A 57,671-nucleotide genomic window follows, 5' to 3' on the forward strand; every position below is an offset into this window, starting at 1 on the left:
TCCCCATACTTTTTCATAGATCTGATCTTTTGAGAGCACCACATCAGGGTGTTCACAGAAATATTGAAGCAATTGCAGAAGCTGTGCGGAGCAGCTGACGGGCTCGCCCCCGACGATCAGCTCGGCGTTTTGCGGCGAATAGGAAAAATGGCTGTATGAATACGTCTTTAACGCCGTTTTCTCTTCGCGCTTATAGGTTCTCTTTAACGTCGCCCTGATCCGCGCCGCCAATTCGAGCGGATTAAACGGCTTTGTTATATAATCGTCAGCTCCCAATGCAAATCCTGACAGCTTATCCGCATCAGAAGAACGGGCAGTCAGAAAAAAGATCGGAGCGTCGGTATAGTTCCGGATTTCGGTGCATGCTTCAAAACCGGACATGCCTTCCATCATCACATCCAGCACGAGCAGATCCGCGGTTTCATGTTTAACAAACTCGATCGCTTCCTCAGCGCTTCCGGCTGTCTTAATGTTGTGATAGCCTTCTTTGACGAGAACGCGTTTGACCATATCAACGATCGCCTTCTCATCGTCTACAATTAAAATTGACGCATTTTCCACCTTGGACGTTCCTTTCTCTTTGTTTTTTTCATCATATCATTATATGGATAAGATTTGGTACCTTTTTAGTGCGGAGGTCTTGCGGGGAAACAGAAAAGAAAAACGAGACGTACATCTCTTCTCGTTTTTCTCACGTTGTCAGAGCGGAATATCAATCATCCCGCCGCTTTTGTCAGGAGCTTTCATTTATAAGATGAAGAATAAATTCCCAAAAACCCGGTACTTCCTGGCATAACAGCATGTCCGCTTTTTCAACTATTTTAATCTTCAATTCTTGTTCAAGATCTTCTCTTTCCTGGTATGATGTATTGCTCAGTTTTTTTTTTATCATTGGCGAAAAACGCGAAATCAAAAGTTCCATTTCGTCGGTATCTGTGTTCTCTTTGTTGAAGTCAAATGGCCCGTTCACTGCTTATTTTCCCCCTTTTTTTGCTTGTCCAGCTGCTTTCTGAGATTATCGAGCCCTTTTTTATGAATATTAGAAATGTTCTGCCGTGATTCACCCAGCGACTCGGCAATTTCCTTCATCGTCGCTCCGTGAAGATAAATATTCGTCAGCACGCTTTTTTGTTTATCGGTTAACGTCTGAAGCGCTTCGTATAAATCACGGTTTTGGACATGCTGGCTCAAATCCCCCTGCTTCCGCAGAAACTCTTCATACGCGTCTTTTCCCATTTCATAGGGAAGCGCTTCACCTCCCTCCGGCTGATCCACCGTCAGCGGATAGCGCTTCTGATTTTTACGGATGCGTTTGTCAAAATCGATGGAGAAAATCCGGATCATAGAGTTCATATATTTGATGATCCGGATTTCCTTATAAAACTGCTTAAAATGGTCGTCCAATGATTTTGCATCCTTCTCGTCTGAATGTTCCAGCACATTTTTAAATTTCTCGTAATGCTTTGGGTCACTTAAAAAATGTTTAACGATCGGATGTTTCATAATTTCCTTGCATTTTGACCGTAAAAGAACTTGATAGTCCATAAAACCGCCCCCTATTTAAATTAAATGAAAGAAAGCAAAAAAAAGTAAACTACTCCTTTCCGACTAAGATTCCGCACTCCTTATGTCCCGGATTTGCCGGAACAAAAAAAAAGACCCTCAACCGGGATATCAGGTTTACAGGAGCCGCTCTTTCTTTCACTTATATACATGACTGCAGGTCAAGTCAGGAGGTGGCTGATAATGGATCAGGTTTTTATAGAAGAAACGGTCAGACAGATCGGCAATCTCGGCTTTCCGGCTCTGATTGCCATGTATCTTCTCACACGGTTTGAGAAGAAGTTTGACGCCCTGATCGAACTGATGACGGAACTGAAAGATCAGAAAATGAAAAATTAATTTTCACAGCAAGTTGACTTTTCATCGGAACGCATCACTTAACAAAGCAGAAGGGAAAACGAAAGGCCTTTCACATTCTCTTTCTGAAAAAACAAAGCTTGAGAGGAGACGATTTACATGTCAAAAGAAAACAACTGCAATATCCCGCAGCCGATCAGAGGAGACAAAGGGGCGACCGTCACGATTCCGCGCAACCTTGAAAGAGACCGCCAAAATCCGGATATGCTGACGCCGCCGGAAACGGATCACGGCACAGTGGATAATATGAAATTCTCTTTCTCAGATGTGCACAACCGGCTGGAAAAGGGCGGATACGCGCGTGAGGTGACCGTTCGCGAGCTGCCGATTTCTGAAAATCTGGCATCTGTCAACATGCGTTTAAAACCGGGCGCCATCCGTGAGCTGCACTGGCATAAAGAAGCGGAATGGGCATATATGCTGACGGGCAAAGCGCGGGTCACGATTGTTGATGAACAGGGACGCAGTTTTATCGATGACGTGAAGGAAGGAGATCTGTGGTACTTCCCGTCAGGCCTGCCGCACTCCATTCAGGCGCTGAAAGAAGGCTGTGAATTCCTCCTGGTTTTTGATGACGGTTCCTTCTCAGAAAACAGCACATTCCAATTAACTGACTGGCTTGCCCACACGCCGCTTGATGTCATCGCCAACAATTTCGGTGTTTCAGAAAAAGACCTCGCCGGCCTGCCCGGGAAAGAAAAATACATCTTTGAAGAGCCTGTTCCCGGCAAGCTGAAAGATGACATTGTGGAAGGACCGAACGGCGAAGTGCCTTACCCGTTCACATACCGCCTGCTGGATGAAGGCCCGACCGCTGAGACGGACGGCGGCAAAGTATATATCGCGGATTCCACAAACTTTAAAGTGTCCAAAACGATCGCTTCAGCGCTTGTCGTGGTCGAACCGGGCGCAATGAGAGAGCTTCACTGGCATCCGAACACGCATGAATGGCAGTATTATATTTCCGGTAAAGGACGGATGACGGTTTTTGCATCGGACGGCCATGCGAGAACATTTAACTATCAGGCCGGGGATGTCGGTTACGTTCCGTTCGCAATGGGCCACTATGTGGAGAATTTGGGAGATGAGCCGCTCGTCTTCCTGGAAATCTTCAAGGATGACCACTATGCCGATGTGTCCCTGAACCAATGGCTTGCCATGCTTCCTGAGAAATTCGTCCAGCAGCATCTGGATCTGGGCAAAGACTTTACGGATATTCTTTCGAAAGAGAAACACCCTGTCGTCAAAAAGAAATGCTGAAGATACATCGACTTGCAGAGTTCCGTCTCTGCAAGTCTCCTCTGTGTGAAAAGGAGCTGAACAGATGATCAATCAAAACGGGACGAAAATGTTTTTTCTTCAGGTGCTCCGGTATGCCCTGGCAGCCGCTGCCGTATTATTCGGGTATTTTATCGTGATGATGGCTGTATTTTCATTAGCCGGGACGAGCTACGGATCGATGGCGTACGTCCTGCTTTTTTCCGTGCTTTTTATTTTTCTCGGTTTATGTTTTGAACCGCTTGAGCGGCTGATGATACATAGCTTTACCTTTTTTGGGACGGGCAGGCTGCCTTTTCTCCTTTTAGCCAGCACCGTTCAGCTGCTGTTCCTCTGGATGACCGCGTATACGACGGATAAACTGATTGAAAAGATTTGGCTGTCAACGACGGAGGAGCTGATTGTGGCGGGGGTTTTTTTCGTTTTGGATAAATGCGTCTCCGGACAAAAGCAGCCCCGGGCGCAATAAAAAAACGCAGGCCGGAATGGCTCTGCGTTTTTTTTCATCATACCGTTGCGTTTTCATGCCGGATTAAATCGTAGGTTAAGCAGACCGGTTTGTTCGTGCGCGGATCTTTTACAATCTGTGCGTCAATCTGAAACACGTCTTCCAATATACCGGGAGTCATGACTTCCTCCGCCGTTCCTTCCTTGATGACGCGCCCTTTTTTCAGGGCGACCATGTAATGGGAAAAACGGGCGGCATGGTTCAGATCATGAATGACCATTAAGATGGTGCGGCCCTGCTCCTTGTTTAATTTGTCCAGCAGCTGCAAAATTTCAAGCTGATGGGCGAGATCTAAATAAGTGGTCGGTTCATCAAGAAGCAGCAGCTCCGTTTCTTGAGCGAGCGCCATGGCGATCCACACACGCTGCCGCTGCCCCCCGGAAAGCGCTTCGATCGGCCGGTCGTAAAATTCGGCCATCCCCGTCTCTTCAAGCGCCCATTTGATCATGTCACGGTCTTTATCACTCAAACGGCCCATTCCGGACTGATGCGGAAACCTGCCGTAAGAAACAAGTTCGTACACCGTCAGCCCGCTCGGCGCTTCAGGCGTCTGCGGAAGAATTGCCATTTCCTTGGCGATGTCTTTCGTGGATTTTTGCATGATCGCCTGTCCGTTTAAATAGACGGCGCCGGATTTCGGTTTCATGATTCTTGACATCGTTTTAAGAACCGTCGATTTTCCGCAGCCGTTCGGACCGATCAGCGTTGTAATTTTTCCTTTCGGTATGGCGATATCCAATTCTTTCGCTATCAAACGGTCGCCATAACCGACAGTAAGCTGTTCCGCCGATAATGAGTTCATCGCGGCAGTCTCCTTCCTCTATTTCGTTTTCATCAGCAAATATACAAAATACGGCGCTCCGAGCACGGAAATCACCAGGCCGACGGGAACTTCGGACGGTGCAAGCACATTTCTCGCCAGCGTATCGGCAAGCAGAAATAAAAATGCTCCGATTAAAGCCGAAACCGGGATAAGCGTCTGGTGGCGCGGGCCGGTAAGCCTTCTGGCCAAATGCGGCGCAATGAGTCCGAGAAAAGCGATTCCGCCGGCTGCCGCAACACATGACGCGGTCAGGGCAACGGCGCACATCAGCAGAACGCGCCGCTCCTTTTCAACCCGGGTGCCAAGCCCCGCCGCCAGCTGATCACCGAGCTGGAGCACATTTAAATACCTGGCTTTATAGAGGCTGAACGGTAAAAGAACCAGCAGCCACGGCAAAATGGACAGCACCATTTTCCAATTGGCGTTCCAAATCGAACCGGAAATCCATACAAGCGCCTGCATGAAATCCCGCGGGTCCATTTTCAGCTGAAAAATCAAGAGAAGCGCATTAAACCCCGCATTGACGCCGATCCCGACCAAAACGAGCCGGACAGGTGAAACGCCTTTTTTCCAAGCCAGCACATAGATGAGCAGCGCAGCCAGAAAAGCCCCCGCCAAAGCGCTCACCGGAAGCAGCCATGTACTGGCCATGCTTAAATCAACAGCTGATCCTTGGAAAAAGAAGATAAACAAAACGACCGCCAAAGACGCCCCGGCGTTAATACCGAGAATGCCCGGCTCCGCCAAGTCATTTTGAGACACGCTTTGAAAAATCGCGCCTGAAACCGCGATTCCGGCGCCGACCAGCAATGACAGCACCATGCGAGGCAGTCTGAATTCAAATAAAACGAGCTGATCCCGGGCATCCCCCTGTCCGAAAAAGACACGTAGCGTATCAAGAGGCGCAATCCGGATCACACCCATGTTTAAACTGATAAAAAAGACGATGCATATGAGCAAAAACGTAACGGCCATGACCGCCAGCGGTTTTTTCGATTTTACATTCATTACAGCCCTCTCCTTTCCCTGCGCGCCAAATAAAAGAAAAAGGGAACGCCGATAAGGGCGGTTAAAGCGCCGACCGGTGTTTCAAACGGCGCATTGACGAGTCTTGCGGCAATATCACTGAAGACTAACAGAACGGCGCCGAATACCGCCGAACAGGGAATGATCCACCTGTAATCTACCCCGACTAAAAATCGGGTGATATGCGGAATCACCAAGCCGATAAAAGAAATGGCTCCGGCGACTGAGACTGAAGCCCCCGTCAAGAGGACAACGACAAACATTCCGATTACTTTCACAAGCGATGTGTACTGCCCGAGCCCTTTGGCCAGCTCCTCACCCAAGCTCAGCACCGTTACTGAGCGCGCAATCAGAAATGCCAGCAAAAGTCCGATAACCCCGACCGCCAACAGCAGCTGCACGCCTTCCCATTTCACGGAAGCGACTCCTCCGGCGTACCAGAACTTCACATCCTGGGCGACATCAAAACGGATCGCAATCGCGCTTGAAAGCCCCGTTAAGAAATAGCCGACTGCCGTACCGGCCAGCGCGAGCTTCACCGGTGTCAGCCCGCCTTTTGAAAACAGGCCGATGCCAAACACAATAAGCGCTCCGATTCCCGCTCCCGCAAAGGACCACAAAACAAGTCCCGCCGCAGACAGTCCCGGAAAAAAAGCAAATGCCAATGCGATCGCAAATCCTGACCCCGACGTCACGCCCATAATGGAAGGCTCAGCAAGCGGGTTCCGCGTCAGCCCCTGCATAATCGCCCCGGACACAGCTAAAAAAGCCCCGACGAGCGCGGCGGCGGCGGTTCTCGGCAGCCTCAGATCGCGTATGATTTGATGAGATGTATTTTGCGGCTGAAAGTGAAAGAGAGCATCCCACACCGTCCGCAGATGAATATCGGCAGCTCCGATGGAAACAGACAGAGCCGCGCCGATCAATAAAACCGCAATACCGGCACACAGCAGCACAGCCGCCCGGAATGAACGCGCCGTCCACTGGATTTCACTCCCTGATGCCCCTTGAGCCGTCATTGTCTGTTTCTTTTTCAATAGACCCAACACTCGTTCTTCCTTTCTCAAAACAAGAATGGTAATGATAATGATTATCAATGACTTGTTTCAGTATAGCACTTTTATCTTCTCTTTTAATAGACCTAATTTCATATAAAAAAAGAAAGTTTTTCTTAAAAAAGAGCGTGCTTCTCTATGAAAGCAGTGATATAATCACACTGATAATGATTCTCTTTATCACTAATTTTTATGAAAGAAGGAATGTCAGATGTTCCATACATACAAGAAAATCGGCGCAGCGCTGATTACCATGCTGCTCATCGCCGCTTTGGCCGCATGCGGCAATTCTTCAGACACGAAAGGTTCTTCTGAAAAAGAAGAAACCATCACGTATAAAGCCGAAAACGGCAATATTAAAATTCCGAAGCACCCGAAACGGGTCGTCGTCATGGCTGACGGCTACTACGGCGACTTCAAACAGCTCGGCATCAATGTTGTCGGCGCGCCGCAAAACGTATTTAAAAACCCTTATTACAAAGGGAAAACAAAAGGTGTGACAAACATCGGCGACGGCACGTCCGTTGAAAAAATCATTGACTTAAAGCCGGATTTAATCGTTGTCTGGACGACACAAGGCGCCGATATTGAAAAACTGGAAAAAATCGCGCCGACAATCGCCATTAAATATGACAAGCTCAGCAACATTGATCAATTCAAAGAGTTTGCGAAAATGACAGGCACTGAAGATAAAGCAGACAAATGGCTGGCTGAATGGGATAAGAAAACCGCTGCCGCTAAAACAAAGGTTCAAAAAGCGGTCGGCTCAAAAACCATCTCCATCATGCAGACAAACGGAAAAGACATCTATGTATTCGGTAAAGACTTCGGCCGCGGCGGAAGCATCATTTATGACAAACTCGGGCTGAAGGCCACAAAACTGACGCAGGAAAAAGCCATTAATCAAGGGCCGGGCTACGCCAGCATTTCACTCGAGAAACTGCCTGACTTCGCGGGAGACTACATCTTTATGGGGCCATGGCAGGCCGGCGGTGACGACAAAGGCGTGCTTGACAGCTCAATCTGGAAGAACCTCGATGCCGTCAAACAAAACCATGTCTATCACATTGATCCGATCGGCTTCTATTTCTCAGACCCGATCTCACTTGAAGGCCAGCTCGACTACATCACAAAAAGCTTAACGAAGTAACCCCGAAGCCGCTGTCACAGCGGCTTTTTATTACGCTTTACACTTGACCGTTTTTTCAGCGGACGCACTGACCATTTAACCGCATTCGAGACCATTCATTATATACACGCCGTCAAAACGTAACCCGCCGCCGCAAACAAAAAAGACATCTCACAGACGTGAGATGTCTTTTTGTCATACCGATTGTCTGTTGTTTGCAAATTTCTTTGAGACGAAAGGATATAACAGCAAACCGACGAAGAACAGCCCGATACCGAGAATAAAGGTCGTTAAATCGGCCGTTCCGGTAATAATGACGTAAAAAGAATAAATGCAGGCAAGGATGGCGATGATACCGTCTCTTACTCTTGAACCCTTTATCTCGTCATACGTTTCACCCGTAAAAATGAGCTTCAGGCTGTAAAACGCTGATACGAGATACGGAATCAGATAAGCGAGCGTCGCCGCCGTCGTTAAAAACGTAAATGCGTCACTGATCGTCCGGGAAATAACTGAAAAGATAAAGATCTGTGACATCACGTTCGTTACGATTAACGACACAACCGGGCTTCCCTGTTTATTCGTTTTTGCAAAAGCAGCCGGAAAGTCTCCTGATTTCGCCGCTTGATACGGAACTTCAGAGCCGAGAAGAATCCAGCCGAGCATCGTTCCGAACAGACACAAAATCGCCAGAATCGCCATGATGACGCTTCCCGCATTGCCGACGATCGCGTACAATACGTCAACAAACGGTTTTTCCGAGCCGACAAGCTTACCATGCGGAAGCACGCCCATCGTAATCAATGTTACGATGATATAGATGCCAAGCGCGATCAATAATCCGGTAATAGTGGCGCGTTTCACATCGCGCTGCGAACGGGCGCGCCCGGATAAGATGACTGCCGATTCAATTCCGACGAACGCCCATAATGTTGAAATCGCCGCATTGTGGATCTGCCCGCCGATTCCCTCAACTGTGTGAGGACCTGTTTGAACCGGAAAATAAAAATGATCGAAAAACGACGTTTGAAACACAAATAAACCTGCAATGATAAAGAAAATAAATCCTAATACTTTTGAAAACGTCGTGACGAAATTTAATTTACTCGCACCGTTAATGCTGGTGACGAGAATCGTGTGAGTGCCCCATAATAAAACCGTACATACGGCAAACGTCAGCAGCTGGCCGAGCGTAACCGCCTGACCGCCGATCGAAAACATTTCACGCTTATCCGTTAAAATCGGGAAAAATGATGTTAAATATCCGGCAAGGCTCGTGATGATCGCCACGTTGCTGATCCAGCTCGCCACCCAGTAGCCCCACACCATCGTGAAGCCCGCTGCATTCCCTTTTTTCCGATCGCTGAACAGCGCACGCGCATAGCTTTGCGGCCCCGCCGTCAGCTCAGGCTTGCGGATGGATAAGTGGCCGAAGACCAGCGCGATCATTAACACACCGGCTCCCGTTAAAAGCCATGCCGATGTGGCGCCGAACGGGCTCGCGATTTTTGCGAGCGAACTCGGAAGCGAAAAGATGCCCGAGCCTACCATATTTCCTACGACAAACGCCGTTAATAACCAAAAACCCCATTTTTTCGTCTGTTCCATTCCTGTACCTCCTGGTTGTTCATTCGTACGGACCAGACCCCGAGATCATATTTACACGCAAAAAAAGCCTGAACAAAAGTCCATGCTTAAAGAAACACACACACCCTTGATCTCCGGATAGCCCTCCGCGAAAAAGCACGCGGCAGTCCTGCACTTATTCAGATACAGTCCCAGCATAAAGAAGGATCGGCTTTCTTTACACTTCGGCGCTGATGCCTTTAACACATGTTTTGCGGCCCCTATCAGCCTGGCATGTGCGACTCATCATCAAGCGCAACCTCTACCTCACCGAGAAAGAGTGAGGATTTTTATCATTCAATTCTACTCAGAGGTTATCAGAGATAAAAAGATCTGTCAAAGGGAAAAATTAGATGGAAAACGGATAGAGCGTTCGCCCTACCCGTCTTATATGGTCAGCGGTTGTTTTTTTTCTTTTGAACAGCTTCTTGAAGCGGATCGTCTTTCAGAGCTGCACCGGCGTCTTCAAGCGCGCCTTGAATGACATTTTTGTTTTTATCGCTGTTTTTTCCTTTTTCTTTGTTAAAGAAAGCCATCTGTATCACCTCTTTATCAAATATAGGTACACCTATAATGTGTCTTTTTCCGCGGCAGAATATGCGGAATCCGCGTCTCCTTCCTTTTGGCGGAACAGGTAAAGTTTGTTGATCAAACATGCATTCTCTTGATATATTTGTAATTCAGGGGATTTTGGCAAAAATAAAAAGGAGAAGCGAAAAATGACAGGAAAAACACACATCATGGGAGGCATCGCTTCTTGTTCCGCAATTGCGTATTATTACGGGTATGATCCGGTCCTTATGACCTCAGCGGGTGCCCTCGGGGCGCTGATTCCCGACATATGCCATACGAAAAGCAAAATCGGCAGAACGCTGCCCGTTCTGTCCAAAATCGTAAGCACGGTGTTCGGCCACAGAACGTTTACACACAGCCTGCTGTTTATGCTTATTATGTTTTTCATTACGGCATCCTATATTCCGAATCCGAGCATTTCCGCCGGACTGATGATCGGAATGGCGAGCCATCTTGTGCTTGACGCATGGACCGTCAACGGCATTAAACTGCTGTTTCCGTCCGCCATCCGCTTCCGTCTTCCCCTTTATATGAGAACGGGGAGCTTTTCGGAGCAGCTTGTGCTGGCCGGCTTAACGATTGTATCCTGCTATTATTTATACGAACTGGTTCACGGCCGCATCTCTTAAACAAAAAGCGTCTTTTCGCTTTTAGGGTGAGGAGTCATACATATGAAGAAAACCTTTTTCAGCAATCATCGGTTTTTATGCCTGTCCATCCTGTTCATGTGGATGAAAACCTATGCCGTTTATAAGCTCGGTTTTGATCTGCAGAACAATTCGGTTCTTGAGGAATGTCTGCTTCTCATTAATCCGCTGAGCTTCATTGTGCCGCTGTTCGGCATCGCCCTGCTGCTGACAGAAAAAAAACAGCGGATCTTTCTGCTTGCGGCGAATGTGGTGCTGACGGGAATTTTAATCGCGAATACGGTGTTTTACGGGTTTTATATCGATTTTATCACCATACCGGTTTTGTTTCAGGCGAGCAATATGGGTGATATGGGAAGCAGCGTCCAAGAGCTGTTTCACCCGCTTTACATCGCTTTATTTTTGGATATTGCGGTTTTGTTTTATCTTGGTAAAAGGCATAAAGCTGGTAAAGGAAAAGCGGGCGCCCGTACCGTTAAAGCGTATGCGTGGGCATCAGCCGGCCTCATGCTGTGCAACCTTGCACTGTCTGAGGCCGAGCAGCCGAAGCTGTTCAAGCACCCTTTTGATCGTGAAGCGCTCGTAAAAGGAATCGGCCTGTTCCACTTTCATTTGTATGACACCATTTCGCAGACGCTGAATGCAGGGGCTAAAGCGTTTGCCGATGAAGACAGCCTTGCGGCGGTCGCAAATTACACTCAAGCCGACTACAGCAGGCCGTCCGATTCAAAATTCGGGCTCGCCAAGGGACGCAATGTGATTTTTGTTACACTCGAATCAACACAGCGTTTTGTAATGGATGAGCGGGTCAACGGACGGGAGATTACCCCGTTTTTAAATAAACTGCGGGAAAAAAGTTATGACTTCACTCATTTTTATCAGCAGACTGAACAGGGAAAAACCTCAGATTCAGAATTCATTACTGCGAATTCGCTGTATCCGTCTTCAAGCGGCGCCGTTTTTTTTACAAAAAGCGGCCACCGGTTCAATACGATGTACCATATGTTAAAAGACCGTCAATACTATTCAGCCGTTCTGCATGCCAATCATAAGGCCTTTTGGAACCGGGATGAGATGTACGGGGCATTCGGAATTGACCGTTTTTTCGACGCGGATGAATTTAAGGTGACGCAGGAAAATTCAACAGGCTGGGGCCTGAAGGATAAGGAATTTCTCGAACAGTCAGCGGAAAAATTAAAGAAGCTTCCGCAGCCGTTTTACGCGAGCCTGCTGACTTTGACCAACCATTTTCCTTTTGAAATTGAAAAACAGGATCAGCTCATTGAAGAACCGGACACAAGCAGCGAGTTATTAAACCGCTATGTGACGACGGTCCGCTATGAAGATGAGGCCCTGAAACACTTTTTCAAGAAGCTGAAAAAAGAAGGACTGTATGACAACGCGATGATCGTCCTGATGGGAGATCATTACGGTATATCCGAAGCCCATAATCAAGGACTTGCCGAATTCTTAGGGAAAGAGGAAATCACTCCGTTTGATACGGTTCAGCTTCAGCGCGTGCCGTTTATCATTCATATTCCCGGGGTGACCGACCGTGAGCCGGAAACGATTGCTTCCGCCGCGGGACAGGTTGATGTAAGGCCGACGCTGCTTCACCTGCTCGGCATTGAAACGAAAGGCAGCATTCAGTTCGGCAATGATCTGTTTTCCGGAGAGCGGACCCCGTTTGCGGTGCTGAGAAACGGCAGCTTTATCACGGATGATCATATTTATACGAAAAATACGTGTTACAGCCGTAAAACGGGCGAACCGCTTTCTGACATGAGCGCGTGCAGCGATGAGAAAGAAAAAGCTGAACAAGAGCTGATGCTTTCCGATAAAATATTAAACGGCGACCTGCTGCGGTTTTATAAGCAAAAAAAAAATCCCTCCATATAGGAGGGATTTTTCATGTTTCATATATGAGCCGTCCGGTCATTTTCGTATCATATCCGGATAATTGAGAAAGCTGAGACTTGAATTCCTCAGAATTGAGGATGTCCTGCACGCTTTGAACAAGCTCCCGGTTTTGTTTTAACACAACCACATCGTACTGTTCACTGATCACCGGGATAAAGTCCGTGCCTGCCATATGCGCCGCATGCTGCGACCCGACTCCGATATCCGCCTTTCCGCTTGATACTTGTGAAGCCGCTGACAGATGATCCATGACAATGTCATGATATCCGGCGACATCATTCGGCGTAATGCTGAATGATCTGAGCTGTTCATCCAGCAGGACCCTCGCGCCTGATCCTTTTTCGCGATTGACGATACGGACATCCTTTCGGCTCAAATCCTGAAAGCCCTGAATGTTCAGCGGATTGCCCTTTTTCACATATAATCCGGCCTGACGAAGTACGACATGAAAAAGCGCAAACGGCTCCCCTGAAAGAATGCGCTTCACATACGGGATGTTATACTGCCCCGTCTCCCCATCGTACAAATGCAGACTGACGATGTCACAAGCCCCGCGGTACATCTCGATCAGGCTGTTCAAACTGCCGCTGTACTTGCGGAGCGGAGCCGCCTGTATTGTTTGTTCCAGCTGTTTGCTGAGGAGGTCCATCGACACATCCTGCCCGCTGATGATAACGGACTGCCTTTTTTCCGGCTCCCGCCCGCGGGACGGGTCAGGCCCTTCTGCTGCGGATGGCTTTTTTGACATTCTCATGTTTGCTTTATATTGTTTTAAGTCCTCTTCATCGACCCTCATCTGTCTTCCGACCCTGTACGCCGGAATGAGTCCTTTTTTTATCAAATCATATACTGTCAGTTTGGAGACCTTCAAAAGGCCCGCAACTTCTTCTATTGTATAGGAAGTGGCTTCTGTCATATTATCACGCTCCGTTTTTATTATAACTGTTCAGATATTGAAAAAAAACCGCACCATCACGTACAATTGCGTTATAATTAGTTTGATCTAATGATATTTAGCTATAAGGGGTGCACAATGTTGAAAAAGAAAGCGACACTACTCACAACTGCGGCTATGGCCGTTTTCCTCGCAACTGCGGGCTGCTCTTCCGGACAATCGTCCAAAGGCGGACAAAACGAAAAAGTCACGCTCACCGTTTCTGCGGCAGCCAGCGCTCAGGATGCACTTGAAGAAATCCAGACCAACTACGAAAAATCACATTCAAACGTAACCATTCAAGACAACTTCGGATCATCAGGCACATTGCAAAAACAAATTTCACAAGGCGCGGGAGCTGATTTATTCTTCTCGGCAGCCGAAGATAAATTCGAAAAGCTCGTTCATGACGGAGATATCGATAAAAAGGACAGCACGGATCTTTTGAAAAATGATCTCGTCATGATCGTGCCTGAGAAAAACAGCGCACACCTGACACACCTGAATGACCTGAAAAAAGACAGCACGGAAAAAATCGCGCTCGGCACACCTGAATCCGTTCCGGCCGGACAATACGCCAAACAATCATTGACGGCATTATCCCTGTGGGACAAGGTAAAAGATAAAGTCGTCTATGCAAAAGACGTGCGCCAGGTGCTGTCTTATGTTGAAACCGGAAATGTCGATGCAGGGCTTGTCTATAAAACAGACGCGCTGATTTCGAAAAAGGTGAAAATCACCGATGAAGCGCCGGCGAAAACGCACGATCCGATCGTATATCCGCTCGGCATTGTCAAGGATACAAAGCACCGTAAAGAAGCAGAAGCGTTTTATCAGTATCTGCAGTCGGATGAAGCGATGAAAGTGTTTAAGAAATATGGATTTACTGCCAAGTAACATTACGGCTTCGGAGTTTTTCACCCCAGTCGTACTGTCGTTTCAGGTGGCTTTGGCGTCGGGCTTCGCCGTCATCATTCTCGGAACGCTTGCCGGCGCCTGGATGGCGAAAGCGCGATTTCCCGGAAAAACGGCTGTGGAGACGCTGTTTATGCTCCCGCTCGTTCTTCCGCCTACCGTTGTCGGGTTCATTCTCATTATCATTTTCGGAAAACACAGCTTTTTCGGCCGGGCGATTGAGCGGATTTTTCACCAGCCCGTCATTTTCACGTGGTCGGCCGCGGTGATCGCTTCGGCCATTGTCGCCTTCCCGCTTATGTATCAGTCCGCTAAAACGGGCTTCGCCGCGGTTGATGCCGACATCGAGGGAGCGGCGAAAGTAGACGGAGCCGGCAGGTGGCAGGTGTTCACCCGTATTTCCGTCCCGCTTGCCTTTCCCTCCCTCTTGACCGGAAGCATTCTCAGTATTGCAAGGGCGCTAGGTGAATTCGGGGCGACTTTAATGTTTGCGGGAAATATTCCCGGCGTCACCCAAACGCTGCCGACAGCGATTTACGTCGCGATGGACTCCGGCAATGAAACACTCGCCTGGGTGTGGGTGATCTGTATTGTGATCATTTCTTTTCTGATGCTGTTTTTCATCCAATTGAAAAAACCCGCTTGACCGCTCCGCCTTCCGCGCACCTTTCGCCGGGAGGCTTTTTGATTTAAATTCGGATGGTATATAATGAAACAAAAAACACACAAAGGGTGCGGCCATGAAGATTAATGTCATTATCGCGGATGATAATTCTTTCATCAGAGAAGGAATGAAAATCATTTTGCATACATATGAGGAATTTACTGTATCGGCAACGTTGGAAAACGGACTCGAGGCGGCAGAGTATTGTAAACACAATCCCGTCGATATCGCCTTGTTGGACGTCCGCATGCCGGTGATGAACGGTGTCGAAGCCGCAAAACGGATCGCGGAGGAAACGGATACGAAGCCGATGATCCTGACGACATTTGACGACGATGAGTATATTTTAGAAGCGATTAAAAACGGCGCGAAAGGATATTTATTAAAAAATACCGAACCGGAACGGATCCGCGATGCGATCAAAAGCGTCTTCAACGGGCACAGCATTCTTCAGGACACCGTACTGGATAAAATAAAAGACAGCCTTTCCCGGCCGGCGGAAGCCGCGCATCAGATTGATGAAAGCCAGTTTACTGAAAGAGAGCTCAGCATCATGTCGCTTATTGCGAAAGGATTCTCGAACAGGGAAATTTCAAAACAGCTTTTCATTTCTGAAGGGACGACGGCCAATTATATTTCCTCTATTTTAGGGAAAACGGGGCTTGAGCACAGAACGCAGATCGCGATTTATTATATCACCGGGAAGGTGGATAACGGGCGTTGAACGGTATGGATTTTTGGATGCTGATGAGCAGACTGATCGCCATTTTTTATACGGCTTTTTTGTTCGTATCGGCAGACCGCCTTTACACACCGTACGCCGTCTTGTTTCTGCTGCTTTATCTGTCTTTGGGCATTGGGGTCTGCATGATCAGGCCGCCCGCTTGGAGGCGCGGGATCACCCTGCTGGCGCTGGCATTGACCGCCTGGCTTTCCGCCTTAGGCCATCCGGCGTTTCTATTTCTTTTACCGCCCGCCATTTTTGCCGTTCTTGCCGAATATCCGGTTCACCGCTATGTGTTCTGCCTGCTCGTGTTTTTGCCGTTTTTATTTATCCCGTACGGCGACCTTCCGACTTATATCATCATGACCTTGTTCTGCTTGGCGATATTCGTTTTGGCCGCCCGGTCCAGCAATCGGCTGAAAAAATATGAAGAGCAGTCAGACAGCATGCGCTCAAGCATTGAAAAACTGACGAAACAGCTGCACAGCAGCACAGAATATATCAAACAATCGGAGTATACCGGCAAACTCGAAGAAAGAAACAGATTGTCCCAAGCCATCCATGACAAAATCGGCCATTCCATGACAGGCGCGCTCATTCAGATGGAAGCGGCGAAACGGATGCTCGGCTCCCATCCGGACAAAGCGGCTGAACTGCTCCAAAACGCCATTACCATTTCCAAAGAGGGCATAGAGGATATCCGCATTACGCTGAAAAATATGAAACCGCCCGCTGAACAAATGGGCATTCACAGATTAAGAACGTTTATTGATGAATTTTCGGCCAAAAACGGGATGCCGGTTCCGTTTACGCATCAAGGCGATTTGGACAGGCTGACGCAAATGCATTGGAGAGTCATTCAGGAAAACGTAACCGAAGCCTTGACCAATGCAATGAAATACGCCGATGCCACGCAGATTTTCATTGATATCCATGTGCTGAATAAAGCCGTGAAAGCGGAAGTGAAAGATAACGGAAACGGCGCCGTCCGCTTTAAAAAAGGCCTCGGCATGCTCGGTATGGAAGAACGGTCGGCCGTCCTGCGCGGAACCGTTATTTTTGACGGCACGGCCGGTTTTTCCGTCACGACATTGCTTCCGGTTGAATAAGTGAATGTTTTCATGTGAAAAATATGAAGATTCTCATGTCAAAGGAATGAACAGCTGCACTAACGGCCGTTCATTCTTTTTTTTATAATAAGAACATCACAAGACATAGAGGTGGAAACATGAACATTTTGGAGCTCAAACAGCTGAGTAAGAAATTCGGTGATTATACCGCCGTTGACCAAATGTCGCTTGCCGTAAAAGAAGGTGAGATTTTCGGGTTTCTCGGCGCAAACGGAGCCGGAAAAAGCACGACGATCAATATGATCTCAGGTCTTTTAAAACCTTCAGGCGGAGACATTCTGTTTCTCGGAAAAGATATTTTCAAATATAGCAAAGCAACGAAAATGAATATCGGCATCGTCCCTCAAGACCTCGCGATTTACGAAGAATTAAACGCCTATGAAAATGTGAAGTTCTTCGCCGGGCTGTACGGCCTGAGAGGGGCGGCTCTGAAAGAACGGGTCGAGGAAGCCCTGACATTCGTCGGCTTGAGCGATAAACACAAATATTTGCCGAAGCATTTCTCCGGCGGAATGAAACGCCGGCTCAATATCGCCTGCGCCCTTGCCCACCGGCCGAAACTGATCATCATGGATGAACCGACGGTCGGTATTGACCCGCAATCAAGAAATTATATTCTGCAGTCAGTGAAAAAGCTGAATGAAATGGGCTGCACGATCATCTACACGAGCCACTACATGGAGGAAGTGGAAGAAATATGCACGCGCATCGCCATCATCGACCACGGAAAAGTCATCGCAGAAGGCACAAAAGAACAGCTGACCTCCATCATTACCGACACGAAGGACGTCGTGATTGAGCTGTCATCCGGAAACGGCATCAGCCTCGGCGATATTCAGGAGCTGCCCGGCGTCAGAGCCGCCGCACTGGAAGAAAACAGCGTGAAAATCAGCTCTGACACAGGGGTCAACAATTTAAACCGCCTGATCCGGTACTTCATGGACAAAGGAATTGAAATCCGCTCCTTGCAGGAACAGGCCCCTGACTTAGAAACGGTATTTCTCACGCTGACAGGCAGAAGCCTGCGCGACTGACCTCACTGAAAGGAGGATTGCAAATGAATATTCTGCACATCGCCGGGAAAGAAATCAAAATCAGCTCCCGCGACAGACGGACTTTTATTTTCATGCTTGCTTTTCCGATCGTCTTCATGCTGATTTTTACTGCGGCATTATCAAACGCCTTTGATTCAGAGGTGACGGTCGGGAACATCAAGGTCGTATATACGGACCAGTCAAACGGCCCTCTTTCTCATGATTTTACTGAGTTTATGAAAGCCGCCAAAAAAGAGCATGTCTATTTTCAAAAAGCGGACACGGAGGCAAAAGGCAAAAACGAGGTTCGAGAAAATCAGGCGGATGCTTTCGTCACTGTAAAAAACACTGGTTTTCAAGTCTATACAAATGACCGGAGCGGTATAAACGGCACGATCGTCCAAGGCATGCTGACCGCTTTTACCAATCAGTACAAAGCAGGCGCCGCCGTTTACAAGGCGCATAAGGCGCCTTCCGCCGGACAAATCAAAAGCGATTATATGAAGCAGACGTCTTTACACAAAGCGAAAGAGCCGAAAGCGAAAGATTTTTATGCGATATCCATGACGACGATGATCGGGCTGTACGCCTCGATTTTTGCAAGCAGCTTATTCCGCGGGGAAAGAATACGGCACACCGCAGATCGCCTGATCGCCGCCCCGCTCCGGAAAAGCGATATCTTTCTCGGAAAGATGCTCGGCATTTTGGCTGTGAATGTTCTGACGATTCTTGCCGTTGTCGCCTTCAGCAAATTTATCTTAAAAGCGAATTGGGGCAGCCACATGGGCCTTGTGCTTTTGATTCTCGTTTCTGAAATTCTTTTGGCCGTCAGCTTCGGGCTCAGCCTGAGCTATTTGACCAGAAAACCCGAAAGCGCCAGATTAATCACCGTCATCATCGTTCAGGTGATGTCCATTATCGGCGGCGCCTATTACAAATATGAAGGCGGAGGAATTTCCGCCCTGTCGCCCTTATCCTGGATCAATAAGGCGATTAACAACATCATTTACGCAAATGATGTATCAGCGGCATGGCCTGCACTCGGTTTAAATACAGCATTGGCGGCACTCTTTTTGCTGATCGCCGCATTTACGTTTCAAAGACGGGAGGGACTGTAATATGAAAAACTTCTGGTGGCTGTTTGCACACACTCTCAAAGGGATTACAAAAAGCAAAAAACAGCTCATTCTTTATATCGGGGCTCCGCTGATCGGCGTCTTCCTCTCCTTCATGACCAATGCCAACGGCGGAGCCGAAACGCTCAATATCGGCATTCTCAATCAGGACGGCGGAGAAGTGGCACAGGATACGGTCACGTTTTTAAAAGGACTGGATCATGTGAAGATTTCGGAGGAAACGGCTGCGTCCGCCTCATCAAAGATCGCTTCAGGAAAAATGGAGGCGCTCATTACGTTTGAAAAAGGCTTCTCCCAAAGCGTAAAAGACGGGAAACCGGCTCACATCGGCATGACCTCGCTGAAAGGCGCCCAGGTCACCGGATATGTCAGCTCTTATTTGTACAATTATATGAACAGCGCCGCCTCAATCGGCAAATCTTCCGGCGGAGACGCAAAAGCCTTTCAGGCGATGTACGCCGATTTCAAGCATTCTCCGATTCAAACGGAGTCTGCTGTTTTACAAGATACATCGAATCATAAAGAAATGACTTACTCAGTCATCGGGTATCTCATTATCATTATGCTCTATTCCGCCGGCAACCTGACGGAACTGATGATTAAAGAGCGGGAAAACAGAACGTACTACAGACTTCTGTCAACGCCGATCACATCAAAGCAGTATGTACTGGCAAACGCGGCGGTGAATATCATTATCATGGCCGTCCAAATTCTATTCGCCGTTCTCTTTATGGGCGCCGCTTTTCATATTCATCCGTCATTCCCGCTGTGGCAGCTGTTCATCCTGATGATGCTGTTTGCATTAAGCGCGATCGGAATCGCCTTTATTGCCGTCGGTTTTTCCAACAGCAGCGCTTCAACATCGGCGCTTTTGAATTTGATCGTCGTGCCGACATGCTTGCTCGCCGGCTGCTTCTTTCCGAGCAATATTATGCCGAAAACGGTGCAGACAATCGCCGAATTTCTGCCTCAGCGCTGGGTGCTCGATACGGTCGATCAATTGCAGCACGGCCGCACGCTCCAAAGCCTGGTGCTGAACATCATCATTTTGGGAGCCTTCGCCGCCGCCCTGTTATTAATAGCCGCATACAGGTTCAGCGTAAAACGTCAGACACAGACATTCATGTAAAGAAAAACAGCCCCGTAAAGGGCTGTTTTTTCTTAGAACAGAAGCTCGTCCGGATTCGGGCCGACACGCTCGTCTTTGTTCAATGCGCTGATCTTTTCCATTTCTTCCTGTGACAGTTCGAAATCAAAAATATCGGCATTTTCTATAATGCGGTGCTCTTTAATGGATTTCGGAATGGTAACGACTTCGTTTTGAAGATCCCAGCGCAAAATCACTTGAGCAACTGATTTGTTATGTTTTTCCGCAATTTGTGACAGCACTTCGTTATCGAGGAGCTGTCCCTGCATCAATGGAGACCAAGCTTCCACTTGAATGCCCTGCGCTTTGCAGAAATCTCTTACTTCTTTTTGAGTCAGACGCGGGTGGAATTCAATCTGGTTGACCATCGGCTTGATTTCAGCATCTTTCAGCAGCTCTTCTAAATGATGCACTTGGAAGTTGCTGACGCCGATGGCGCGGATTTTGCCGTCTTTGTACAGCTTTTCAAGAGCGCGCCATGTGTCTTTATATTTATCCTTGCCCGGCCAGTGAATCAGGTACAGATCGAGGTAATCGAGGCCGAGGCGCTCAAGGCTTTTCTCAAACGCGTCAAGTGTCGACTCGTATCCTTGATCTTCATTCCACACTTTTGACGTGATGAACAGCTCTTCTCTGGCAACGCCCGCAGCTCTGATGCCTTCGCCGACACCCTCTTCATTTTTATAAATAGCCGCCGTATCAATGCTGCGGTAGCCGTTTCTGATTGCCGCTTCGACGGAGTCCGCCGCTACGCTTCCGTTTTCCACCTTGAAGACGCCAAGGCCGAACCACGGCATTTCAACGCCATTATGAAGCTTTACAGTATCTTTTAAGCTTTTTGCCACGTTGAACCATCCTTTCTAGTCATTATGTAAACGGTTATTATTATCTCACATTTCCGCCGTAAGAAACCAATTATACGCTCATCGTTATCACAAAAACCATCTTTAGTGCCCAAGCACCACTGACGTTATTATTTTCCTATTTTTCAAAAATTACGGTTAGTTGGGTAACTGTCCGGGTAAATCGCTACTGTAGCCACCACACAATTGAAGGAGGAAATCATATGAAACGTATGCGTATCCCAATGTCCGTTGCCCTTGGCGCCGCTTTGTCTCTGACTCCTCTGTCCTTTGTATCCGCAAAAGAAAACCCGGCCCCTCAAAACATGGCGCAGCAAACATCAGATGTCTCAGCAAAAGATGTCGGATTAAACATTGACGTTGACCTGCTCGGCATCGGCAATTCGATTGCTGACGCGATTAAGTCGGCGCAAAACCGTGACGGCTTCGTCAAAAACTTAATGGAATCTTCATTCTACGCTTCCGGACAAAAATATAACGTCATGGTGTTTAATTTAAGCCAGGAATATGAAGATCATTTTAACGGCGTTCAGTTTTACGGTTCCGCCGTTTATGACGGCATCACGTACGGCATTTGGGTGTTTGAAGACGGAAGCTTCACCAACAAAGGTGATGGCGGCTGGATCAACTGGGCCTTCAGAGGCTGGTTTGACCGCGACGGCGATCACGTCGAATTCCATCGTCCGTAATCAAAAAAAGTCCGGCGAACAGATGCCGGACTTTTTTTATTCACCTCCGTCAAGCATGGCCGCTTCCACATCATTGATGTATTGGCGAAGCTCATGTGACATATCGCGGGAAATTTCCCGCTCTTCGAATAATGTTTGGATTTCGTTGCGGATGGCCTGCACGGCCCGCAGTTTGATTTCGAGTTTTTGATTTTCAAAACGGCGGCTCGGACTCTGTTCGTGATACGAGTGCCCCAGCCTGAAAATCAAGTGATTGTAAAAGGAAATGACGGCAAGCGTCACATCTTTATTTTCTTCAGTCATGTGTTTTTTCAGGCTTTCAATGGCCGCTTTTGCCGTTTTAACCCTTGTGGTGCGGATGAGGCCTTCTTCATTTAAAATCGACATTTCCGGCTTTTTTTGTTCACCGAAAAAGATCCAGTACATCAGGCGTTTCAGCTTTTTCTTAGATAAGCCGACTTTAAACGGATTCGTATACAGCACTTCCAGTTCATCAAACCGTTCCTGAAGGCTGTCTGCCGTTTCTTCCGGTATTTCGCCCCGCTCAATCAGCCGCAGCAGTTCTTCCTGTTCAGCCTGTATCCCTTGGGCGCGGACTTTCCGCTCATCTTTTTTCGTGCGGTTTTTGACGGTGGACTGCTGAAATCTGAGATTTTTCATTTTCTCATTGTATTCGGCAATAACCGCAAAAGAAGCCGTTTTGTTTGTCTCATTCATATTTTCTTTAATGGCCGTTAAGGCAGCCTTTATCAGCTTCCGTCTCGCTGTCAGCAATTTGACTTTCTTCTCTTTCACATTGTCTTCCGGCTTATCTGTCAAAATCGGCAGTACGATTGTCGCCAGTACCAATGTGCACATAATAACACCCGCGGCTAAAAAGAGAATCAAATTCCGTTCAGGAAACGGTGAGCCGTCAGAGAGCACGTAAGGAATGGAAAAGGAACCCGCAAGCGTGACCGCTCCCCTGACGCCTGAAACCGAAATCAGCAGAGTCGAGCGCAGGCCGGGTTTATAAATGCTCTGATCCTTGTTAAAAAACCACTTGCCGTTCCAAAAAAACAGCACCCACAAAAACCTGAGAATCATTAACGTCAGCGTAATGACGATAATGTACCCGATGACCATCATATTGTTAAACGCGGTATCATTAAAGATGACGGAAACCACATCCGGTATTTGCGCACCTAAAATAACGAAAACAAGACCGTTCAGAATGAACAAAATAATATTCCACGTACTTGAAGAGACGATTTGCAATTTGACCATCGTTGATTCAAGACGGTCCTGCTCCACCGCATGCGTGATGCCGCCGGCCACAACGGCTAAAATGCCGGAAACGCCGATTTCTTCAGCCGCGAGATAGATGACAAACGGCGTCAGAATTTGAATCAGCATATGCATCGTGACATCCTGCATGCCGAGGCGGCGCAAAAACAGCCGGAAACGGATAATCAAAAAAGAAATGACGACACCGCTGAGTAAACCGCCGGCTGAAATCAGAACGAAACTGAAGGCGGCCTGCGCCAGCGAAAATGCGCCCGTCACGGCAGCCGCAATCGCAAATTTAAAAGCGACCAGGCCGGATGCGTCATTCATCAGTCCTTCTCCTTCAAGGAGACGCAGAATGCCTTTTGGCATCTTCACTCGCCCTGACAGCGCGCTGACTGCGACAACGTCAGTCGGTGACAGTATCGCCGCCAGCCCGAATGCAGCAGCCAGCGGAATGCTCGGAATCATCCAATGAATCGTGTAACCGCCGACAATCACCGTGGCAAACACGAGCCCGAGCGCAAGCAGCAAAATCGGCGCTCTTAAATTCCAAAGTTCCGCACGCGGCGTCCGTTTTCCATCGTTAAAAAGCAGCGGAGCGATAAACAAAACAAAAAATAATTCGGTATTCAGTTCAAAATGAAGCCCCTGCGGAAATGACGCCGCAATGATACCGAGCGCCACCTGAATCAGAGGCACCGGGATAAAGGGGACAAACCGATTTACGATATTTGAGATCGCGATGATGGTTAAAAGTACGAGTACGACTAAAAATATGTCCAAAGCATGACCTCCTTCATCTGCTGCATCATATCATTATTGCCTGTTCTCTGCCTTTGCCAAAGGCCGGAGCCGATGATCGGGCAGATTCAATATATTTTCCGCACGCAACCATTCTTCTTTTATTTTACCCGTTTTTATTTAAAATTTCTCATAACGTGCTCACGGCGAACTTTTTTTCCTTCAGCTACATTTTTTCCGGAAAAAGAAAAAGCCTGTTTTCTCTGAAAACAGGCTTTTTCGCAAGCTGCGTCATCTGTTTCATGACGCGGTGCAGCGTTTATGCTGCTTAGTAAAGGATAGAGAACGCACCGTCAGTGTGTCTCTATCCTTGGTTTTAAGTGCTCATCTTATTCGTGAAAATTCGTGCCGTCTGTCGTCGCTTTAATGATGCCCGCGCGGATGACGAAATCGCCGAAGTGTTCGCCTTCCTCACGCTCTTTCGCGTAGCGCGGGAGAATGGTGCGAAGCTCACTCAGAATTTCCTCTTCACCGATATTTTCCCGGTACATTTTGCTCAAACGGCTGCCGTCAAACGCCGCTCCTAAATACATATTATATTTTCCGGGCGCCTTTCCGATAAATCCGATTTCGCCAAGCGCATGGCGGGCACAGCCATTCGGGCACCCGGTCATACGGATGGTGATTTCTTCATCCCGCAGCCCGTTTTCGTCAACAATGGCTTCAATCTTATCAATCAATTTCGGCAGATACCGCTCGGCTTCGGCCATGGCGAGCCCGCATGTCGGAAGCGCGACGCAAGCCATTGAACTGCGGCGGAGGGCGGAATGCTGCCGGCCGTCTGTCAGACCGTATTGTTCGATTAATGCGCTGATTTGTTTCTTTTTCTGGCTCGAGACATTGCCGATAATCAGGTTTTGATTAGAGGTGAGACGGAAATCTCCGGTATGGACTTTGGCGATTTCACGCAATCCCGTCATCAGCTTATAATTCTCATAGTCCGTAACACGGCCGCCTTCGATGAACATCGTAAAATGCCATTTTCCTTTTACGCCTTTCACCCATCCGTAACGGTCGCCGTTATGGTCAAAATGATAAGGTTTCGCCTCATCCAGCTGCCAGCCGAGGCGGTTCTCCAGCTCGGCTTTTACATTTTCCAGACCGAGACGGTCAACAGTGTACTTGAATCTGGCATTCTTTCTGACGGAACGATTTCCGTAATCACGCTGAATCGTAATGGTTTTTTCCGCTACATCATACAGCTGCTCCGGTTTGCAGAAGCCGATGACTTTTGAAAGCTGCGGATAAGTGGCCGTATCACCGTGCGTCATTCCCATACCGCCGCCGATTGCCACGTTGAATCCGATAAGTCTGCCTTCTTCTACAATCGCAATGAAGCCGAGATCTTGAGAAAAGACATCAATATCATTGGACGGAGGCACGGCGATTCCGATTTTAAATTTCCGCGGCAAATACAGCGGCCCGTACATCGGTTCCGTTTCCGTATCAGGAGTGCCCGCCACCCGTTCCTCATCAAGCCAGATTTCATGATAGGCTCTCGTGCGCGGAAGAAGGTCGTCACTCAGTTTTTTCGACCATTCGTACACTTCCGCATGGATTTCAGACTGATACGGATTTGAAGCGCACATGACGTTTCGGTTGACATCTCCGCAGGCCGCAATGGTATCAAGCAGCGCCGCATTGATTTTCTGAATCGTTTTTTTCATGTTCCATTTTAAAATTCCGTGCATTTGAAACGTTTCACGCGTTGTCAGCTTCAATGTATTGTTTCCGTATTTTTGCGCCAGTTCATCCATGACAAGCCATTGTTCCGGAGTTGACACGCCGCCTGGCATCCGAACGCGCAGCATGAACTGATAAGCCGGTTCAAGCTTTTGTTTTTGACGTTCATTACGGAGATCGCGGTCATCCTGCAAGTAGCTTCCGTGATGCTTCATCAGCCGGTTGTCATCGTCCGGGATGCCGGCTGAAATCCGGTCAAGCATGACTTCTTTCAATGTGCCGCGCAAATAATCGCTTTTTTCTTTAATTTCCTCAACATCACTTGGAGGGCCTTCCGGCGCTTTTAAAATGTTGTTCACCATGCTGAATAAGCTCCTTTCAAACCAAAATCAATATACGTCACGCTGATAGCGTTTTTTCTGTTGCATGTCTGCCAGGAAGCTTTCCGCTTTTTCACGGCTCATGCCGCCTTCTTCCTGAATGATATCGAGAAGCGCCTGGTGCACGTCATGCGCCATATGCTGTTCATCACCGCAGATGTATACGGCGGCTCCCTGCTGCAGCCATTCATACAGCTCTTTGCTTTGTTCTTTCATGCGGTGCTGCACATATACCTTTTCCTCCGAATCCCGGGAAAAAGCGACGTCCATTTTTGTGAGAACACCGTTTTGCAGCCATTTTTGCCATTCCGTCTGGTACAGAAAATCAGTGACAAAGTGCTGATCCCCGAAAAACAGCCATGTTTTCCCTTCAGCTCCGGTTTCTTCACGCTCCTGCATAAAGGAACGGAACGGCGCGATGCCTGTCCCCGGCCCGACCATAATGACCGGTGTATCCGGATTATCCGGCAGCTTGAAGTTTTGGTTGTGCTGAATGTAAATCGGAAGCGTATCTCCCGGCTGGAGTCTTTCCGCACACAGAATGCTGCAGACGCCTTTTCGTTCTCTGCCGTGCGCGTCATATCTGACCGCTCCGATTGTCAGATGCACCTCTTCCGGATTCGCTTCTAAACTGCTTGCGATCGAATAGAGCCGAGCCGGCATTTTACGCAGGATGGAAAGAAAGTCTTCGGCGGAAGCTTCCCACGGCCCGAAATCCCGGACGAGATCAAGCAGATCACGGCCGTTGATGTACGCTTTCAGCTGCTCTTCGTTTCCTTCGTCCAGAAGTTCACTCAGCTTTTGGTCAGCCGTAAACTGTGCGGCCTTTTGCAGGAACGGTTTTGTTAAGACGGTTATTTCAAAATGAGAAGTAAGCGCATCTTTCAAAGGGAGGCGCTCTCCTTGTTTATTCACCGCCACTTCCTGTTTTGGGTCCCATTTCAGCTCATTGATCAGCTCATCAACGAGCGCCGGATCATTTTCCGGATAGATGCCGAGGCTGTCTCCGGGCTGATACGCGAGGCCCGACCCTTCAAGCGAAAGCTCGAGATGGCGTGTTTCTTTATTCGAACCGCGTCCGTTCAGATTGATGTTCTCAAGAACCTCCGCCCGAAACGGGTTCGTTCTGGAATAAACGGATTCACCGAGAGCGGGCGTCTCGGCAGGCGCTTCGGCTGTTTGATTTCCCGCTCCTTCGTTCAAACCGCCGATGACCGCGTCAAGCCATTCCGAAAACGGCTCATCATAATCAAGATCGCAATCAACCCGCGGCGCAAGCTGGGTGCCGCCGAGCTCTTGAAGACGCTCGTCAAACTCTTTGCCGGTCTGGCAGAAAAATTCATACGAGCTGTCCCCGAGCGCCAAAACGGAGTAACGGAGTGCTTCAAGCTTCGGCGCGCGTCTGCCGTGAAGAAATTCATGAAAGGCCAGCGCGTTATCCGGCGGATCGCCTTCTCCGTGCGTGCTCACCACGATCAGTAAATTGTTTACTTTTTTCAGATTATTCGGCTTAAAATCGTTCATCGACGCGACGGTGACCTGGAATCCCCGTTCCTCAAGCGTCTTTACCGTCTGTTTCGCAAGACCTTCCGCATTTCCCGTTTGCGATCCGTATAATACGGTGACTTCTCTTGAGACTGCCGGGCTTTCTGCTGGAGTCGGAGCAGCGGGTGCGGCTGTTTCACCGGATTCGGACCGGGCCGCAGCCAAATAACCGCTCAGCCAGATTTTCTGTGATTCTGTCAAGGTCGGCAGAAGGCGGTTAAGGAGCTCTGCCTGCTCCTGATTAAACGGACTGTTCATGACCTGAAGTTGCAACGATATCCACCTCACAAGGAATTAAACGTAACGTACGTTATTTCTATAGGAATTGTCAAAATAATATTCTAATTGAAACTTTACCGAAAGTTTGTATGTAAGTAAAATATATAATCATGATGACAATGATTAAGATTACTAATGATAAAAAGCCCTTTGCACTTGGCAAAGGGCTTACACGAATAAGCCGGCGGGCACTTCTTTTATAAAAGGAGAGGGTTCTCCCGGAGACAATACGGTCAGATGATGCATCGCCCGCGTACAGGCCGTATATAACAGCTTACGGTCATGTTCGCTTTTGTACTGGGCAGCAGAGGCGTCAGCGGCAATGACGGCGTCAAACTCAATGCCTTTTGCCAAATAAACGGGAATGACGCATACCCCTTTTTGAAAAGGCTGGTTTTCTTTATTGATCAAACGCACACCGCTCCCGGCGCTGACTGCCTGAAACACTTTTTTGGCTTCCTCGGCCGTTTTGCAGATGACGGCGACCGTCTCCCAGCCTTTTTGTCTGAGCTCCCGGATTGTATCCGCCAATTGTTCCTGCCGCGCTTTTTCTGTATCCGTCCGCAAAACACGCGGTTTTTCCCCGTTCCGGTTAAAAGGCTCAATGTCATCGCCGTCAGCCAGCAGCGCTTTCGTAAATTCAACAATCTGCCGCGTCGATCTGTAAGTCCGTTTCAGGCTGACATACTTTTCTGCACCATTGCGAAAGCAGCCGGCGAGGGAAGAAGGGCCCGTAATGGTGTGGGCATAAATCGACTGGCTGACATCACCGAGCACCGTCATCTTTGCCGCTGGGAAGATGCTTTGAATATACGTGAGCTGAAATGGGGAATAATCCTGCGCTTCATCAATGAAGACGTGCTTCATTTGTGTGTTTTTTCTTTTTCCTTCTAACAGATCCTGCAAATACAGATACGGAGCGGCATCTTCATACGGAAGTGACCGTTCTGCAAATGCGTTTCTGGTCAAAGCGCCGATGCCCTCCCAATGATCGGGCTTTTCAGCAGCTCCCCAGTCTGAAAACAGCCGGAGATACATCCGTTTTATATCGAGAAAGCCGAGCCGTCTGACGGCCTGCTTAATCGGTTTAAAGGCTTTGCCGACAATAATGGCGCCAAGCAGGCGCTGTTCGCGCAGGTGGTCGTCAAATGCAGGTTCGTCATCCGCCGCTTGCTTCTTAAGTTTTTGATAAACCTCAGCATAATCTTCCTTATCAAGCAGCTCACTCTCCTGCAGCACCCATTCCTTCTTACGCTCCTTTTTTTCGAGTGCGCTGATTTCCGCGAGAAGCCATTCCGCCGTCAGCTCCGCTCTGTTCGGAATCGGCAGCTGCTGATCAAGCGAATAAAAATAGGCTTCAATCCGCTCATTTGAAATCAGGATGTCTCCCCGGAAACTGATCTGTTTACATATCAGACCGGAGACTGAAAGCGACCCGGCATAACAATCAATCATGGCCTGAAAAGCTGATGACGCTTTGTAAGCAATGGCTGCGAGCCTTACGGAAAGTGCGTTCTGATTTTGTTCAGTCAGGCAATATTCAAGCTGCTCGTACGGGCTTTCACAATCAAACTTTCGTCCGAGACGGCGGATGATATATTCCTGAAAGGTGGCCTGCTCCATATTCTCTTCTCCCAATTCCGGCAATACGGCGGACACATAACTGTTGAACAAAATGTTCGGAGAAAACAATACAATCTGACGGGCATCAAGCACCCCGCGCCCGCGGTACAGCAAGTAAGCGGCCCGCTGAAGCGCCGCGGATGTTTTCCCGCTTCCGGCGGCTCCCTGAACAATGAGATATTTGCTTTTTTCATCCCGGATGATTTCGTTCTGTTCTTTTTGGATGGTTGACACGATGTTTTTCATATGCTGTCCGGAATGGCCGCTCAGCACCTCTTGCAGCATTTCGTCACCAATCGTCATATCCGTGTTAAACATCGCTTTAAGCGTCCCGTTTTTAATGATAAACTGCCGCTTCAGTGTGATGTCTCCTTCTATCGTTTCTTCGGGAACTTCATAGCGGGCTTTTCCCGGGGAATATTGATAGTAAAGAGACGAGATGGGCGCGCGCCAATCATAAATGAGAAAATGCTCATTGTTTTCATCCATTAAAGAAGTCAGCCCGATATAAATCCGCTCGCCAGAGGACTCCCCTTTTTCTTTAAAATCGACACGGCCGAAGTAAGGAGAGGTTTTCAGCTTTTGGATTTTTTGAAGCTGCCGGTATTGAAGCCGATGCGTCCGTTCACGTTCTGAAAGCATTTCCGCCTGCTGTTTAATGCTTGAAAATGTCTCAGCCGCTTCGTGGGCATCATCCATATTCACGGTGACATCATCCCAAAACGTTTTTCTCAAGCCCACAATATCCTGCTTTAATCCGCCCGATGATGTTTCCAGAGACCGCTCTTTTTTGCGGAGCTCCTTCAGCACTTCATCTATTCTTGACTGCTCTTCCTTCCATTCCTTATCCTGCTGATTCATGAACGGCACCTCCAGAAAATAGTTGACAAACACATACGAAATACTGTAAAATATAATTGGATACATATATTTAATATATAATAAAATAGGCAAATACAATTCATCTTAGCACATTCACCCAATATCAATCAAGATATGGGTTATTTATATGCAAAAAAACCGATTTCGCTTTGAAATCGGTTTTTTTGATGTTAGTTATCTAAACGAAAAGAACGGTTTGGCAGCTGCCACTTAAACATATAGGAACAAACGCGGCAAACAACAAGCACGAAAAACAGAACGTACAAGCCAAACGAATTTCCCAACCAGCCCAAGCCCACGATTAACCCTCCGAGCGCGGCCCAGACCGCGTAAATTTCCGCTTTCAGCACAAGCGGCTTTCGTCCGGCAAGAAGATCCCGTATGATGCCGCCCCCGCTGCCGGTCAGGACCGCTGCCGCAATCACCGCACTGAGCGGATGGCCCATTTTCACGGCATATAAAGCGCCTTGGATAGCAAACGCCGAAAGCCCGATGGCATCGGATAGGTTGCCCCATTTACTCCAATGCCTTAACAGCAGCTTCGGAAACAAAAAGACAATCGTAACTGATGCGAGAGCGATTTGAAAAAACGCGCCTTGCTCCCACAAGGCGGAGACCGGAACACCGATCAGCAGGTTTCGGATGGCTCCGCCGCCGAACGCCGTTACAATCCCCAAAATATACACGCCTAAAATATCATACTCCTCTTCCATCGCAACAATCGCTCCGCTGACCGCAAACGCAATGATGCCGATTACACTAAGCAGCTCCCAGGCCATTCCATATGCTCCTTTTTATTTGTTAAATTTTCTGACGACCATTAGATTTTATAATCGCTTTCTCTTAAAATCAACCTTATTTTTGAAAGATTCTGATTCCTAACCCGGGACAACCCCACCCGCAACGGCTGGGAGCAAGAACATTTACCTATTTTATACTATTTCGGGAGGTTTATTGGAAGTTTCATTGAATACTTTCTCTAACAAAAAGGGGGTTATGAGATGAAAATCAGTTCACTTGTTTTTCCTGTTTTATTGGCCGCCGGATTAATTCCCGGCCTGCCGTCAGCCGAAAGCCATACGCATTCGCACACTCATGCGGAGCCGGCGAAAACGGTGTATACGGACCCGCTTCCGAAAGCCGATCATTTTAAAGATTTGAAGGGCCCGGTCCAAGTTGAACAGACGGTTGACACAAAAAATCTGGATGAAAACGGCAAGCAGGTCGGCACGAAACGATTCAATGCCAATGTCAGTCAGGATAAAGCCTCAACTAAAGCCGGCACGGGCTCTCAGAAGGTCAGAGTTTTGGCGGTGGCGGACGCTGAATACCGCGCCAAATACAGCGACTGGCAAACGCGAATCGTCCAGATCGTGGAGCAGGCGGATGTCGCTTTTAACCGTGATCACAACATTGATTTCGTCGTACAGGCCGTGCAGGCTTGGAATTCTTCCGGCTCAAACAGTTCTCAGATTTTATCGAATCTCCAAGGCAGCTTCAGAAATCAAAATTATCATTTTGTCGTCGGTTTTACCGCAAAATCAAGTTTTGACGCCGGCGGTATCGCGTATGTATATAACGGCAAACCGAGCGGCCCGGCTTTCAGCGTGAACCTTGATCAAGGAACGGCCAACACGGCGAAAGCGGCACAGCACGAGTTTTCCCATAACTTCGGGCTTCAGCATGACGCCCAAGGCAGCGGTATCCGCTGCGTCATGAATTATGATTATGCCTATTCCGTGGATATTTGGGACAGCTCCCATAACAGACAGATTGCGACAAACAAAGCTTGGTACAAATAATAGAAAAAGAGCCGCTCCCATGGAGCAGGCTCTTTATTTTGCCGTGCGTTCCGTTTTGACAAAACACATGCAGATCATAATGAGAATAAATGCCGTCAATGCCAAGAAAGGAATGGTAATGAAACCGAACCAGTTAATATATTCAGATGAGCAAGGCACGCCGTAGACACACGGCTTGATGCCGCTGAAACCGGGCACCTTCTGCTCAAGGTAATGCATGATCGATATAAACGCGCCGATGACGGCCATCGGCAGCACATATTTTTTCACGCGCGTGTCACCCTGAAAGGTGGCGATTCCTAAAATCAGGACAAGCGGGTACATGAGAATTCTTTGATACCAGCACAGCTCGCACGGTATGAATTTTCTGATCTCGCTGAAATATAGGCTGCCGAGCATGGCAGCAAGAGCTATCACCCAAGAAGCATATAAAAATACGATTCTATTTTTCATTTTTCAGCTCTTTCTTAATCGTTTTTGAAATCTCATCATAGTTAGAGAATTCTTTAATCACTTTGTTATTTACGTAAATCGTCGGTGTCGCCGTAATGTTTAATTTATCATTCAGGTCAGTGTCAGCTTTCAGCTCTTTTGCAAATGTCTCTTTATCAAGGTTTTCCTTCAGCTTGTCAGGATCAACCTTTTTCGCGGTGCTTTTGACCGTTTTTTCAAGCAATGCAGGCGTGACCCATTCCTGTTCGCTTGACGGCTGCTGTTCAAACAGCTTTTCATGGAATGCCCAGAATGATGCCGGGTCTTCTTTCCACACTTCTTCTGAAGCAAGAGCCGCCAGACGCGAGCCGCTTCCGTGGTACATGACGTTCACAAATGAAAATTTCACGTCGCCTTTATCAATAAAATCTTTTTTGATTTTCGGAAAGATATCGCTGTTAAATACTTTGCATGACGGACATTTGTAATCTCCGAATTCAACTACCGTAACAGGCGCGCTGTCTTTGCCGAGCACGGGCTGTCCTTTAATGGAAGGCTGTTCGGCGACTGTTTCGCCCGCTTTTTCCGTTTGGTTGTTAATAATTACGATGGCCGCAAATAAAACGACAACGATTAACGTCAGTATCACCGCAAATTTCGCAGACGATTGTTTCTTTTTCACTCAGACACCTCATTGTTTTTAAAATAAAAAAGAAGCGGATGCCGGATGGACCGCTTCTCTATTTTACCAAGACAACCTTGTTTAAGAAAACCCTGAAAAACGAATTATCTTTGACAATTATTCCGCTTTCACTCTCATGACGCGCAGCGCGTTGGCAACGGCGATCAGCGTGACGCCTACATCTGAAAAGACCGCTTCCCACATGGTGGCGAATCCGAATGCGCCAAGCAGGAGAAAAATGATTTTTACGCCTAAAGCAAATCCGATGTTCTGCCAGACGATCCGGCGTGTGCGGCGTGCAATCCGGATGGCTTCGGCTGCTTTTGACGGCTGGTCTGTCATCAGGACGACATCGGCCGCTTCGACGGCGGCATCAGAGCCGAGAGCCCCCATGGCAGCTCCGATGTCAGCTCTGGCAAGCACAGGCGTATCATTAATCCCGTCACCGACAAACATCAGTTTTTCATTCGGTGAAAGCGCCGCTTCAAGTTCTTCGACGCGGTCTACCTTGTCACCCGGCAAAAGCTCTGTGTACACGTCATCAATACCGAGCTCTCGGCCGACAGCTTCTCCGGTCTGCTTTGAATCACCCGTCAGCATCACTGTCCGCTTCACGCCGAGCGCTTTTAAATTGGCAATGGCCTGTTTGGCGTCCTCTTTGATTTCGTCGGCGATCACGATCGCCCCCGCATACTGCTGATCAACGGCGACATAGACGACTGTTCCGTTATTTTCAGCTGTGCCGGAAGCGATTTGTTCTTTTGCCATCAGTTTTTGATTTCCGGCCAAAATCGTTGATCCGCCGGTTTTCACTCGAATGCCGTGTCCGGGTATTTCTTCATATTCTTCAATCTCGTCTGCCGCGAGCGGTCGATTGTAAGCTTCACGGATGGAAGAAGCAATCGGATGATTGGAATGGACTTCTGCGAGCGCGGCCGCATGAAGCAGGCTGTCTTTTGTAAACCCTGCCGCCGGCTTGATATCAGTAACGGCGAAATTGCCTTTCGTTAAGGTTCCCGTTTTATCAAACACGGCGTATGCCACCTGATTGAGCGCTTCTAAATAGTTGCTGCCTTTCACGAGCACCCCTGCTTTAGACGCAGCTCCGATACCGCCGAAAAAACCGAGCGGAATGGAGACGACGAGTGCGCACGGACAAGAAATCACAAGGAAAATCAGCGCGCGGTACACCCAGTCGGATAGCGCGGCTGAAGGCACGAGAAGCGGCGGTAAAAAGGCGAGAAGCACCGCAACAATGACAACGGCCGGTGTATAGTACTTGGCAAACTTCGTAATAAAGTTTTCCGTTTTCGCTTTACGTCCGGCCGCATTTTCGACCAGATCCAATATTTTTGACACGGCAGAGTCTTCATATCCTTTAGAGGTTTCAATATGAAGCACGCCGTTCTGATTCATAAATCCGGCCATCACATCTTGCCCCGGCTCCGCTTTTCTCGGCACGGATTCGCCCGTTAAAGCGGATGTATCAACCATCGAAGAACCGCTCAGCACCTTTCCGTCCAGCGGAATCCGTTCTCCGGGATTCACGACGATGACCTGTCCGACTTTGACGTCCTGCGGCGGAACGGCAGCCATGCCGTTTTCCGTTTTCACATTGGCGTACTCAGGACGGATGTCCAATAACGCGCTGATCGATTTTCTGGATCGGCTGACGGCCGCTCCCTGAAACAGTTCACCGATTTGGTAGAACAGCATGACCGCGACACCTTCCGGATACTGATGAATCACAAATGCGCCGATCGTGGCAAGCGCCATCAGAAAATGCTCATCAAATACCTGGCCGCGGACAATGTTTTTTCCCGCTCTGGCTACGATATCGCCGCCGATGATCAAATATGAAGCAAAAAAGAGCAGAAACTCAAGGACGGCGCCCGTGTGCGCGAAGTAAGCGATGACGGCCAAAACGGCTCCCGCTGCCAATCTCACTAACATCAGCTGCAGCTTTTTGCGGTACTCATCCTCGCCGGGTTTGTCTTCATGTTTCGCACGGACGGTCACATGAGGATCAATGGACTTTACTTTTTTAGCGACTTCGTCTTTCATCCATTGCTCGTTTTTGCCGCCGGCTGAGACCGTGATGGTGCTTGCCGCAAAATTGACAGCACAGCCGTCTATGCCGTCAATGGCTTTTACGCCGTTTTCTATTTTTTTTGCACAGTTGCTGCAATCAAGTCCGTCTAATACAAATTCACCTTTGGCTGCTTTCATTTTCGACTCACCCTACTTTCCGTAATAGGATTCCCATAACATCAATACAGCTAAACGATTTTATATATATGAACATATACTCATATATGTGTTTTCTCTATTATATGCAGGCTTTGAATAAAGTGTCAATAAAAAAGACAAAACAGGCCTCAGCCCATTTTGTCTTTTTTCACCTTCTGTAAACGCAAAGCATTAAGCACGACCGATACTGAGCTGAACGCCATGGCAGCGCCTGCCACCCACGGGGCCAGAAAGCCGGACGCCGCAATCGGAATGCCGATGCTGTTGTATCCCAATGCCCAGCCTAAATTCTGCTTGATGTTTCTCATGGTCAGCCTGCTCATGCCGATGGCGTCGGCAATGCCGTTCAGGTCACCGCGGATCAGCGTAATATCCGCCGCTTCCATTGCGATATCTGTGCCGGTGCCGATGGCCATTCCGATATCGGCCACAGCCAGCGCCGGAGCATCATTGATGCCGTCACCGACCATCGCCACGCGCCGGCCTTCTTTTTGCAGCCGGGAAATTTCCGCCGCCTTTTGTTCGGGAAGCACTTCGGCGATCACGCTGCCGATGCCCGCGGCTTTTGCAATGGCTTCCGCGGTCTTTTTGTTGTCACCGGTCATCATGATGACGTCAAGCCCCATATCATTCAGACGTTTCACCGCGGCCGGAGATGTTTCCTTGATCGTATCGGCGACTGCGATAAGCCCCGCCGCTTTACCGTCTGTCGCAATAAGCATCACCGTTTTCCCTTCCGCCTCCAAGCGGGCCATGTGCGGAAGCAGCGCTTCATGTTCAATGTGTTCTGATTCCATCAGCCGTCTTGATCCGGCAAGAATCGTTCTGCCGTCAGCCTCGGCGTATATTCCGGAACCGATCCGGGCTTGGAACCGGGTGATTTTCGGGATGGCAATCCCCCGTTTTTCGGCTCCTGACACGATGGCTTCTCCAAGCGGGTGCTCTGATCCCGTTTCGGCGGCCGCCGCCAGACGCAGGAGTTCCTCTTCGTTCATTCCCTCTGCCGGTACGGCATCTGTCAGAACCGGTCTGCCGTTTGTCACCGTTCCTGTTTTATCCAGTACGATTGTCGTCAGACGCTGGGTCTTTTCTAAATGCTCTCCGCCTTTAAAAAGAATGCCGAATTCAGCTGCGCGGCCGGAGCCCGCCATAATGCTCGTCGGAGTGGCGAGCCCGAGTGCGCACGGACAGGCAATGACAAGCACGGCGATGAATTTGCCGATCGCTTCAGAAAACTGTCCCGGCGCGGCCCATACATACCAAATGAGAAAAGTCAGCACGGCCAGCCCCAGCACAATCGGGACGAAAATGCCTGAAATGTGATCCGCGAGCCGCTGAATGGGGGCTTTTGACCCTTGGGCTTCTTCTACGATTTTAATAATGTGTGCAAGCGCGGTATCTTTCCCGACATTCACCGCTCTGATTTTGAGAAAGCCGTTTGCATTGATCGTCGCCCCGGTGACAGTGCTTCCGGGAGACTTATCGACAGGCATGCTCTCTCCCGTAATCATCGATTCATCAATCGCGGAATGGCCCTCAATCACTTCGCCATCGACAGGGACGCGTTCTCCCGGTTTCACATATACGATGTCCCCCGTCCGGACCTCGTCAATCGGAATCACCTGTACCTTCCCTTCCCGCTCAACCGCCGCCGTCTTCGCCTGAAGCTTCATTAACTTTTTAATCGCTTCTGATGAGCGGCCTTTCGCTTTCATCTCTAAAAGCTTTCCAAGCAAAATCAAAGTCAGCAAAATGGCGCTCGTTTCATAATAAAGCCCCTCAACATGTCCGTCTCGTCCGAGAGACGCAATCGTCATGTACAGGCTGTATGCGTAAGCGGCCGTCGTTCCGAGCGCAACGAGAACATCCATATTGGCGCTTTTGTTTCTCAGCGCCTTGTACGCTCCCATATAAAAAGGCCAGCCGATGACGAGCTGCACCGGGGTGGCAAGCGCGAATTGCAGCCACGGATTCATCAGGATATCCGGCATCCAGATAAAAGAAGTAAAAGAAAAATGGCTGACCATCGACCATAGAAGCGGAAAGGAGAGAACGGCAGAAAATATCAGCCTGATCAGCTGCTTTCGCTGCTCTTTCTCCTTTTGGGAAAATCCGCCGGCTCCATCAACCGCTTTCTTCTCGTCTAATCTGTAGCCGAGTTTTGCCACGGTCTCTTTCAGCTCTTTCGGTGTCACCTCTTTCGGATTGTATTCAACGGTGACCGTTTCCAGGGCGAAATTCACCGGTGCGCTGTCAACTCCCCCTATTTTGTTCAGGCGCTTTTCAATCCGGTTGGCGCAAGCGGCGCATGTCATGCCTTCAATCTGAAACTCGGCTTTTTCCGTCACGACGTGATAGCCGAGTTTTTCAATTTTTTCTTTTATGGCGCTTGCTTCGATTTTGTCAGGGTGATAAGTAATATTTGAGGTCTCAAGCGCAAGATTGACGGAAGCGTCATTAACCCCGTCCATCCGTTTCAGCCCTTTTTCGATTCTTGAAGCGCAGGCGGCGCATGTCATGCCCCCCACTTGAATGGTCATTTCTTTCGGTTCACTCAATATCCTCATCTCTCTTCATAAACCCCAGGGGGGTATAATTATGATAAAAGAAAACCGCGCCCGTTTCCGCAGCGCGATAAATCCTATACGACGTCATAACCTTGATCTTCAATCGCGTCTTTTATATCTGATACGGAGACTTTGTTCTCATCAAACGCCACATCCACCTGTCCGGCTTCCAATTTCACCTGAACCGCCGTCACTCCGTTCAGTTCTCCTACTCCGGTCTCTACTGCTTTGACACAGTGCTGACAGGACATGCCTTCGACTTGCAGTGTTTTTTGTTCCATGATGATTCCCTCCACGTCTTGTTTTTTCTTCTTCATGTTACCATACCCCTGTAGGGTATTTCAAAACATTTTATTTTACGATTTTGCGATTTTTTTCACAACATCAAGCAGCTCGGCAATCGCCTGCTCCCCGTTTCCGCTCTCAATGGCGCCGGCTACGCAGTGATGGGCGTGATCTTCCAGCAGATGAAACGCGACTTTCTGCATGGCCGCCTGTACGGCTGAAATCTGCACGAGAATATCCACGCAGTATCGTTCGTTATCCACCATATTCTGAATGCCCCTGACTTGGCCTTCAATCCGTTTCAGCCGGTTCAGGATCTGGTCTTTTTCTTTGGCGCTTTTATGATTTAACGATTGATGTTCGGTATGTTTGTCCATTTTCCACCTCGGTTTTTTCTTCGTTATCTTCATTATACAGACTTGAAAATCCGGTGTAAAAAATTTTCAACACACAAGTTTTACCAGTACTCCCGCGGGGTATATAATGTTATCACATATCATGAGGGGGAAGTTCATTGAAAACGATACAGGTTGGCATATTGGGATATGGTTTGTCGGGTAAAGTTTTTCATGCGCCGCTTTTGGACGTCCTTGATCATTATCAGATCAAAAAAGTCATGACCTCCAGAACGGAGGAGGTCAAACGTGATCTGCCGGGGGCTGAAGCCGTGCGCGCGATTGAAGACATTACCGGTGATCCTGACATTGATCTCGTCATCGTCACGACACCGAGCGGAATGCATTATGAATCAGCGATGAAATGCCTCCTGGCGGGAAAACACACCGTCGTGGAAAAACCGATGACGGCGACTTCAGCAGAAGCGGAGGAACTGAGAAGAACGGCTGAAGATAAAGGCGTCTTACTGAGCGTGTACCACAACCGGCGGTGGGACAATGACTTTTTAACAATACAAAAGCTGATTCGGGACGGGGCGCTTCAAGACATTCATACATATCAAGTCAACTACGATCTGTACAACCCGGTTGTACAAGAAAGATGGCGCGAAAAAAACGGACCCGCCACGGGAACGCTGTATGATCTCGGTTCACATATTATTGACCAGACACTCCTGCTTTTCGGAATGCCGGAATCCGTCACGGCACATGTGATGAAACAGCGGGACAACAGTGAAACCGTCGATTATTTTCTGGCCGCTCTCCATTACGGCAAGCTTCAGGTCATTCTTCAATCAGGCTCCATGAATGCGGCAAGCGGCCCGCGCTATCAGATTCACGGACGGAATGCAAGCTTTATCAAATACGGAAAGGACGGACAGGAAGAGGCGCTTTCAGCCGGACAAAAGCCGATCGACGACAGCTGGGGCGCCGATGACCCTGACAACTTCGGAGAGCTGACAATCGCAGCGGATGAAAAAAGGCATACAGAAACAATCCCCTCTGAGAACGGCTCTTACCTTACGTACTACAAACTGCTGGCAGACAGCATCTTAAACGGAAAACCGCTTCCCGTTACGGCAAAAGAAGGCATCGATGTCATCCGTGTCATTGAAGCGGCGATGAAAAGCAGCGAGCAAAAACGGACGATTGCCCTTTAATATGAAAAACCTCCCAGCCGTACGGCGGGGAGGTTTTTTTAAGATCAGAATGATTTTCCGGCTTCTTTCGCGCGGGCAATCGCATCTTCTTTAATTTGCTGTGCTTTATTCGGTTCAGCATTATGGCCTTCAACGATTAAACCGTCAAAAGAAGGAACGCCGAAGAAGTTCATCATGATGCCGATGTAACGGTGGCCCATTTCCATGTCAGCCGCCGGCCCTTCAGAGTAATAGCCTCCGCGCGCCTGAATGTGGAGCGCTTTTTTGTCAGTCAACAGACCGATCGGGCCTTGCTCTGTATATTTGAATGATTTTCCGGCTACAGCCACAGAATCAAGGTACGCTTTCATAACAGGCGGGAATGAGAAGTTCCAAAGCGGTGTGACGAATACGTATTTGTCAGCTGACGCGAATTGATCGCTCAGCTCGTTCAGACGGCCGACTTTCGCTTTTTCGTTTTCAGAAAGCTCTTCAAAACCTGTGCCGGATTGAAGTTTTCCCCAGCCGCTGAATACATCCGCGTCGATATGAGGAATGTTCTCTTTGTAAAGGTCGATATGTACAACCTCATCATTCGGGTTTGATTCTTTATAAGAATCGATAAACGCTTTTCCTGTTGCCATGCTGTAAGATGTCTTTTCATCATGAGGATGAGCAGTGATATAAAGTACTTTTGCCATTGTAAACAGCCCTTTCGTTTTCAGATTACACACACATTTATTATGAAATATGAATGTTTTTTTATACTGATCAGTTCTGTAATAATTATAGTTACAAAAAAATCATTTAGCAACAATAATATCTTGAAATCAGTATATTTTTTTAAAAAAGGCTGTAATGACGGGAATGGCAAGCAGCAGAAAAAGCAGAAACCTCAGTTTCTGCTCAAAATCGGATTGGGTCTGCAGGCCGGAATATCCAATCCGAGATTCCCCCGCAGTGTATCGGCCGGATAGCTTTTTCGGTACAGCCCCTTTTCCTGGAGGATCGGTATGACTTGATCCACAAAGGCTTCAAGCATGCCCGGGATGTCAGAATGAATGATAAACCCGTCCGCCGCTTCCCGCTGAAACCATGTTTCAATTAATGACGCCACACGTTCCGGTGTCCCGATAAAGTTGGTTCGCGGAAACGCGGCTTCGCGCGCCACTTGACGCAGCGTAAGATTCCGGGCTTTCGCCTCTCTTTTGATACGGTCTGTCGTGCTTTGAAACGCGTTTTTCCCGACGTCGCCCAAATCAGGAAACGGCTCATCCAATGGAAACCGGCTCAGATCATAATCGTCAAAAAATCTGGCCACATACTTAACAGCGTTCTCTATGGGAATCAGCTCGGCGAATTCTTGGTATTTCGCTTCTGCTTCTTCTTGTGAGCCGGCTATAATCGGACTGATTCCCGGAAAAATCCGCAGCTTGGAAGCGTCCCGGCCGTAATCCGCCGCCCGCTTCTTCACATCATCATAAAAAGCCTTCGTTTCCTCAAGTGAATTGGAGTGCGTAAAGACTGCATCTGCATTCCTCGCGGCAAACGACCGGCCGGTTTCTGAAGACCCCGCCTGGAAAACGACCGGCTCTCCCTGTTTGGACCGGCCGATATTCAGCGGGCCCTCCACTTGAAAATACTCGCCTTTGTGATACAGGCGATGCAGTTTGTCAGGGTCAAAAAACTGCCCGGTTTCTTTGTTGCGGACGAAGGCATCTTCTTCCCAGGAATTCCACAGACCGCGCACCACGTCCACATGTTCCTGGGCGATGGCGTAGCGCCGGCTGTGGTCGGGAAGGCTTTCTTTGCTGTGATTGCGCGCGGCTCCCGCCTGCGGAGAGGTGACGAGATTCCAGCCCGCCCGGCCGCCGCTGATATGGTCAAGAGACATCAGCTGTCTTGCGATGGTGAACGGCTCAGTGAACGATGTGGAAAATGTGCCGATTAAACCAAGATGGGTTGTAGAGGCGGCAAGCGCCGATAAAATGGTGATCGGCTCAAACCGATTTAAGAAATGCGGGATGGACTTTTCAGAAATGAACAAGCCGTCCGCAATAAAAGCAAAGCTGAACAGCCCTCTTTCAGCAGTCTGCGCTTTTTGCCTGTAAAACGCCGCATTCGTGCTTGCTGTCGGATCGGCGTCGGGATGGCGCCAGCCGTCTGTTGTGCCGCCGACACCGTGAATCATGGCTCCGAATTGAATTAGATCCGTCCGGCTCATTTTCTCTCCCCCTTTTTCCCCTCGTAATCGGCAAGCGCCCGTTCTACATGTTCAATGCCGACTTGAGTAACGGCCTGATACGCACGGCTGTCACCGCTGCCGATTTCAACGACGGGGACATGACGGATGCCGTACTTCGTCTGCAGCACGTCACGCAATTCATCCCGTTCTGTCACATCAATTGTTTCGTATGCCACGGCGTTTTCCCGCAAATATCCTTTCACTTCATCGCAATAGGAGCAGCCCTGTTTGCTCCAGACCACTACGTTTACTTCATGACTCATGTTCATCCCTCCTATAATTGTGGGGCCGGCTGCACCGCTTCGCTTAACAGCCGGTAAGACAATCGTTTTTCCTCAGCGTTTTTGATAGGCGACAAAATCACAAAATCGGTAATGCTGTATTGAACCGATAATCGTCTCAGCTCGGCGGCTGTCTCTTCTTTTGTCCCGGCAATCACACCCGTCTTTTGTGTGATCAGCTTATACGGCTGCGTGACTTGTTCAAGAAACGCTTCCGCTTGTTCCCGGGAACCGACATTCACCTTTTTGCCGTCTTTGAGAATGATTTTGACCGACTCACGCGATACCACGTGTTTTTCAGCTTCTGCTTTTGTATGCGCGGTAAAGACCATCGGCGCAAGGTGAAATTCCGCCTTCGATCCTTTCGGCAGATGCTCGTCAAAGGCGTGGCGCGCTTTTTCTAACGCAGCCTCTTCACCGTTTATGAAATAGGCGAAAACGAAGGAAATGCCGAGTTTGGCCGCGGATATCGCGCTTTCCGCGCTGCCGCCGAGCAAAAAGATGTCAGGCGCATACTCAGTATGCGGCGTCGGCCGCAATGACGCATAGCGGTGCGAGTCCGGAAAATCATTTCGAATGAAATGAGTCAGCTCCTCAAGCTTTTCTTCAAACAAACGGGCGGGCTGGATAAGCTCCCGCTGCAGCGCATCGGTTGACAGCTGAAATCCGCCGGGCGCTTTGCCGACACCGAGCGCCACACGGCCGGGAGCAAGGGCGGACAGAACCCGAAACTGCTCCGCCACTTTATAGGGACTGTAATGCTGCAGCATCACCCCGCCGGACGCGAGACGGATTTTTTTCGTGCTTGCGGCAAGATACCCCAGAACAATTTCCGGCGCTGATCCCGCTATCTCTTCATTGTTATGATGTTCCGCCGCCCAGAAACGGTCATATCCGTATTGTTCGGCCTCCTGAGCCAATTTCACCGTTTGCCGCAAGGCTTCTTCTGCGGTTTGGTTTTCCGCGGTGACACTTTGGTCTAAAATGCTTAAACGAATCATACGACAGGCTCCTTTATGCGCTCTTTTATGTCATAACCGTAATCAGGCAGCACGCGGCGGAGGAACTTCTTCGTTCTTTCTTTTTTCGTCTTGTAAAAGACTTCCTCAGGCGTTCCTTGTTCCACGATTGCTCCTTCATCCATAAACACAATTCGGTCGGACACTCTTCTGGCGAATTCCATTTCATGTGTGACAATGATCATGGTGGCGCCGGTCCGCACAATGTTAAGCATCACCTCGAGCACCTCGCCGACAAGCTCCGGATCGAGGGCTGCGGTCGGTTCGTCAAACAGCATGACATCAGGATGAATAGCAAGCGCCCGGGCAATCCCGACCCGCTGCTTTTGGCCTCCCGACAGTTGATTCGGATAGGCGTGCAATTTATCCTGAAGCCCCACCTTGGCCAGTTCCCGCTCGGCAATGGCGTACGCATCTGGTTTTTTCATTTTCCTTGCGACCGTCAGGCCTTCCATGACATTTTGAATCGCCGTTTTATGCGAAAACAAATGATATTGCTGAAAAACCATCGCCGTCTGTTTCCTCAGTCTGAGAATGTCTTTTTTGGCAGGCTTTTTGCAGTTAATGACTTCACTGTGCAGCGAAATGGCGCCCTCATCCGGCCGCTCAAGTAAATTAAGGCAGCGCAGAAAAGTGGTTTTCCCGGAACCGCTCGGGCCGATGATGGTCACGACTTCTCCTTTCCGGACACTTAAATTGATCCCCTTTAACACGTGATGACTGCCAAAATGTTTTTGAATGTTTCGGATTTCGATCATAATGCGCCTCCTTGATATCTGACTGCCCTTTTTTCCGCCAGACTGTTTACAGCTTCGAGAATCAGCGTTAATCCCCAATAAATCACGGCCGCCCCGATAAATGCTTCCAGAAACGCATAGTTATCGGATGCCGCAATCGTCGCCGTTCCTGTAATTTCAGGCACCGCAACAATTGCCGCGATGGAAGTGGTATGCAAAAAGCCGATGCCTATATTGGTGAAGTTCGGGAGAGATATCATGAACGCCTGCGGCAGAACCACGCGCCGAATCATCTGTCCCCGCGTCAGGCCGATTGAATATGCCGCCTCCGCCTGCCCCGTATCGACGGCCATGATCCCGGATCGGAGAATTTCCGTCATATAAGCGCCTGCCGTTAATGACAGTGCCATGATGACAAACACGGCTACCGGAATCTGATTGGCCGACCAGCCGAGATGAAACGCGCGGCTGAATTGATCGGCAATCAGCGGAACCCCTAAATAAATCAGCATGATATGGAGAATCGCCGGGGTGCTGCGGAAAAAAGACACGTAAAACGCTGAGCAGGCCAGCAGCCATTTGATGCGGAATATACGCACCGTGATATTGCCGAGAGCTATGAAAAATCCGGCAATAAGCGGAATGACCGTCATCGCCAATGTAAGCGGAACGGTTTTCATCATTTGTTTTATCGCAGTGCCGATAAATGGAATGTCCAGCTCCACTGTTCTCCCTCCTTTTCAGCCGTGCGCGCTCATGTCAAAAACCGTCACAAGGCGCGTCTCATCTTTCTTGATTCGTTTTTCGGCCCATCTGAAGACACATTCAAATGAAAGGGCGGCCGCATAATACAGAACAGAAAGCGAGATATACACTTCTAAAGAATGATTGCTCGATGTAATCAAGGTCTGTCCTCTGCCCGACATATCCATCACCCCGATCGAAAAAGCGAGTGATGTATCTTTTAAGAAACCGATCACCATATTCCCGATGTTGGGAAAGGCCTGCACAAGCGCCTGCGGCAGAATGATGCGCCGGAATGTCTGCCCCCCGTTCAGCCCGATGCTGAACGCCGCCTCCGCCTGCCCGCGGTCGACGCTGTTCACACCTCCCCTGATGATTTCCGCCGCTCTTGCCGCGCTGCTCAGCGCGTACGTGGCGATTGCCGCATACAAAGGGTCCATTTTGGAGGTATCAATTCCGGCGAGCGCCGTGAGCGCCGGAATACCGTAAAATACAATGAACAGCTGCACCATGATGGGCGTTCCTCTGAAAAAAGAGATATACAGCTTCGCAAACTGATTCAAAACGGGAATGCGATAGATGCGGGGCAGCGCCAAAAGCAGCCCCAATAGAAAGCCGAACAGCAAAGACACCGCCAATATATACAGCGTGACGGGCAAATACCCGAGCAATGTCGGCACAAAGGATGAGATCATACTGATATCAAACGCTTTTTCCATTGCCGATCCCTCTCTTTTTCACTTAATATTGCTCCTTTGAATAATCCGCGCCGAGCCACTTTTCACTCAGCTTTTTAAGCGTGCCGTCATCAATGATTTCCTGCAGGGCTTTATCAATGTCATCGCTCAGCGTTTGTTCATTTTTGTTAAACATAAAGAACACTTTGGCATTTGACAGCACCCCGCCGACTGTTTTTTCTTTGATCGCGCTCGTTTTGTTTTGGAAATCGACGGCAAACGGCGTTGAAATCGTCGCATCGGCGCGGCCGGATTTCAGCTGATTGGCCGCATCGTTGGAGCCTTGGCCGGCATAAGCGATTTCAAACGGACTGTCGTGTTTTTCATTCCATTTCTTCAGCACAAGCGCGCCGTTTGACGTGGGACTCGTAATAACCCGCTTCCCTTTCAAGTCCTCAATGCCGTGAATGTTCCCGTTTTCTTGAAGCACCGTGATTTTCAGCGGGAAGTTGTTATATGCGACTTGATTGAACAGAAATTTTTTCTCCCGTTCGGCGCTTTTTTCCATTTGATGGGCTACGATATCGACTTTATGCTGGCTGAGGCTGACAAGCAGGTTGGAGAAATCCATCGTTTTAAAGGTGAAACGATAGTCCGGCAGGCGCCTGTCAAGCTCTTTCACCAGCTCAACGTCGTAGCCCGTCAATTTGCCTTTATCATCAATAAAGCAAATATTCGGAAATTGAGTGCCGGTGCCGACCGTGATGTTCTTCACGTTTTTCTGATTGCCTGCTGCCGCCTCTCCGCCCGCGCCGCAGGCTGATAACGCCGCCGTTGCGGCAATTGTTAATGACATGACCGCCAGTCTTATTTTCATGTGATCGCCCCGTTTTCTGCTTCAGTTATTTCGTGAAACTTGATTTTGAATAATCCGCGCCGAGCCATTTTTCACTCAGCCTTTTCAATGTGCCGTCCTTCTCCAGCTTTTGAATCGCACGATCCGTATCGTCCGCCAGGGTTTGGCTGTTTTTATTGAACATAAAATACACCTCGGTATCCAGCAGCACATCACCGACCGTCTTTTGTTTGAACCCGTGCGTCTTATTTTGAAAATCGACGGCAAACGGCGTGGATACGGTGGCGTCAGCGCGTCCTGTCTCCATTTGGTTCGCTGTGTCATTGCCGCCCTGCCCGGCGTATTTCAAATGTATCGGGCTGCCGTGGGTTTTGTTGTATGCCGTCATATAATCCGCCGCGTTTGACGTCGCGCCGACGATGACGGTTTTCCCTTTTAAATCCCGGAGCGTGTGTATCGCGTTATTATCCGCCTTCACCGTGATGTACATCGGCGAGTAGTTATACGGGATTTTGTGATACAAAAAGCGCTTTTCCCGTTCCTTATTTTTCGCCATATTGTGCGCGATCACGTCAATTTTCCGGTTTGCCAGACTTGTAAGCAGATTCGAGAAATCCATCGTCTTAAAGACAAATTTGTATTGCGGCAGCTGTTTATCAATGGCTTTCATCACTTCAATGTCATAGCCGGTCAGCTCGCCTTTTTCATCCATAAAAGCAATGTTCGGAAAATCAGTTCCCGTGCCGACAATGACGGTCTGCACGCCGCTCCCGGCTTTTGTGCTTTCTCCTTGCCCGCAGCCGGCCAGCACGCCGAGCAGCAGAAGCAGACAGCCGGCTCTGATCCGTTTTTTTATCATTGCGCCCAGCTCGGTGTGCCTAACAGCGACGCGTCAAACCGCTCCGGTATGAGCACCTTTCTCATCATGACTCCGATGTCTCCGTCTTTCTCCTGCTCAAAATACACTTCATACCCCCTCCGTCTGTACATATCCACAAGCCAGGGATGCTTGCGCGCCGAAGTGCCGAGCGTGATGGCCGGGGCCTTCAGCGTATCCCGCAGCACGTGTTCCTCCACATAAGTCAAAAGTATGCTGCCGATGCCCTGCCCCTTCAGCTCAGGAAGCGTCGCAAACCACCAGACAAACGGATATTTTGACGGAGGCGTGTCACTCTCCCACGGAAAACGGATCGTAATGGTTGAAAGAAGCCGTCCGTCCCGTTCGAGCACGACGGCTGAATGATTTTCAATATTTTCAGTTACCATATCGATGTCGGCCCGCGCCGACGGCCAGTCAATCTCCAAATTGCGGATCGGCTGAAACGCGCTGTACAGCAGCTCTAAAAACTCCGGCGCATCCTTTTTCTCAGCCAATCGAAATATGTCTTCACTCATTCCGGTCACTCTCCCCACAAAATATATAATTCCAATTTGTTTACTAAGCTTTGATTGTTTATACTATAAAGCAAACTGATTTATTTGACTAATCAAAAAAAGTAAAGGAAAGATTCAAGAAAATTAATGAACAGCCGGGAGGGGATTTCGTTGGAATTACGCACCATTAAAACGTTTCATACGATCGTACAGTCAGGCAGCTTTTATAAGGCCGCCGAAATTCTGAACTACTCACAGCCGACGATTTCAATGCGGATTAAACAGCTGGAACAGGATGTAGGCGCGCAGCTGTTTGAACGGGGAAAGAAGCTGAAGCTGACAAGGGCGGGGCGGCTGTTTCATGAGCGGGCCGGGCAGCTTCTCGCGCAATACGAGGTGCTTGACCATACTCTGGCTGACATCAGACAGGGCCAGGCCGGCCTTATTCAGATTGGCATATCCGAACCGACGGCAAGTCTGATCTTCCCTGCCGTACTGCGGGGTTTCTTACATGATTATCCTGACATGTCGGTCAATATCAGCGTGGATGATGCCAATACATGCAGCCGCAAACTGCTGGAGGGCGCCATTGATTTTGCCGTATGCGGCGAGCCGGAGCTGATTCTGGAAAATTATTTCGATCCGTTTTTCCATGACTCGCTCAATGTCATCGTGTCAGACAGACATCCCCTTGCCGCCAAAGCAAGCGTTAATCTCGAGGATTTAGAAAATGAATGCCTGATTTTCACGCCCGCCAATTGCCCGATCCGGATTCAAATTGAACAGCACCTGCAGCGGGCCATCGGCAGCCGCTATCGAAAAATGGAGCTGACCAGCAGCATGGCTCACCAATACTATGTCAGGGAAAATATCGGCGTCTCAATCTTTACGGCGACGGCGCACTCAGAACCGATCGAGGGCACGAAGGTCATTCCGATCCATAACTTAACAATTTCTCCGCCGGTCGGGCTTTTGACAAACCAAAAAGAAGAGCATTTTGACTCCGCCACAAAAGATTTAATCAGCAGGATCATCAGCCGGTTTCAGCGTGATCCGCATTAAAAAAACCCCCGCTTTACGGGGGTTTTTGTACGTTCATCTTATATAATGCTCCGCACCAAGCCGCCGTCGATCCGCAATGCAGATCCGTTAATGGCAGACGACAGCGGGCTGCTTAAAAAGGCAACAAAGTGAGCGATTTCTTCCGGACGGATCAACCGCTGAATGATGGACGTCGGACGATTCTCCTTCATAAATCGTCTCTCCGCCTCCGCCGCACTCAGGTTTTCACCGGGGTAAAGCGACTCGAGCATTGTTTCGACGCCCTCTGTTTTCGTGGAGCCGGGCATGACTGTATTCACCGTCACATTCGTCCCTTCCGTGAGCTCGGCCAGACTGCGTGACAGCGACAGCTGCGTCGTTTTCGTAGCGCTGTAATGGGCCATTTCCTGAGAAGGCATGACGGCCGCTTCACTCGCGATAAAGATCACCCGCCCTTCCTTACGCTCAATCATCCGCTTTGCATACCGGCGTGTCAGCCGCACGCCGCTCATGATATTCACCTCGAAAAACCGGAGCCACTCTTCGTCAGGAATATCAAAGTATTCCGCAGGTTCAAAGATTCCTAAATTGTTGACGAGAATATCCACATCCGGATACTGCTGAAAAATCGCGCCGCATCCTTCCGCCGTGCCTAAATCAAATGCGGCCGGATAGAGACGGGCATCCGGCGTCTGTTTCTCTAGTTCCCGGATCGTTTCGTTCACCTTTTCTTCACGGCGGCCGTTAATGATCACGGCCGCACCTTCTGCAATCAGCGAAGCCGCAATCGCCTTCCCGATGCCTGACGTAGATCCCGTCACAAGCGCCGTCTTCCCTTTCAACTGCAAATCCATCATTCATTCCTCCCTATCGCAAGTTTCTTCTTATATATGGACAGAAATCGAAAGCCTGAAACCTTCCGTCCCTATTATCGGATAGAAAAATGGATGAGGGGAAGTACGCACTTTTTAGTGCCTGTCCGTTGTCCTGGCTGACGGCTGATCGATTTGAATGACAAATCGATTCCCTAACTCTTCCTGAGCCTCTTGAAACAGCTCCAAGACATCATCAGCATCCGAACCCAATGCCTTCTGACTGATCTCAAAATTCTTCCACACCAAAGTCAGCGGAAGTTCGATCCAGCCTGTCAGACAATCCCATAAAATATCTCTTCATTCTGCATATAGAGCATAACAAGAATTTGCCGCTCCTTTTGGGAAAGCCGGTTAACCGCTCTTTGCATTCTCTTTAAAAACTGTTCCCTTTTAACCTCCCAATCCATGCGTTTAATGCTGCATCTTCTATGGAGGAATGAAATTCATTCGAAAAGCTGGGAGGGACAAGGCTATATGTTGCGGTCACTTTTGGCAAGAAATCTTCCGGTACTTTTTGTTGCTTCTTCGTCAACCTAAGGAATATTTAATATTAATTGATTCATATATTTACCCTCTCATTTACTTTTTCTTAAAGCCCCGCCTTTTTTCCTTCTTAGCCTTGTCCTATCACATCAGTTGTCCTCAAAGCTGGTCTTCTGAGCTTTTTAAAAGTCTCTCCAATCGCTAAAAAAACAGACACCGACCCAAAGTACAGATCTCTCTGTACATCGATTAGTGTCCTCAGGCATCTTCATCTTGAAACTTTTTAAATTATAAAATTACTATAATGTACTATATACTTTTCTTCTTCTTTTGTAATGTCCAAAACTACCTTATCAATTTTCATAATTTTTTCATACTCACTTGTGCTATAAACTAAAGAATTATTTAACCAGTTATCAAAAACTGAATTCGAATTCAGTTTTTTTCCAGGTATAATTTTTCTAGCTGCCACTTTTTTATTAAACCTGTCTTGACTACTGTTTTCTCGGACAAAAACAACATGAAAGGAATAAGTAATTTTGGTAATATCAATATCTAATACAGATAAAAGGGATTTACAATGTACATACCCTGAGAAGAGTTGTTTAGTTAGCTTAGGCAAGTCATTGGATCCTGTATATTTTAATTCGAATATATAACAATGATAGGTGCCATCTCCATTATCTTTAAAAAATATACCATCAGGGAATTGATCAATATGGAAAAAATCCAACCTGCTTGATTCTGGATTTTTCGTTTTTTGATAACAGAAAGCTTTAAAAAGGACTGAATTTGATTCGTTGTTAATTTTCAATACCATTTTTGCATTTTTATCTTTAACAAATTCAGAAATGTCAATACTATTGTCAATTGTTATTATATCATTTTCTCTTATTAAAGACATTGTTGGAATCATAAATCTACCCTCAATTTTCTGCCTGTTCGTTGTTATCTTGAATAGACAGTGTTTCATCATACAAGTTATTTAATTCTTCTGTAAACAGGTCAATTTCATACCCTAACTCAGTTAGTGTTTTTTCTTCAAGAATTGATTCATCACCATAGAACTTCAATTCATAAACTTTAGTCTCAAGCGATTTATCCTTTAAGATGAAATTGTTCAAGTGATTGAAGAATACATCACTATGTGTTGTGATGGTTATCTTAATCCCCCTATCAATTAAAAATTTAAAGTAACCCAATAATTCCCTTATACTTTTTAAAGATAGATGGGCTTCGGGTTCCTCAATAATCACGTTACTGTAATGTATAAAAGGTGTATTTATTATAAGATATGGAATCAACCTGTTTTGTTTTGTAGAAAAAAGTTCCCTCTTGATGGTGCTCCCATCTTTTTTAACTATACTCTTTATATCTCCTTCCTCATCAAAGACAATCTGACCACCGAATATTTTTTGTAATTCTGGCTCTAATTCAAAATCCATTTTTTTAAGACGGTTTAACCTATCCTTATGGTTTAAGTACGCCATATTAAATAAAAATTCACTAAATCTTATTTTTGAGTTATTCCGGTTAAAAGAATAACGACTATCGTAACTTTCTTTCAAAGTCTTTGTTAATGCATCATCCATAAATAAATTTCTCTCAGAAGGAAGATAAAGTGTATTGCCGCTATGTGTTATTTCTTTAAAAAAACCAAAAATAAAATTATTTTTCATTGCAATTTTTATTTGATTTATCGGGTCATACAATTTCTCTTTTTCTTTGATAATCTCAGGATCCATAGAGCTTTTCATTATATAGTCTTCTTTGGGGATCAAATTGATAATAACTGAATTTAATACTTCATAATCTTCAGCATCCTCAGAGGACATCTCTAGTATTAATAAATGTTTGTCCAGTAAAGTAAGGGTACACTTAATGTGATTAACTGAAAAAACGGTTGGAGGAGTCTCAAACCATGTAAAATCCAACTCTGACTCATCAACCATAAGAATTTCCCTGTTCAATTCATTAATTGTTTGCTGTTTAAGTTCCTCAAACTGTTCCTTAATAAATTTATTTATATTTTCTAGCACATGATTTTTAAGCTTGTTCTCTAAAATAAAATTAGAAGATGGGGGGTTTTTACTTCCTACTTTGACAGTTTCGATGCTTTCAGAAATAAATTTTCTAATGTTGGACCAATCTGTCTCAAACTCAAAATCGCCTGAAAATTTCCTATTAATGTCACGAATAATTTTTTCTGCATTCTTTTTATAATAATTAACAATAAAGGTCTTCGCCTCTAAGAGTAACGTCTTTCCAGAGCCGTTGTCACCAACAATTACTGTTAAGTCTTTTTCATCAATTGATGCACGTTTAACTTGACCCAAATTTTTTATTTCTATTTTCATATTAACCCCGCTCTCATTTCTCGTTAAAAACATTATATACTAATTCGTAAAACACAAAACATTTTTGAATCAATAAAATTTGATTTTCGTTCATCAAATTTCGAGGCTAATGTTCAAATTTTTTATTTTTTAATCTTCTTTGTTGGTCGGTCAGACATATTGTTATTCGCATAATTCTCCTATTCAGCAGGAAACTAACCGTTTTAACGCACGCTGTACAACTCCGAAAGGCTGTCTTTTCACCAATGAAAGTAACAATCAATCTTCAGAAATTGTCATTGCCGTATTTAGCTGCTGAATATCTTTCCCGGTTGCCGGAATTGTAATCGTTATATCCTACTGAAGCTTGTTTCCGTCAAATGATTTCCTTTATTTCAAAAGCTTCATCCGCAACTAGGTTTAACGCCTGATCCATGCCGAGTGGAATGCTGTCAGACCTCAGCCAGTTATAACCAGCCCCTGAAAAATCCTTACGAAACACAACGCCAGATATGATAATTCGGTCTAAAAAATCTCTGCCATAAGAGCCGATAAGCAAAAGCCATTCAATTAAATGCTTTCGTTTTTCCTGTCCCAACGTCTGCCACTCCCTTCATCATCAACATTTGCGAAGCCGCGTTCCGTACCTCCGGGGTACAGTCTTCATATTGCACGATGACCATAAGTTTCGGGACCGTTTCTTTTTCAAAACGGAAGCTTTTGCTTGTTGCGTGCATCTTCTGTCGCTTCCCTTCCGAGCAAGCCGGATTCCCGCGGCTCTATGAGATCTCTTTTTGCTTGGTTGATGATAAGGAATAACGTTTCGTCTTCATTCCGTTTTGCTCTTTTGCTATGTTGAGATAAGACTCATTTGCCGCCCATAGCTCCCGGAAACGCCTGATTTCGCTGTCATAAAACATGAAGTTTAGTTCCTGAAAAGGGATATACACCGGGCTTTCTTCAAATAAATAGCGTAGCCGAATCATTTTCTCTTTCATCTTTCATCGTTTTCTCAGATATTCTTATCCTGTTATTGGCGCATAAGCCGTTCTTGCGGGCGGGCAGGACGTTTTTTCTTGCAAAATCCATGACCAACAAAATGATTTCATCCGAATCCCTGTTTAATAATTCCGACATATCAAGAATTGATTTCCCATCATGCCAGTATTGAACGACCTTTTCAGCTGGACCATTGACCATTCATAATTCATATTTTCTAAAGCCAGTTCAAACCTTTCGGCATTGACTGCCTGATTCATGCCCAGCACCTCCGACCGTTCCTGTATTCCGATAACGACAATAAGCCGATTAACCGAGAAGTTACCAAACCCAAAACAAAGTCATCTATCCGGAGGATTATGATACCTCAAAAGGTCATGGACTTATTGAAGAGCATAAAAAAAAGCGCTGAAAAGTTAGCGCCGGTTAAACCTGATTATAAGGTTTTTGGTTCGTTTTATGACAGTATCGCAACAAGTACAATAGATAGACGATACGAGAAATATTTAAAGCTGTCTGGTGTCAAAAGAATCCTCATTCATGAATTTAGACACTCTCATGCATCATATTTGATTCATAATAGATGCAATCCTCTTGTCATTGCTCAGAGACTAGGGCATAAAAATGTGGCAGAAACATTAAACACATATAGCCACCTTTACCCCTCTGCACAAAGGGAAATGGTTGAGCTTATGAACAAAGAATTTTTTTAAAATGTTGCCAAAATGTTGCCACGCTGTTACCGAAGGCGTTGAAACCCTTGATAACAGCGTGGTTTGGCGTTATGTATGGAGACGGTGGGAGTCGAACCCACGTCCAGAAACATCGATTACTTAAGCGTCTACGAGCGTAGCCTGCATATTTTGTGTTTCACTCGTCTTCGTGCCTGCGGGCGGGCCTTCCGAGAGCTAGTCTGTCAGTCTCTTCTTACGTTCTCAGACGGGAACGCAAGCGTAGCCTACTTGGATGTGCTCTTCACGGACACATAGGCAATGTCAGGAAGAGCTCGCTGCGTTTATTAGGCAGCTAGTGCTAAGTTTTGGTTAAAACTTTTAGTTTTGCCAGTTATATTTAGGTGCGTGTTAACGAGATCGCCTCTCGGCTCGCAGCTCAAGCTCGATCCATCCCTGTCGAATCCGTAACGTCCCCTTGTTAAGGGTATACGGGAGATCTATCAAGCTCTTGCTCAACTGGCTGTACTGTTATTATATCATGATCACAGACAAATTCAATTGGGAATGTCTTCAATAAACAGCCTGTGAATCTGATGTGTGAACAGTATAGCATAGGGCAGTCATCACATCAAGGCTCATGCATCAGAAGCCTTTTTGTCTGTCTCTGAACGCTCTTTCGATTTCTCTTTTGGCGTCTTTTCGTTTTAAATCTTCGCGTTTATCGTATGTTTTCTTCCCTTTTCCGAGGCCGATTAACACTTTGGCAAAGCCGTTTTTCAAATACAGCTTCAGCGGCACGAGGGAATAGCCTTTCTCTTTCGTCAGGCCGATCAGCTTATTGATTTCTTTCCGGTGCATCAAAAGCTTTCTCGTCCGGAGCGGGTCGTGGTTATAGCGGTTTCCCTGCTCGTACGGGCTGATGTGCATGTTGTGGAGGAACACTTCGCCGCGCTCGATTTTCGCAAAGGAATCCTTCATGTTTACGCGGCCGGCGCGGATGGACTTAATCTCCGTTCCCTGCAGCACGATGCCTGTTTCATAGGTTTCTTCTATAAAGTAATCATGGTTTGCTTTTTTGTTTTGCGATAATACTTTGCCTGATCCTTTTGGCATGCCTTATCCTCCTCTCTCCGCAAAAACCGTTCATGTGTGCGATACGCTTTATTTTAGCAAAAGGAGCGTTCCGCGACAATGAAAATGCGGCTTGCGAAAGAAAGCAAACAGAGCATTTTGCCCCATTTGCTTTTCGCATTTACTTCTTCTTTTTGCGTTTTTGTTTCGGCGCGTTTTGGAAACCGCGTTTTTTCTTTTTCTTCTTCGGTTTTGTAAACCATTCCCCTTTTTCCTCCGATTTCGGCGGTGAAGCCGGGGTATTGCTGTTTAACACGCGTTTCCGCGCCGGTCTGCCTCGTTTTCTGCGGTCGCCTGTTGTTTCTCTCGGACGGCGGGTGCCTTTCATGCCGACAATTTCAAAGTCGATGTTTCTCTCATCTTTATTGACGTCGACGACTTTGACCGTGATTTCGTCTCCGATGCGGTAAACGTTGCCCGTGCGTTCACCGATCATGGCGAAATGCTGCTCGTCAAAACGGTAATAATCATCCGTCATAAAGCTGACGTGCACAAGCCCTTCAATCGTATTCGGCAGCTCGACAAACATTCCGAAATTCGTGACGGAACTGATCATGCCGTCAAATTCCTCGCCGATTTTATCAAGCATATATTCCGCTTTTTTCAGATCGTCCGTTTCCCGCTCGGCATCAACGGCGCGACGTTCCATCGTTGACGTATGATCAGCGATTTCCGGAAGGCGTTCGGCCCACTTTTCTTGAGTCGCTTCGTCCGATTGTCCGTTGATCAAATACGTTCTGATCAGCCTGTGAACGATTAAGTCAGGATAGCGGCGGATCGGCGATGTGAAGTGCGTATAAAATTCAGTCGCCAGCCCGAAATGGCCCAGGCTTTGCGGGTCGTATTTCGCCTGCTTCATGGAACGGAGCATGACGGTTGAAATCACCGTTTCTTCCGGACGGTCCCGCACTTCGTCAAGAATGCTTTGCAGCGCGCGCGGATGAATGTCTCCGGCTTTCCCTTTGACGATATAACCGAATGTCGTGACGAACTCCAGAAACTTTTGCAGTTTTTCGGCGTTCGGCTCTTCGTGAATCCGGTAAATAAACGGCACGTTCATCCAATGGAAGTGCTCGGCCACCGTTTCGTTTGCGACAAGCATGAATTCTTCGATCAGCTTTTCCGCTACTGAGCGCTCTCTGATGACGACGTCTTTAACGGCGCCTTCCTCATCGACGAGCACCTTCGCTTCTTTGAAATCAAAATCCACGGCGCCGCGGTCCATCCGTTTCGCCCGGAGAATTTCCGCCAGACGTTCCATGTCTTTAAACATCGGGACGAGCGGCTCGTATCTTTCTTTCAGCTCGGCGTCGTCTTCTGTGAGAATCCGGTTGACATCTGAATAGGTCATTCTTTCCGTCGTTTTGATGACGCTTTGGAAGATCTCGTGCTCTGTCACCTGTCCCTGCTGGTTGATTGTCATTTCGCAGGAAAGCGTCAGCCGGTCGACCTTCGGATTTAAAGAACAGATTCCGTTAGACAGTCTGTGCGGAATCATCGGAATGACCCGGTCAACCAAGTACACGCTTGTCCCTCTTTCCAGCGCTTCTTTGTCAATCGGGGAATTCTCCGTGACGTAATGGCTGACGTCGGCAATATGAACGCCGAGCTTGTAGCTGCCGTTATCAAGTTTTGTTACAGTGACGGCGTCATCCAGATCCTTCGCATCGGCGCCGTCAATGGTGACAATGACCTGATCGCGGAGATCACGGCGGTCTTTGATGTCTTTTTCATCGATGGTATCGGGCGTGCTTGTTGCCTGCTCCATCACTTCAGCCGGAAAATCTCCCGGCAGGCCGTGCTTATGGATGATGGATAAAATATCGATGCCCGGATCATTTTTATGGCCGAGTATTTCAACGATTTCTCCTTCGGCGTTCATTCTGCCTTCAGGGTAGCTTGTCAGTTTGACGACGACTTTATGGCCTTCCGCAGCGCCGTTATTGGCATGTTTCGGAATAAAAATATCACTCGTGATTTTCTTATCATCCGGGATGACAAAGCCGAAGCTTTTCGTTTCTGTGTATGTGCCCACGACGCGGTCGATGCTTCTTTCCAGGATGCGGATGACCGTGCCTTCCTGTCTCGATCCGCTTGACTGGGAATTGAGCCGCACCATGACGATATCGCCGTTCATGGCCGTATTCAGCTCATTCGGCGGAATAAACACATCGCTTAAAGAGGTATCCTCCGGCAATAGAAACGCGAATCCCTTTGCATGCGCGGAAATTTTTCCTTTTACTAAATTCATTTTTTCCGGAAGCCCGTAGCGGTTGCTTCTGGTGCGGACGATCTGTCCCGTCTCCTCGAGCGCCACCAGCGCTTTTACCAGCTCTTTAAATTCATCTGCTTCCGTGATGTTCAGCATCTCCTCGAGTTCCTGAACGGTAAGGGGCTTGTACGCCTCTTCCTTCATAAACGCGAGAAGACGGTCCATAAACGCT

General features: G+C 47.9%; 54 protein-coding genes, 1 other RNA gene, 3 pseudogenes and 1 riboswitch (2 of these 59 running past the window's edge). Of the genes and pseudogenes, 18 read left to right on the forward strand and 40 right to left on the reverse strand.

What is annotated here, in order from left to right; translation table 11 throughout:
• From G4O42_RS15880 to G4O42_RS15890, 3 genes are all read right to left on the reverse strand, one after another.
• Positions 1–561: the 5' portion of a response regulator transcription factor gene (locus tag G4O42_RS15880; RefSeq protein ID WP_032876557.1), read on the reverse strand. Its footprint begins 159 nt before the window's first position; the window shows 561 of its 720 coding nt (coding positions 1–561); the start codon lies at positions 559–561; its stop codon lies beyond the left edge, outside the window.
• Positions 562–733: 172 nt separating this feature from the next.
• Positions 734–970: a sigma-O factor regulator RsoA gene (rsoA, locus tag G4O42_RS15885; protein ID WP_003151778.1), complete on the reverse strand. Its 237-nt coding sequence runs from the start codon at positions 968–970 to the stop codon at positions 734–736.
• On the reverse strand, positions 967–1,503 hold the full coding sequence (locus tag G4O42_RS15890; protein ID WP_087920805.1) for a sigma-70 family RNA polymerase sigma factor: 537 nt from the start codon (positions 1,501–1,503) through the stop codon (positions 967–969). The genes rsoA and G4O42_RS15890 overlap by 4 nt, the downstream gene beginning before the upstream one ends.
• 243 nt (positions 1,504–1,746) lie before the next feature.
• Here G4O42_RS15890 and G4O42_RS15895 point away from each other — a divergent pair, with 243 nt between their 5' ends.
• From G4O42_RS15895 to G4O42_RS15905, 3 genes are all read left to right on the forward strand, one after another.
• Positions 1,747–1,902: a YvrJ family protein gene (locus G4O42_RS15895; protein WP_014418860.1), complete on the forward strand. Its 156-nt coding sequence runs from the start codon at positions 1,747–1,749 to the stop codon at positions 1,900–1,902.
• Positions 1,903–2,019: 117 nt separating this feature from the next.
• Positions 2,020–3,180, forward strand: coding sequence for an oxalate decarboxylase family bicupin (locus G4O42_RS15900; protein WP_007613711.1), 1,161 nt, complete (start codon positions 2,020–2,022; stop codon positions 3,178–3,180).
• A 64-nt stretch (positions 3,181–3,244) separates the two neighbouring features.
• Positions 3,245–3,667 carry a YrvL family regulatory protein gene (locus G4O42_RS15905; RefSeq protein WP_032876551.1) on the forward strand — a complete coding sequence of 141 codons (423 nt, stop codon included), beginning with the start codon at positions 3,245–3,247 and terminating at the stop codon, positions 3,665–3,667.
• Between the two features lie 37 nt (positions 3,668–3,704).
• Here G4O42_RS15905 and G4O42_RS15910 read toward each other — a convergent pair whose 3' ends face one another.
• The 3 genes from G4O42_RS15910 to G4O42_RS15920 are packed head-to-tail and all read right to left on the reverse strand — an operon-like array spanning position 3,705 to position 6,574.
• Positions 3,705–4,508, reverse strand: coding sequence for an ABC transporter ATP-binding protein (locus G4O42_RS15910; protein WP_032876548.1), 804 nt, complete (start codon positions 4,506–4,508; stop codon positions 3,705–3,707).
• A gap of 18 nt (positions 4,509–4,526) precedes the next feature.
• Positions 4,527–5,537: a FecCD family ABC transporter permease gene (locus tag G4O42_RS15915; protein ID WP_032876546.1), complete on the reverse strand. Its 1,011-nt coding sequence runs from the start codon at positions 5,535–5,537 to the stop codon at positions 4,527–4,529.
• The gene (locus G4O42_RS15920) at positions 5,537–6,574 is read right to left on the reverse strand and encodes a FecCD family ABC transporter permease (RefSeq protein WP_029973587.1); all 1,038 of its coding nucleotides are present in this window, start codon (positions 6,572–6,574) and stop codon (positions 5,537–5,539) included. Before G4O42_RS15920 ends, G4O42_RS15915 begins: the two co-directional genes overlap by 1 nt.
• A 247-nt stretch (positions 6,575–6,821) precedes the next feature.
• Here G4O42_RS15920 and G4O42_RS15925 point away from each other — a divergent pair, with 247 nt between their 5' ends.
• Positions 6,822–7,760, forward strand: a complete 939-nt coding sequence (locus G4O42_RS15925) for an iron-hydroxamate ABC transporter substrate-binding protein (protein WP_032876544.1) — start codon at positions 6,822–6,824, stop codon at positions 7,758–7,760.
• 174 nt (positions 7,761–7,934) lie between these two features.
• Here the strand turns inward: G4O42_RS15925 and G4O42_RS15930 are convergent, their stop codons facing one another.
• Entirely contained in the window at positions 7,935–9,347 is a 1,413-nt protein-coding gene (locus G4O42_RS15930; protein ID WP_007613722.1) for an amino acid permease, read from the reverse strand.
• A 110-nt stretch (positions 9,348–9,457) separates the two neighbouring features.
• Positions 9,458–9,638, reverse strand: a riboswitch (Lysine riboswitch).
• 122 nt (positions 9,639–9,760) lie between these two features.
• Positions 9,761–9,901 (reverse strand): small acid-soluble spore protein SspJ, encoded by a 141-nt coding sequence (gene sspJ, locus G4O42_RS15935; protein ID WP_007410034.1) that lies wholly within the window; start codon positions 9,899–9,901, stop codon positions 9,761–9,763.
• A 183-nt stretch (positions 9,902–10,084) separates the two neighbouring features.
• On the opposite strand from sspJ, the gene G4O42_RS15940 reads away from it, so the two are divergent.
• Together G4O42_RS15940 and G4O42_RS15945 are read left to right on the forward strand one after the other, a co-directional pair.
• The gene (locus G4O42_RS15940) at positions 10,085–10,567 is read left to right on the forward strand and encodes a metal-dependent hydrolase (protein ID WP_032876542.1); all 483 of its coding nucleotides are present in this window, start codon (positions 10,085–10,087) and stop codon (positions 10,565–10,567) included.
• Positions 10,568–10,609: 42 nt separating this feature from the next.
• Positions 10,610–12,484 (forward strand): LTA synthase family protein, encoded by a 1,875-nt coding sequence (locus G4O42_RS15945; RefSeq protein WP_032876539.1) that lies wholly within the window; start codon positions 10,610–10,612, stop codon positions 12,482–12,484.
• Positions 12,485–12,494: 10 nt separating this feature from the next.
• On the opposite strand, the gene G4O42_RS15950 is transcribed toward G4O42_RS15945, so the two are convergent.
• The gene (locus tag G4O42_RS15950) at positions 12,495–13,421 is read right to left on the reverse strand and encodes a substrate-binding domain-containing protein (RefSeq protein WP_032876537.1); all 927 of its coding nucleotides are present in this window, start codon (positions 13,419–13,421) and stop codon (positions 12,495–12,497) included.
• 117 nt (positions 13,422–13,538) lie between these two features.
• Between G4O42_RS15950 and modA the strand changes: the two genes are divergently transcribed.
• The 7 genes from modA (at position 13,539) to G4O42_RS15985 (ending at position 20,171) form a co-directional block, all read left to right on the forward strand.
• Entirely contained in the window at positions 13,539–14,336 is a 798-nt protein-coding gene (gene modA / locus G4O42_RS15955; protein WP_031378355.1) for a molybdate ABC transporter substrate-binding protein, read from the forward strand.
• Complete coding sequence (gene modB / locus G4O42_RS15960) at positions 14,317–15,000, forward strand: molybdate ABC transporter permease subunit (RefSeq protein WP_032876534.1); 684 nt, start codon at positions 14,317–14,319, stop codon at positions 14,998–15,000. Before modA ends, modB begins: the two co-directional genes overlap by 20 nt.
• A gap of 94 nt (positions 15,001–15,094) precedes the next feature.
• Positions 15,095–15,742, forward strand: coding sequence for a response regulator transcription factor (locus G4O42_RS15965; RefSeq protein WP_007613734.1), 648 nt, complete (start codon positions 15,095–15,097; stop codon positions 15,740–15,742).
• Between the two features lie 5 nt (positions 15,743–15,747).
• Complete coding sequence (locus G4O42_RS15970) at positions 15,748–16,851, forward strand: sensor histidine kinase (protein ID WP_032876975.1); 1,104 nt, start codon at positions 15,748–15,750, stop codon at positions 16,849–16,851.
• A 119-nt stretch (positions 16,852–16,970) separates the two neighbouring features.
• A complete protein-coding gene (locus G4O42_RS15975) occupies positions 16,971–17,906 on the forward strand; it encodes an ABC transporter ATP-binding protein (protein WP_007613736.1) in 936 nt (311 codons plus the stop codon).
• 23 nt (positions 17,907–17,929) lie between these two features.
• Positions 17,930–19,024: an ABC transporter permease gene (locus tag G4O42_RS15980; protein ID WP_032876531.1), complete on the forward strand. Its 1,095-nt coding sequence runs from the start codon at positions 17,930–17,932 to the stop codon at positions 19,022–19,024.
• 1 nt (position 19,025) lies between these two features.
• On the forward strand, positions 19,026–20,171 hold the full coding sequence (locus G4O42_RS15985) for an ABC transporter permease (protein ID WP_032876528.1): 1,146 nt from the start codon (positions 19,026–19,028) through the stop codon (positions 20,169–20,171).
• Between the two features lie 32 nt (positions 20,172–20,203).
• On the opposite strand, the gene G4O42_RS15990 is transcribed toward G4O42_RS15985, so the two are convergent.
• The gene (locus tag G4O42_RS15990) at positions 20,204–21,034 is read right to left on the reverse strand and encodes an aldo/keto reductase (RefSeq protein WP_032876525.1); all 831 of its coding nucleotides are present in this window, start codon (positions 21,032–21,034) and stop codon (positions 20,204–20,206) included.
• A gap of 221 nt (positions 21,035–21,255) precedes the next feature.
• On the opposite strand from G4O42_RS15990, the gene G4O42_RS15995 reads away from it, so the two are divergent.
• Positions 21,256–21,741, forward strand: coding sequence for a hypothetical protein (locus tag G4O42_RS15995; protein ID WP_003151740.1), 486 nt, complete (start codon positions 21,256–21,258; stop codon positions 21,739–21,741).
• 36 nt (positions 21,742–21,777) lie between these two features.
• Here the strand turns inward: G4O42_RS15995 and G4O42_RS16000 are convergent, their stop codons facing one another.
• The 5 genes from G4O42_RS16000 to G4O42_RS16020 all read right to left on the reverse strand — a co-directional run bounded on the left by G4O42_RS16000 (position 21,778) and on the right by G4O42_RS16020 (position 30,982).
• Positions 21,778–23,793, reverse strand: a complete 2,016-nt coding sequence (locus tag G4O42_RS16000) for a Na+/H+ antiporter (protein WP_032876522.1) — start codon at positions 23,791–23,793, stop codon at positions 21,778–21,780.
• A 347-nt stretch (positions 23,794–24,140) separates the two neighbouring features.
• Positions 24,141–25,856, reverse strand: coding sequence for an assimilatory sulfite reductase (NADPH) hemoprotein subunit (cysI, locus tag G4O42_RS16005; protein WP_032876519.1), 1,716 nt, complete (start codon positions 25,854–25,856; stop codon positions 24,141–24,143).
• Between the two features lie 27 nt (positions 25,857–25,883).
• Positions 25,884–27,692 carry an assimilatory sulfite reductase (NADPH) flavoprotein subunit gene (locus G4O42_RS16010; RefSeq protein WP_032876515.1) on the reverse strand — a complete coding sequence of 603 codons (1,809 nt, stop codon included), beginning with the start codon at positions 27,690–27,692 and terminating at the stop codon, positions 25,884–25,886.
• 174 nt (positions 27,693–27,866) lie between these two features.
• A complete protein-coding gene (helD, locus tag G4O42_RS16015) occupies positions 27,867–30,182 on the reverse strand; it encodes an RNA polymerase recycling motor HelD (protein ID WP_032876512.1) in 2,316 nt (771 codons plus the stop codon).
• 191 nt (positions 30,183–30,373) lie between these two features.
• On the reverse strand, positions 30,374–30,982 hold the full coding sequence (locus G4O42_RS16020; protein ID WP_032876509.1) for a trimeric intracellular cation channel family protein: 609 nt from the start codon (positions 30,980–30,982) through the stop codon (positions 30,374–30,376).
• A 222-nt stretch (positions 30,983–31,204) separates the two neighbouring features.
• Here G4O42_RS16020 and G4O42_RS16025 point away from each other — a divergent pair, with 222 nt between their 5' ends.
• Positions 31,205–32,005: a zinc-dependent metalloprotease gene (locus G4O42_RS16025; RefSeq protein WP_032876506.1), complete on the forward strand. Its 801-nt coding sequence runs from the start codon at positions 31,205–31,207 to the stop codon at positions 32,003–32,005.
• A gap of 33 nt (positions 32,006–32,038) precedes the next feature.
• Here the strand turns inward: G4O42_RS16025 and G4O42_RS16030 are convergent, their stop codons facing one another.
• The 6 genes from G4O42_RS16030 to csoR form a co-directional block, all read right to left on the reverse strand.
• Positions 32,039–32,458, reverse strand: coding sequence for a disulfide oxidoreductase (locus tag G4O42_RS16030; protein ID WP_014305812.1), 420 nt, complete (start codon positions 32,456–32,458; stop codon positions 32,039–32,041).
• Positions 32,448–33,119, reverse strand: coding sequence for a disulfide bond formation protein BdbD (locus tag G4O42_RS16035; protein ID WP_032876501.1), 672 nt, complete (start codon positions 33,117–33,119; stop codon positions 32,448–32,450). Before G4O42_RS16035 ends, G4O42_RS16030 begins: the two co-directional genes overlap by 11 nt.
• Positions 33,120–33,236: 117 nt before the next feature.
• Positions 33,237–35,348, reverse strand: a complete 2,112-nt coding sequence (locus G4O42_RS16040; RefSeq protein WP_032876498.1) for a heavy metal translocating P-type ATPase — start codon at positions 35,346–35,348, stop codon at positions 33,237–33,239.
• Between the two features lie 149 nt (positions 35,349–35,497).
• Positions 35,498–37,927 (reverse strand): heavy metal translocating P-type ATPase, encoded by a 2,430-nt coding sequence (locus G4O42_RS16045; RefSeq protein WP_032876495.1) that lies wholly within the window; start codon positions 37,925–37,927, stop codon positions 35,498–35,500.
• A gap of 83 nt (positions 37,928–38,010) precedes the next feature.
• A complete protein-coding gene (gene copZ, locus G4O42_RS16050) occupies positions 38,011–38,217 on the reverse strand; it encodes a copper chaperone CopZ (RefSeq protein WP_032876972.1) in 207 nt (68 codons plus the stop codon).
• A 75-nt stretch (positions 38,218–38,292) separates the two neighbouring features.
• On the reverse strand, positions 38,293–38,598 hold the full coding sequence (csoR, locus tag G4O42_RS16055; RefSeq protein ID WP_003151723.1) for a copper-sensing transcriptional repressor CsoR: 306 nt from the start codon (positions 38,596–38,598) through the stop codon (positions 38,293–38,295).
• A 137-nt stretch (positions 38,599–38,735) separates the two neighbouring features.
• On the opposite strand from csoR, the gene G4O42_RS16060 reads away from it, so the two are divergent.
• Entirely contained in the window at positions 38,736–39,776 is a 1,041-nt protein-coding gene (locus G4O42_RS16060; RefSeq protein WP_032876492.1) for an oxidoreductase, read from the forward strand.
• Between the two features lie 44 nt (positions 39,777–39,820).
• On the opposite strand, the gene azoRB is transcribed toward G4O42_RS16060, so the two are convergent.
• The 10 genes from azoRB to G4O42_RS16110 form a co-directional block, all read right to left on the reverse strand.
• Positions 39,821–40,456 (reverse strand): FMN-dependent NADH-azoreductase AzoRB, encoded by a 636-nt coding sequence (azoRB, locus tag G4O42_RS16065; RefSeq protein WP_003151719.1) that lies wholly within the window; start codon positions 40,454–40,456, stop codon positions 39,821–39,823.
• Positions 40,457–40,650: 194 nt separating this feature from the next.
• Positions 40,651–41,979, reverse strand: a complete 1,329-nt coding sequence (locus G4O42_RS16070) for an LLM class flavin-dependent oxidoreductase (RefSeq protein WP_032876489.1) — start codon at positions 41,977–41,979, stop codon at positions 40,651–40,653.
• Complete coding sequence (locus tag G4O42_RS16075; protein WP_032876487.1) at positions 41,976–42,263, reverse strand: glutaredoxin family protein; 288 nt, start codon at positions 42,261–42,263, stop codon at positions 41,976–41,978. Before G4O42_RS16075 ends, G4O42_RS16070 begins: the two co-directional genes overlap by 4 nt.
• Before the next feature lie 11 nt (positions 42,264–42,274).
• Positions 42,275–43,282 (reverse strand): LLM class flavin-dependent oxidoreductase, encoded by a 1,008-nt coding sequence (locus G4O42_RS16080; protein ID WP_032876485.1) that lies wholly within the window; start codon positions 43,280–43,282, stop codon positions 42,275–42,277.
• Complete coding sequence (locus G4O42_RS16085) at positions 43,279–44,058, reverse strand: amino acid ABC transporter ATP-binding protein (protein ID WP_032876482.1); 780 nt, start codon at positions 44,056–44,058, stop codon at positions 43,279–43,281. Before G4O42_RS16085 ends, G4O42_RS16080 begins: the two co-directional genes overlap by 4 nt.
• On the reverse strand, positions 44,055–44,762 hold the full coding sequence (locus tag G4O42_RS16090; RefSeq protein ID WP_032876479.1) for an amino acid ABC transporter permease: 708 nt from the start codon (positions 44,760–44,762) through the stop codon (positions 44,055–44,057). The genes G4O42_RS16085 and G4O42_RS16090 overlap by 4 nt, the downstream gene beginning before the upstream one ends.
• Before the next feature lie 15 nt (positions 44,763–44,777).
• Positions 44,778–45,500, reverse strand: a complete 723-nt coding sequence (locus tag G4O42_RS16095; RefSeq protein WP_032876476.1) for an amino acid ABC transporter permease — start codon at positions 45,498–45,500, stop codon at positions 44,778–44,780.
• Positions 45,501–45,522: 22 nt separating this feature from the next.
• Positions 45,523–46,335, reverse strand: a complete 813-nt coding sequence (locus G4O42_RS16100; protein ID WP_032876473.1) for an amino acid ABC transporter substrate-binding protein — start codon at positions 46,333–46,335, stop codon at positions 45,523–45,525.
• A gap of 25 nt (positions 46,336–46,360) precedes the next feature.
• Positions 46,361–47,173, reverse strand: a complete 813-nt coding sequence (locus tag G4O42_RS16105) for an amino acid ABC transporter substrate-binding protein (RefSeq protein ID WP_032876469.1) — start codon at positions 47,171–47,173, stop codon at positions 46,361–46,363.
• Positions 47,170–47,709, reverse strand: a complete 540-nt coding sequence (locus G4O42_RS16110) for a GNAT family N-acetyltransferase (protein WP_032876466.1) — start codon at positions 47,707–47,709, stop codon at positions 47,170–47,172. The genes G4O42_RS16105 and G4O42_RS16110 overlap by 4 nt, the downstream gene beginning before the upstream one ends.
• Positions 47,710–47,859: 150 nt before the next feature.
• Here G4O42_RS16110 and G4O42_RS16115 point away from each other — a divergent pair, with 150 nt between their 5' ends.
• On the forward strand, positions 47,860–48,750 hold the full coding sequence (locus G4O42_RS16115; protein WP_032876463.1) for a LysR family transcriptional regulator: 891 nt from the start codon (positions 47,860–47,862) through the stop codon (positions 48,748–48,750).
• Between the two features lie 38 nt (positions 48,751–48,788).
• Here G4O42_RS16115 and G4O42_RS16120 read toward each other — a convergent pair whose 3' ends face one another.
• The 6 genes and pseudogenes from G4O42_RS16120 to G4O42_RS16145 all read right to left on the reverse strand — a co-directional run bounded on the left by G4O42_RS16120 (position 48,789) and on the right by G4O42_RS16145 (position 53,021).
• Positions 48,789–49,583, reverse strand: coding sequence for an SDR family NAD(P)-dependent oxidoreductase (locus G4O42_RS16120; RefSeq protein WP_032876460.1), 795 nt, complete (start codon positions 49,581–49,583; stop codon positions 48,789–48,791).
• A 114-nt stretch (positions 49,584–49,697) separates the two neighbouring features.
• Positions 49,698–49,892 (reverse strand): annotated as a pseudogene (locus G4O42_RS16125) (barstar family protein); the annotation flags it as partial.
• A pseudogene (locus G4O42_RS20030) lies at positions 49,892–50,167 on the reverse strand (ArpU family phage packaging/lysis transcriptional regulator); the annotation flags it as partial. The pseudogenes G4O42_RS20030 and G4O42_RS16125, both read right to left, overlap by 1 nt.
• Positions 50,168–50,370: 203 nt before the next feature.
• On the reverse strand, positions 50,371–51,003 hold the full coding sequence (locus G4O42_RS16135) for a hypothetical protein (RefSeq protein ID WP_032876457.1): 633 nt from the start codon (positions 51,001–51,003) through the stop codon (positions 50,371–50,373).
• Positions 51,004–51,013: 10 nt separating this feature from the next.
• Positions 51,014–52,444, reverse strand: coding sequence for an AAA family ATPase (locus tag G4O42_RS16140; RefSeq protein WP_032876454.1), 1,431 nt, complete (start codon positions 52,442–52,444; stop codon positions 51,014–51,016).
• A gap of 355 nt (positions 52,445–52,799) precedes the next feature.
• A complete protein-coding gene (locus G4O42_RS16145; protein ID WP_032876451.1) occupies positions 52,800–53,021 on the reverse strand; it encodes a hypothetical protein in 222 nt (73 codons plus the stop codon).
• Positions 53,022–53,733: 712 nt separating this feature from the next.
• Here G4O42_RS16145 and G4O42_RS16150 point away from each other — a divergent pair.
• Positions 53,734–54,126 (forward strand): annotated as a pseudogene (locus G4O42_RS16150) (tyrosine-type recombinase/integrase); the annotation flags it as partial.
• Between the two features lie 82 nt (positions 54,127–54,208).
• Here G4O42_RS16150 and ssrA read toward each other — a convergent pair.
• The 3 genes from ssrA to rnr form a co-directional block, all read right to left on the reverse strand.
• Positions 54,209–54,571, reverse strand: a transfer-messenger RNA (tmRNA) gene (gene ssrA, locus G4O42_RS16155).
• A 167-nt stretch (positions 54,572–54,738) separates the two neighbouring features.
• The gene (gene smpB, locus G4O42_RS16160; protein WP_003151688.1) at positions 54,739–55,209 is read right to left on the reverse strand and encodes an SsrA-binding protein; all 471 of its coding nucleotides are present in this window, start codon (positions 55,207–55,209) and stop codon (positions 54,739–54,741) included.
• Between the two features lie 139 nt (positions 55,210–55,348).
• On the reverse strand, positions 55,349–57,671 hold the 3' portion of the coding sequence (gene rnr / locus G4O42_RS16165) for a ribonuclease R (RefSeq protein WP_021494134.1). The gene runs 11 nt beyond the window's last position; 2,323 of the gene's 2,334 nt are visible here — the last part of the coding sequence; the start codon falls outside the window, past its right edge — the gene reads right to left on this strand; the stop codon is at positions 55,349–55,351.

This window comes from Bacillus sp. LUNF1, assembly GCF_011008975.1.
Classification (GTDB): domain Bacteria; phylum Bacillota; class Bacilli; order Bacillales; family Bacillaceae; genus Bacillus; species Bacillus velezensis.

What these genes read in the sequence shown, in the direction of transcription:
- azoRB (WP_003151719.1), bottom strand. Translation starts at nt 40,456, where the DNA reads ATGGCAAAAGTACTTTATATCACTGCTCATCCTCATGATGAAAAGACA.
- G4O42_RS15950 (WP_032876537.1), bottom strand. Translation starts at nt 13,421, where the DNA reads ATGACAGAAGCCACTTCCTATACAATAGAAGAAGTTGCGGGCCTTTTG.
- G4O42_RS16025 (WP_032876506.1), top strand. Translation starts at nt 31,205, where the DNA reads ATGAAAATCAGTTCACTTGTTTTTCCTGTTTTATTGGCCGCCGGATTA.
- G4O42_RS15970 (WP_032876975.1), top strand. Translation starts at nt 15,748, where the DNA reads ATGGATTTTTGGATGCTGATGAGCAGACTGATCGCCATTTTTTATACG.
- G4O42_RS16135 (WP_032876457.1), bottom strand. Translation starts at nt 51,003, where the DNA reads ATGATTCCAACAATGTCTTTAATAAGAGAAAATGATATAATAACAATT.
- G4O42_RS16075 (WP_032876487.1), bottom strand. Translation starts at nt 42,263, where the DNA reads ATGAGTCATGAAGTAAACGTAGTGGTCTGGAGCAAACAGGGCTGCTCC.
- G4O42_RS16140 (WP_032876454.1), bottom strand. Translation starts at nt 52,444, where the DNA reads ATGAAAATAGAAATAAAAAATTTGGGTCAAGTTAAACGTGCATCAATT.
- helD (WP_032876512.1), bottom strand. Translation starts at nt 30,182, where the DNA reads ATGAATCAGCAGGATAAGGAATGGAAGGAAGAGCAGTCAAGAATAGAT.
- G4O42_RS15900 (WP_007613711.1), top strand. Translation starts at nt 2,020, where the DNA reads ATGTCAAAAGAAAACAACTGCAATATCCCGCAGCCGATCAGAGGAGAC.
- G4O42_RS15920 (WP_029973587.1), bottom strand. Translation starts at nt 6,574, where the DNA reads ATGACGGCTCAAGGGGCATCAGGGAGTGAAATCCAGTGGACGGCGCGT.
- G4O42_RS16110 (WP_032876466.1), bottom strand. Translation starts at nt 47,709, where the DNA reads ATGAGTGAAGACATATTTCGATTGGCTGAGAAAAAGGATGCGCCGGAG.
- G4O42_RS16070 (WP_032876489.1), bottom strand. Translation starts at nt 41,979, where the DNA reads ATGAGCCGGACGGATCTAATTCAATTCGGAGCCATGATTCACGGTGTC.
- csoR (WP_003151723.1), bottom strand. Translation starts at nt 38,598, where the DNA reads ATGGACAAACATACCGAACATCAATCGTTAAATCATAAAAGCGCCAAA.
- G4O42_RS16120 (WP_032876460.1), bottom strand. Translation starts at nt 49,583, where the DNA reads ATGGATTTGCAGTTGAAAGGGAAGACGGCGCTTGTGACGGGATCTACG.
- G4O42_RS15910 (WP_032876548.1), bottom strand. Translation starts at nt 4,508, where the DNA reads ATGAACTCATTATCGGCGGAACAGCTTACTGTCGGTTATGGCGACCGT.
- G4O42_RS15965 (WP_007613734.1), top strand. Translation starts at nt 15,095, where the DNA reads ATGAAGATTAATGTCATTATCGCGGATGATAATTCTTTCATCAGAGAA.
- copZ (WP_032876972.1), bottom strand. Translation starts at nt 38,217, where the DNA reads ATGGAACAAAAAACACTGCAAGTCGAAGGCATGTCCTGTCAGCACTGT.
- G4O42_RS15930 (WP_007613722.1), bottom strand. Translation starts at nt 9,347, where the DNA reads ATGGAACAGACGAAAAAATGGGGTTTTTGGTTATTAACGGCGTTTGTC.
- G4O42_RS15905 (WP_032876551.1), top strand. Translation starts at nt 3,245, where the DNA reads ATGATCAATCAAAACGGGACGAAAATGTTTTTTCTTCAGGTGCTCCGG.
- smpB (WP_003151688.1), bottom strand. Translation starts at nt 55,209, where the DNA reads ATGCCAAAAGGATCAGGCAAAGTATTATCGCAAAACAAAAAAGCAAAC.
- G4O42_RS15890 (WP_087920805.1), bottom strand. Translation starts at nt 1,503, where the DNA reads ATGAAACATCCGATCGTTAAACATTTTTTAAGTGACCCAAAGCATTAC.
- G4O42_RS15925 (WP_032876544.1), top strand. Translation starts at nt 6,822, where the DNA reads ATGTTCCATACATACAAGAAAATCGGCGCAGCGCTGATTACCATGCTG.
- modB (WP_032876534.1), top strand. Translation starts at nt 14,317, where the DNA reads ATGGATTTACTGCCAAGTAACATTACGGCTTCGGAGTTTTTCACCCCA.
- G4O42_RS16080 (WP_032876485.1), bottom strand. Translation starts at nt 43,282, where the DNA reads ATGATTCGTTTAAGCATTTTAGACCAAAGTGTCACCGCGGAAAACCAA.
- G4O42_RS16105 (WP_032876469.1), bottom strand. Translation starts at nt 47,173, where the DNA reads ATGATAAAAAAACGGATCAGAGCCGGCTGTCTGCTTCTGCTGCTCGGC.
- G4O42_RS15995 (WP_003151740.1), top strand. Translation starts at nt 21,256, where the DNA reads ATGAAACGTATGCGTATCCCAATGTCCGTTGCCCTTGGCGCCGCTTTG.
- cysI (WP_032876519.1), bottom strand. Translation starts at nt 25,856, where the DNA reads ATGGTGAACAACATTTTAAAAGCGCCGGAAGGCCCTCCAAGTGATGTT.
- G4O42_RS15945 (WP_032876539.1), top strand. Translation starts at nt 10,610, where the DNA reads ATGAAGAAAACCTTTTTCAGCAATCATCGGTTTTTATGCCTGTCCATC.
- G4O42_RS16085 (WP_032876482.1), bottom strand. Translation starts at nt 44,058, where the DNA reads ATGATCGAAATCCGAAACATTCAAAAACATTTTGGCAGTCATCACGTG.
- modA (WP_031378355.1), top strand. Translation starts at nt 13,539, where the DNA reads ATGTTGAAAAAGAAAGCGACACTACTCACAACTGCGGCTATGGCCGTT.
- G4O42_RS15985 (WP_032876528.1), top strand. Translation starts at nt 19,026, where the DNA reads ATGAAAAACTTCTGGTGGCTGTTTGCACACACTCTCAAAGGGATTACA.
- sspJ (WP_007410034.1), bottom strand. Translation starts at nt 9,901, where the DNA reads ATGGCTTTCTTTAACAAAGAAAAAGGAAAAAACAGCGATAAAAACAAA.
- G4O42_RS15975 (WP_007613736.1), top strand. Translation starts at nt 16,971, where the DNA reads ATGAACATTTTGGAGCTCAAACAGCTGAGTAAGAAATTCGGTGATTAT.
- G4O42_RS16020 (WP_032876509.1), bottom strand. Translation starts at nt 30,982, where the DNA reads ATGGCCTGGGAGCTGCTTAGTGTAATCGGCATCATTGCGTTTGCGGTC.
- G4O42_RS15940 (WP_032876542.1), top strand. Translation starts at nt 10,085, where the DNA reads ATGACAGGAAAAACACACATCATGGGAGGCATCGCTTCTTGTTCCGCA.
- G4O42_RS15895 (WP_014418860.1), top strand. Translation starts at nt 1,747, where the DNA reads ATGGATCAGGTTTTTATAGAAGAAACGGTCAGACAGATCGGCAATCTC.
- G4O42_RS16040 (WP_032876498.1), bottom strand. Translation starts at nt 35,348, where the DNA reads ATGAAAGCAGCCAAAGGTGAATTTGTATTAGACGGACTTGATTGCAGC.
- G4O42_RS16030 (WP_014305812.1), bottom strand. Translation starts at nt 32,458, where the DNA reads ATGAAAAATAGAATCGTATTTTTATATGCTTCTTGGGTGATAGCTCTT.
- G4O42_RS16095 (WP_032876476.1), bottom strand. Translation starts at nt 45,500, where the DNA reads ATGGAAAAAGCGTTTGATATCAGTATGATCTCATCCTTTGTGCCGACA.
- G4O42_RS15980 (WP_032876531.1), top strand. Translation starts at nt 17,930, where the DNA reads ATGAATATTCTGCACATCGCCGGGAAAGAAATCAAAATCAGCTCCCGC.
- G4O42_RS16100 (WP_032876473.1), bottom strand. Translation starts at nt 46,335, where the DNA reads ATGAAAATAAGACTGGCGGTCATGTCATTAACAATTGCCGCAACGGCG.
- G4O42_RS15915 (WP_032876546.1), bottom strand. Translation starts at nt 5,537, where the DNA reads ATGAATGTAAAATCGAAAAAACCGCTGGCGGTCATGGCCGTTACGTTT.